The 57,671-nt window shown below is 45.7% G+C and carries 48 protein-coding genes and 1 tRNA gene (2 of these 49 running past the window's edge); 21 read left to right on the plus strand and 28 right to left on the minus strand.

Annotated elements, in window-relative coordinates; genetic code table 11:
• Positions 1–209: the 5' portion of a hypothetical protein gene (locus BUR42_RS00985; RefSeq protein ID WP_074237313.1), read on the minus strand. The gene continues 28 nt to the left of window position 1, outside the view; only the first 209 of its 237 coding nucleotides appear in the window; it begins with the start codon at positions 207–209; the stop codon falls past the left edge of the window.
• A gap of 75 nt (positions 210–284) precedes the next feature.
• On the minus strand, positions 285–1,181 hold the full coding sequence (locus tag BUR42_RS00990; RefSeq protein WP_074237314.1) for a LysR substrate-binding domain-containing protein: 897 nt from the start codon (positions 1,179–1,181) through the stop codon (positions 285–287).
• A 75-nt stretch (positions 1,182–1,256) separates the two neighbouring features.
• Here BUR42_RS00990 and BUR42_RS00995 point away from each other — a divergent pair, with 75 nt between their 5' ends.
• The gene (locus tag BUR42_RS00995; RefSeq protein WP_074237315.1) at positions 1,257–2,333 is read left to right on the plus strand and encodes a Gfo/Idh/MocA family protein; all 1,077 of its coding nucleotides are present in this window, start codon (positions 1,257–1,259) and stop codon (positions 2,331–2,333) included.
• On the opposite strand, the gene BUR42_RS01000 is transcribed toward BUR42_RS00995, so the two are convergent.
• From BUR42_RS01000 to BUR42_RS01025, 6 genes are all read right to left on the minus strand, one after another.
• Positions 2,328–3,212 carry an alpha/beta fold hydrolase gene (locus tag BUR42_RS01000; protein ID WP_074237316.1) on the minus strand — a complete coding sequence of 295 codons (885 nt, stop codon included), beginning with the start codon at positions 3,210–3,212 and terminating at the stop codon, positions 2,328–2,330. The genes BUR42_RS00995 and BUR42_RS01000 overlap by 6 nt on opposite strands.
• A gap of 50 nt (positions 3,213–3,262) precedes the next feature.
• A complete protein-coding gene (locus tag BUR42_RS01005) occupies positions 3,263–3,814 on the minus strand; it encodes a carboxymuconolactone decarboxylase family protein (RefSeq protein WP_074237317.1) in 552 nt (183 codons plus the stop codon).
• Between the two features lie 65 nt (positions 3,815–3,879).
• The gene (locus BUR42_RS01010) at positions 3,880–5,100 is read right to left on the minus strand and encodes an RNA polymerase sigma factor (RefSeq protein ID WP_074237318.1); all 1,221 of its coding nucleotides are present in this window, start codon (positions 5,098–5,100) and stop codon (positions 3,880–3,882) included.
• A gap of 41 nt (positions 5,101–5,141) precedes the next feature.
• Positions 5,142–5,477: a YciI family protein gene (locus BUR42_RS01015; RefSeq protein WP_074237319.1), complete on the minus strand. Its 336-nt coding sequence runs from the start codon at positions 5,475–5,477 to the stop codon at positions 5,142–5,144.
• Positions 5,478–5,518: 41 nt separating this feature from the next.
• The gene (locus BUR42_RS01020; RefSeq protein ID WP_074240368.1) at positions 5,519–5,977 is read right to left on the minus strand and encodes a carboxymuconolactone decarboxylase family protein; all 459 of its coding nucleotides are present in this window, start codon (positions 5,975–5,977) and stop codon (positions 5,519–5,521) included.
• Positions 5,978–6,063: 86 nt separating this feature from the next.
• Positions 6,064–6,942: a sugar phosphate isomerase/epimerase family protein gene (locus BUR42_RS01025; RefSeq protein ID WP_074237320.1), complete on the minus strand. Its 879-nt coding sequence runs from the start codon at positions 6,940–6,942 to the stop codon at positions 6,064–6,066.
• Positions 6,943–7,116: 174 nt separating this feature from the next.
• Between BUR42_RS01025 and BUR42_RS01030 the strand changes: the two genes are divergently transcribed.
• Positions 7,117–7,404, plus strand: a complete 288-nt coding sequence (locus tag BUR42_RS01030; protein ID WP_074237321.1) for a hypothetical protein — start codon at positions 7,117–7,119, stop codon at positions 7,402–7,404.
• 54 nt (positions 7,405–7,458) lie between these two features.
• Here BUR42_RS01030 and BUR42_RS01035 read toward each other — a convergent pair whose 3' ends face one another.
• The 3 genes from BUR42_RS01035 to BUR42_RS01045 all read right to left on the minus strand — a co-directional run bounded on the left by BUR42_RS01035 (position 7,459) and on the right by BUR42_RS01045 (position 11,217).
• A complete protein-coding gene (locus BUR42_RS01035; RefSeq protein ID WP_074237322.1) occupies positions 7,459–8,685 on the minus strand; it encodes a TlpA family protein disulfide reductase in 1,227 nt (408 codons plus the stop codon).
• A 71-nt stretch (positions 8,686–8,756) separates the two neighbouring features.
• Positions 8,757–9,014, minus strand: coding sequence for a hypothetical protein (locus BUR42_RS01040; protein ID WP_074237323.1), 258 nt, complete (start codon positions 9,012–9,014; stop codon positions 8,757–8,759).
• Between the two features lie 19 nt (positions 9,015–9,033).
• Entirely contained in the window at positions 9,034–11,217 is a 2,184-nt protein-coding gene (locus BUR42_RS01045) for a hypothetical protein (RefSeq protein ID WP_074237324.1), read from the minus strand.
• Positions 11,218–11,315: 98 nt separating this feature from the next.
• On the opposite strand from BUR42_RS01045, the gene BUR42_RS01050 reads away from it, so the two are divergent.
• From BUR42_RS01050 to BUR42_RS01075, 6 genes are all read left to right on the plus strand, one after another.
• Positions 11,316–12,059 (plus strand): SDR family oxidoreductase, encoded by a 744-nt coding sequence (locus BUR42_RS01050; RefSeq protein ID WP_074240369.1) that lies wholly within the window; start codon positions 11,316–11,318, stop codon positions 12,057–12,059.
• A 130-nt stretch (positions 12,060–12,189) separates the two neighbouring features.
• Entirely contained in the window at positions 12,190–14,616 is a 2,427-nt protein-coding gene (locus tag BUR42_RS01055) for an ABC transporter permease (protein ID WP_074240370.1), read from the plus strand.
• A 93-nt stretch (positions 14,617–14,709) separates the two neighbouring features.
• The gene (locus BUR42_RS01060; protein ID WP_159442188.1) at positions 14,710–16,545 is read left to right on the plus strand and encodes a tetratricopeptide repeat protein; all 1,836 of its coding nucleotides are present in this window, start codon (positions 14,710–14,712) and stop codon (positions 16,543–16,545) included.
• Positions 16,538–17,287, plus strand: coding sequence for a LytR/AlgR family response regulator transcription factor (locus tag BUR42_RS01065; protein WP_074237326.1), 750 nt, complete (start codon positions 16,538–16,540; stop codon positions 17,285–17,287). The genes BUR42_RS01060 and BUR42_RS01065 overlap by 8 nt, the downstream gene beginning before the upstream one ends.
• Positions 17,288–17,353: 66 nt before the next feature.
• Complete coding sequence (locus tag BUR42_RS01070; RefSeq protein WP_074237327.1) at positions 17,354–19,483, plus strand: outer membrane beta-barrel family protein; 2,130 nt, start codon at positions 17,354–17,356, stop codon at positions 19,481–19,483.
• A gap of 26 nt (positions 19,484–19,509) precedes the next feature.
• Positions 19,510–20,070, plus strand: a complete 561-nt coding sequence (locus BUR42_RS01075) for a dihydrofolate reductase family protein (RefSeq protein WP_074237328.1) — start codon at positions 19,510–19,512, stop codon at positions 20,068–20,070.
• A 131-nt stretch (positions 20,071–20,201) separates the two neighbouring features.
• Here the strand turns inward: BUR42_RS01075 and BUR42_RS01080 are convergent, their stop codons facing one another.
• Positions 20,202–20,951 carry a DUF8192 domain-containing protein gene (locus tag BUR42_RS01080; RefSeq protein WP_074237329.1) on the minus strand — a complete coding sequence of 250 codons (750 nt, stop codon included), beginning with the start codon at positions 20,949–20,951 and terminating at the stop codon, positions 20,202–20,204.
• 185 nt (positions 20,952–21,136) lie between these two features.
• On the opposite strand from BUR42_RS01080, the gene BUR42_RS01085 reads away from it, so the two are divergent.
• The gene (locus BUR42_RS01085; RefSeq protein ID WP_074237330.1) at positions 21,137–23,722 is read left to right on the plus strand and encodes a DUF7133 domain-containing protein; all 2,586 of its coding nucleotides are present in this window, start codon (positions 21,137–21,139) and stop codon (positions 23,720–23,722) included.
• Between the two features lie 48 nt (positions 23,723–23,770).
• Here BUR42_RS01085 and BUR42_RS01090 read toward each other — a convergent pair whose 3' ends face one another.
• The 3 genes from BUR42_RS01090 to BUR42_RS01100 form a co-directional block, all read right to left on the minus strand.
• Entirely contained in the window at positions 23,771–25,966 is a 2,196-nt protein-coding gene (locus BUR42_RS01090; protein WP_074237331.1) for an alpha-L-fucosidase, read from the minus strand.
• Between the two features lie 99 nt (positions 25,967–26,065).
• Positions 26,066–27,181 carry a glycoside hydrolase family 43 protein gene (locus BUR42_RS01095; protein WP_074237332.1) on the minus strand — a complete coding sequence of 372 codons (1,116 nt, stop codon included), beginning with the start codon at positions 27,179–27,181 and terminating at the stop codon, positions 26,066–26,068.
• Between the two features lie 73 nt (positions 27,182–27,254).
• Complete coding sequence (locus BUR42_RS01100; protein ID WP_074237333.1) at positions 27,255–28,484, minus strand: MFS transporter; 1,230 nt, start codon at positions 28,482–28,484, stop codon at positions 27,255–27,257.
• Positions 28,485–28,596: 112 nt separating this feature from the next.
• On the opposite strand from BUR42_RS01100, the gene BUR42_RS01105 reads away from it, so the two are divergent.
• Positions 28,597–29,205 carry a hypothetical protein gene (locus BUR42_RS01105; protein WP_074237334.1) on the plus strand — a complete coding sequence of 203 codons (609 nt, stop codon included), beginning with the start codon at positions 28,597–28,599 and terminating at the stop codon, positions 29,203–29,205.
• A gap of 55 nt (positions 29,206–29,260) precedes the next feature.
• Here the strand turns inward: BUR42_RS01105 and BUR42_RS01110 are convergent, their stop codons facing one another.
• The gene (locus tag BUR42_RS01110) at positions 29,261–30,409 is read right to left on the minus strand and encodes an FAD-dependent oxidoreductase (RefSeq protein ID WP_074237335.1); all 1,149 of its coding nucleotides are present in this window, start codon (positions 30,407–30,409) and stop codon (positions 29,261–29,263) included.
• Positions 30,410–30,418: 9 nt separating this feature from the next.
• Positions 30,419–31,168 carry a helix-turn-helix domain-containing protein gene (locus BUR42_RS01115; protein ID WP_074237336.1) on the minus strand — a complete coding sequence of 250 codons (750 nt, stop codon included), beginning with the start codon at positions 31,166–31,168 and terminating at the stop codon, positions 30,419–30,421.
• 41 nt (positions 31,169–31,209) lie between these two features.
• Here BUR42_RS01115 and BUR42_RS01120 point away from each other — a divergent pair, with 41 nt between their 5' ends.
• A complete protein-coding gene (locus BUR42_RS01120) occupies positions 31,210–31,674 on the plus strand; it encodes a GNAT family N-acetyltransferase (protein WP_074237337.1) in 465 nt (154 codons plus the stop codon).
• 168 nt (positions 31,675–31,842) lie between these two features.
• On the opposite strand, the gene BUR42_RS01125 is transcribed toward BUR42_RS01120, so the two are convergent.
• The 5 genes from BUR42_RS01125 to BUR42_RS01145 all read right to left on the minus strand — a co-directional run bounded on the left by BUR42_RS01125 (position 31,843) and on the right by BUR42_RS01145 (position 38,227).
• Positions 31,843–33,405, minus strand: a complete 1,563-nt coding sequence (locus BUR42_RS01125) for a S41 family peptidase (RefSeq protein ID WP_159442189.1) — start codon at positions 33,403–33,405, stop codon at positions 31,843–31,845.
• A 173-nt stretch (positions 33,406–33,578) separates the two neighbouring features.
• Positions 33,579–34,895 carry a DUF3108 domain-containing protein gene (locus BUR42_RS01130; protein ID WP_143197293.1) on the minus strand — a complete coding sequence of 439 codons (1,317 nt, stop codon included), beginning with the start codon at positions 34,893–34,895 and terminating at the stop codon, positions 33,579–33,581.
• Positions 34,896–34,974: 79 nt separating this feature from the next.
• A complete protein-coding gene (locus BUR42_RS01135) occupies positions 34,975–37,236 on the minus strand; it encodes a tetratricopeptide repeat protein (protein WP_074237340.1) in 2,262 nt (753 codons plus the stop codon).
• Positions 37,237–37,412: 176 nt separating this feature from the next.
• Positions 37,413–37,883: a hypothetical protein gene (locus BUR42_RS01140; RefSeq protein ID WP_074237341.1), complete on the minus strand. Its 471-nt coding sequence runs from the start codon at positions 37,881–37,883 to the stop codon at positions 37,413–37,415.
• A complete protein-coding gene (locus BUR42_RS01145; RefSeq protein ID WP_074237342.1) occupies positions 37,880–38,227 on the minus strand; it encodes a hypothetical protein in 348 nt (115 codons plus the stop codon). Before BUR42_RS01145 ends, BUR42_RS01140 begins: the two co-directional genes overlap by 4 nt.
• A 131-nt stretch (positions 38,228–38,358) precedes the next feature.
• Between BUR42_RS01145 and BUR42_RS01150 the strand changes: the two genes are divergently transcribed.
• Positions 38,359–39,180 carry an AraC family transcriptional regulator gene (locus BUR42_RS01150; protein WP_074237343.1) on the plus strand — a complete coding sequence of 274 codons (822 nt, stop codon included), beginning with the start codon at positions 38,359–38,361 and terminating at the stop codon, positions 39,178–39,180.
• A gap of 68 nt (positions 39,181–39,248) precedes the next feature.
• Entirely contained in the window at positions 39,249–39,617 is a 369-nt protein-coding gene (locus BUR42_RS01155; RefSeq protein WP_074237344.1) for a VOC family protein, read from the plus strand.
• Positions 39,618–39,673: 56 nt separating this feature from the next.
• Here the strand turns inward: BUR42_RS01155 and BUR42_RS01160 are convergent, their stop codons facing one another.
• The 3 genes from BUR42_RS01160 to BUR42_RS01170 all read right to left on the minus strand — a co-directional run bounded on the left by BUR42_RS01160 (position 39,674) and on the right by BUR42_RS01170 (position 43,480).
• Positions 39,674–41,458, minus strand: coding sequence for a DUF4091 domain-containing protein (locus tag BUR42_RS01160; RefSeq protein ID WP_074237345.1), 1,785 nt, complete (start codon positions 41,456–41,458; stop codon positions 39,674–39,676).
• A 140-nt stretch (positions 41,459–41,598) separates the two neighbouring features.
• A tRNA-Leu gene (locus tag BUR42_RS01165) sits at positions 41,599–41,682 on the minus strand.
• Between the two features lie 118 nt (positions 41,683–41,800).
• Positions 41,801–43,480 carry a C25 family cysteine peptidase gene (locus BUR42_RS01170; protein WP_074237346.1) on the minus strand — a complete coding sequence of 560 codons (1,680 nt, stop codon included), beginning with the start codon at positions 43,478–43,480 and terminating at the stop codon, positions 41,801–41,803.
• Between the two features lie 155 nt (positions 43,481–43,635).
• Here BUR42_RS01170 and BUR42_RS01175 point away from each other — a divergent pair, with 155 nt between their 5' ends.
• Positions 43,636–45,093 carry a sulfatase gene (locus BUR42_RS01175; protein ID WP_074240371.1) on the plus strand — a complete coding sequence of 486 codons (1,458 nt, stop codon included), beginning with the start codon at positions 43,636–43,638 and terminating at the stop codon, positions 45,091–45,093.
• Here BUR42_RS01175 and BUR42_RS01180 read toward each other — a convergent pair.
• On the minus strand, positions 45,059–46,033 hold the full coding sequence (locus BUR42_RS01180; protein ID WP_074237347.1) for an MBL fold metallo-hydrolase: 975 nt from the start codon (positions 46,031–46,033) through the stop codon (positions 45,059–45,061). The two genes, BUR42_RS01175 and BUR42_RS01180, sit on opposite strands and share 35 nt — an antisense overlap.
• Before the next feature lie 81 nt (positions 46,034–46,114).
• On the opposite strand from BUR42_RS01180, the gene BUR42_RS01185 reads away from it, so the two are divergent.
• A complete protein-coding gene (locus tag BUR42_RS01185; RefSeq protein ID WP_074237348.1) occupies positions 46,115–46,465 on the plus strand; it encodes an MmcQ/YjbR family DNA-binding protein in 351 nt (116 codons plus the stop codon).
• Here BUR42_RS01185 and BUR42_RS01190 read toward each other — a convergent pair.
• Positions 46,460–47,248 carry a DeoR/GlpR family DNA-binding transcription regulator gene (locus BUR42_RS01190; protein ID WP_234979585.1) on the minus strand — a complete coding sequence of 263 codons (789 nt, stop codon included), beginning with the start codon at positions 47,246–47,248 and terminating at the stop codon, positions 46,460–46,462. The genes BUR42_RS01185 and BUR42_RS01190 overlap by 6 nt on opposite strands.
• Before the next feature lie 318 nt (positions 47,249–47,566).
• On the opposite strand from BUR42_RS01190, the gene BUR42_RS01195 reads away from it, so the two are divergent.
• The 6 genes from BUR42_RS01195 (at position 47,567) to BUR42_RS01220 (ending at position 57,332) form a co-directional block, all read left to right on the plus strand.
• Entirely contained in the window at positions 47,567–50,728 is a 3,162-nt protein-coding gene (locus BUR42_RS01195) for a SusC/RagA family TonB-linked outer membrane protein (RefSeq protein WP_074237349.1), read from the plus strand.
• Positions 50,729–50,739: 11 nt separating this feature from the next.
• Complete coding sequence (locus BUR42_RS01200) at positions 50,740–52,287, plus strand: SusD/RagB family nutrient-binding outer membrane lipoprotein (RefSeq protein ID WP_074237350.1); 1,548 nt, start codon at positions 50,740–50,742, stop codon at positions 52,285–52,287.
• A gap of 2 nt (positions 52,288–52,289) precedes the next feature.
• A complete protein-coding gene (locus BUR42_RS01205; RefSeq protein ID WP_074237351.1) occupies positions 52,290–54,434 on the plus strand; it encodes a glycoside hydrolase family 20 protein in 2,145 nt (714 codons plus the stop codon).
• Positions 54,435–54,527: 93 nt separating this feature from the next.
• On the plus strand, positions 54,528–55,808 hold the full coding sequence (locus tag BUR42_RS01210) for a gluconate:H+ symporter (RefSeq protein ID WP_074237352.1): 1,281 nt from the start codon (positions 54,528–54,530) through the stop codon (positions 55,806–55,808).
• 13 nt (positions 55,809–55,821) lie between these two features.
• Entirely contained in the window at positions 55,822–56,289 is a 468-nt protein-coding gene (locus BUR42_RS01215; RefSeq protein WP_074237353.1) for a RidA family protein, read from the plus strand.
• Between the two features lie 35 nt (positions 56,290–56,324).
• Positions 56,325–57,332, plus strand: coding sequence for a sugar kinase (locus tag BUR42_RS01220; protein ID WP_074237354.1), 1,008 nt, complete (start codon positions 56,325–56,327; stop codon positions 57,330–57,332).
• Positions 57,333–57,349: 17 nt separating this feature from the next.
• On the opposite strand, the gene BUR42_RS01225 is transcribed toward BUR42_RS01220, so the two are convergent.
• Positions 57,350–57,671: the 3' portion of an RNA polymerase sigma factor gene (locus tag BUR42_RS01225; RefSeq protein ID WP_074237355.1), read on the minus strand. The gene runs 215 nt beyond the window's last position; 322 of the gene's 537 nt are visible here — the last part of the coding sequence; its start codon lies beyond the right edge, outside the window — the gene reads right to left on this strand; its stop codon occupies positions 57,350–57,352.

A 57,671-nucleotide genomic window follows, 5' to 3' on the forward strand; every position in this document is an offset into this window, starting at 1 on the left:
AGTTTGCTGATACCGGCGTATTCTGCTGCTGCATCAGGGCAAAGCACATTGCCTGAGGAAAACATACTTCTCTCTGTTACCGCATCTATATCTTCCTGTGTGATCAGGCGGTTTAGCCTGTGTGTGAGATTTTCTGACAGGTTAACTAACTTATTGATCCGCTCAATGGCCGCGTTGTAGATCTCTTCGTAATAAAAAAGCATATTCATAAAGCACGATTGTGCTGTAAATGTAGGCTTTAGTGTATAACTATAACTATATGTAAATGTTATGACCTATAACTATTAGTTATACAGCGATCTTGCCATTTTTATGAAACGCTTGTTCAGCTCACTGGTTTCTCCCTTTCGCTGAATGAAATAAAAGCTCCTTTCAATGCGCAGGCCTTCAAATTGAAGGATCACCAGTTCTCCGTGCTGCAGTTCTTTCATAATAGACCGGGTGGAGAGGAATCCTACGCAATCAGATTCCAGCAGAAAGTTTTTCAGGGCTTCGGTGCCTCCCAGTTTGATATTGATCTTCAAATCGTTCAGGCGTATCCTGCTTTTAGCTAAACCTTTCTTTATTGCTTCCAGGGTACCACTTCCTCTTTCCCTGATTGCTACGGACATATTTAACAGTTCCTTAAGACTATATGTTTTTTTCCTGGCCAGCGGATTATCCTGGCTGCACACTGCAACGATCTGATCTTTCACAAAAGGCTGGTAAGTAATATTAGTGAGTTTCCCCTTCTCTTCTGTTACGCCGATATTGATTTCTTTATCCAGCAAGGCCTGTAATACTATTTCACTGTTCCTGTTCAGCAGGGAGATGTCTACCTGCGGATATTCCCTGTGAAAGGCAGACATTACCCTGGGCAGAATATACAGCGCGGCGGTAGTGCTGGCACCAAGGTTTAAGATGCCGGTAGCCTGTTGTTTGTCGTGCATCACGGAAATGTCAAATTCCGTTTCCTTTTGTATGAGCCGCACTGCTAAGAGCCTGTTATACAGTAAATGCCCTGCTTCTGTGAGTTCTATCTGCAGTCCTTTTCTCTCAAACAGTTTGGTTTTGTATTGTTCTTCCAATCCTTTTATGTGATTACTCACAGCGGGCTGGGAAATGAACAATACCTGGCTGGCCTTTGAGAAGCTCTTCTGGTGGGCTACTTCCATAAAAACCTCGTGACGGGTAGAAAGCATAACATCACATTTTAGACAAAGTATCGAAAAATTAAGAATTTCGGCTGTATTTTGTTGTTTTAAAGCAATAGCACCATGAAATCCTTTTTTTGTTCCTTACTGTTAACAGGCCTGTATATCACCAGCTTTGCCCAACAACCCATAAAAGTAGTAGTGGCAGGTATGAACCACGATCATATCCATACCATTTTGCGGCAGTACACGCAGGGAAAAGTGAATATCATTGGTATTGCAGAACCCAATAAGCAGTTGCAGCTTAAATATGGCAAACAATACCGCATTCCGGATTCCCTTTTCCATGATGATCTGAAGAAGGTATTGCTAAGCCGGAAGCCGGATGTGGTGGTAGGATACAATGCAGTAGGAGAGCATCTGAAAGTGGTGCAGGTCTGTGCGCCGCTTGGCATTCCGGTGATGGTGGAAAAACCGCTGGCTGCTACTTTACAGCAGGCAAAAGAAATAGAGAAGCTGGCTACGCAGTATAAAATTAAAGTACTCACCAATTATGAAACTACCTGGTATGCATCTTACCACGATGTATATAACACCATCAGCAAAGACAGTATTGGCCAGATCAAAAAGATGGTGGTGCACGACGGACACCAGGGCCCCAAAGAAATAGGCTGCAGCGCGGAGTTTTTGAGCTGGCTCACTGATCCGGTATTGAACGGCGCAGGCGCTCTCAACGATTTTGGTTGTTATGGTGCAGACCTGATGACATGGCTGATGAAAGGGCAACGCCCTATTGCAGTAACGGCCATCACCAGGCGTTATAAACCGGAAGTATATCCCAAAGTTGACGATGATGCTACCATCCTGGTAGAATATCCCGGTGCTACAGGATTGATCGAAGCTTCCTGGAACTGGCCTTTCTCTATCAAAGACCTGGAAGTGTTTGGGGTAACAGGTTACCTGCATGCATTGGATGGTGTGAACATTACCAGCCGTATGCGGGAGAATAAAAAAGGGGTGAAAGTAGCAGAACCACTCAAAGCGCCCTTTAATGATCCGATCGTTTATTTAACGGCGGTATTGCGCAATGAACTACCCGGCACAGATGATCTTTCTTCTTTAAAATATAACATGATCGTAATGGAGATACTGGATGCTGCCAAACGTTCCGCAGCCAGCGGTAAACGAATTGTGTTATAAGAAGAACTGCGTTAAAGCAATCGCTGTTTCTTCCGGGATCTCTTCCGGGAAAAAATGTCCGCCGCTAACAGGCCATCCCTGTACATTATAAGCCCATTTCCGCCAGATGGCCAGCGGACCGCCATCTGTTTTGTACCAGTTATCCAATGCACTGTCTGCACTCCAAAGTACCAGCACAGGGCACTTTATGCGATGGCCATTGCTGAGGTCGTGCCTGTCATGATCATAGTCGAGCACAACCGAGGCTCTGTAGTCTTCACAGATAGCGTGTACATGTGCATTGTTCCGCAAAGGTTCGATATAGGCATTTCTCACCTTCGTGGGAAAAACAGTACCCGGTGTTCCCCACTCATTGAGTGCATTGTCAATTACAGCATCGGGGGCGTTGGCAATAAGTATTTCCGGAAATGGTGCCGGTTGCGAAAGAAGCGACCATGGCCAGAAAGAAGTGGCCAATCTTTTATCTGCCCTGTCCCACACTTCAGCAGTAGGTATAATATCCAGTACGGCTAAACGCTCCACACGTTCCGGGTGATCCAGTGCCAGCCGGTAAGCAACCCGCCCTCCGCGATCATGCCCCGCCACTGAAAATTTCGGGAAGCCAAGCTGTTCCATTATTAAAACCATATCGTTTGCCATGGCACGTTTGGCGTAAGGAGTATGTTCTGCATCTGAAGAAGGACAGCTGCTGCGTCCATATCCCCGGAGGTCTGCACAGATCACGGTGAAATGTTTTGCAAGTAAAGGTGCCACATCCCGCCACATCAGATGTGTTTGCGGAAAGCCATGCAGCAGTAATAATGGGGGGCCGCTTCCAAGCCTTTGCAAAAATATCGTTGCTTCAGGTGTTGTTAGTTTAAATGATTCAGTATTATTCATACCTGCTCTATTTCAAACTTGGTGCCACCTCCGCTGATCACTGCTGTTTATTACTTTCTTTTGCTGATATCACAAAGCATATCCGAGTGGATATTCAACCCGATATTCGTCAGGTTATAGAGATGTTCGCTGGCTACAAGGAAAACGATCTCGCAGATCTCCTGTTCTGAATAATAATTGGCCAAACGTTTAAAGATGATGGGATTCACTGTTTTATCTTTCGTTAGTTCTGTTACATAATCGAGTGCTGTTCTTTCTTTATCAGTGAAAAGCGAACTGGTGCTGTACTGATCTAAAGCATCGAACTTAGCTACATCCATAGATGCTTTTGCGGCAGCCCATCTGCCGGTATCTATGCAGAAAAGGCAAATATTGATACGTGCCACCTGTACACGGATCAGGGCAGCCATTTCCGGGGACATCTGTAACTTTTTATCCAGTTGCGAAACCTTTCCGTAGAACATGCCGAATGCGAGCGGCAACCTGGCAGAATGTACTTTTAAAGGCATTAATACTTTACCAAACTGGCGGCGTGTAAAGAAATAAACCATTTTCATGATCAGGCCTTTCGGCTTCTCGATCGGTGCAAGTAATGTTTCCATTTTTGTATTGTTTCCCTAATAAGGATCGAACAAATGGAAATTGGACAGGCAGTGGGAAATATTTTTTAGGAAAGCTGACGGATCTTTTCCCGGATACCTTGTTTTTCCGGCTGGGTTTTGGCCAGATCATAGGCTTTTTGCAGGTTCAGCAAGGCTTTCCCGTTATCAATACCTTTATAGAGTTCCCCCAGCAGCAGGTGATAGAAATGATTGTTTTCCAGTTTCAGCTTTTCCGCTTCTGCCAGCGCCTCTTTTTGTCCGTTGGCTTTATACAGCGCAAATGTTCTGTTAAGGGCTACACTGGGAGAATAATTCACCATCAGTAATTGATTGTACAATTGTAGGATGTCCTCCCATTTTTCCGGGCTATCTTCTTTGATACAATGCCAGGCAGCGATCTTTGCTTCCAGGTGATAAGAACTGATCTCATCTCCCTGTGCAGAGCGCTCCAGGAAATGCCGGCCCTGATGGATCAACACAGTATCCCATAAGGCTTCGTTCTGTTGCTCATATAATACCAGGGTATCTTCATTCGTTTGCCTTGCATCAAACCGGGAAGCGTGGAAACACATGAGTGCAATCAATGCATTGGTTTTAGGCAGGTTGGTCTTCTCATATGCAGTGAGCATCAAACCAAGCCGCATGGCCTCTAAACAGAGGTCTTTCTGCAGCACCTGGTTTTGCGTTTGGGAATAATATCCTTCGCTGAACAGCAGGTAGATAATATGCAGCACATTATCCAGCCGTTTGGCTATTTCGCTTTCCGGTGGCAATTCCATCTTTATCTTTTCTGTCCGCAGCTTCTCCTTTGCCCTGAATAACCGTTTATTAATGGCTTCTTTGTTGGAGAGAAATGCTTCTGCTATTTCATCAATGCCAAAACCGCAGAGGATGCGTAAAGCCAGTCCTATCTGAGCTTCACTGGCAATAGCGGGATTGCAGACGGCAAAGAGCATCTGCAGCTGGCTGTCTTTAATATTCTCCTGGGAGAAGTTCAATTCTGCCTCTTCTGTTTCCTGGCTGGCAGATAGTGCCGGTTTTATCTTTTGATCGAAGATCTTATTCCTTCTGAAATGATGTGCTGTTTTTTGCTTGGCAATAAGATACAACCAGGCAGTAGGGTTGGGGGGAATACCCTTTGCTTCCCACGTTTCTGTTGCCAGCAGGAAAGTTTCGCTCACAATGTCTTCTGCTGTTTCTATATGCTGTAACCCGAACAGTTTACTGATAACAGCCACCATTTTGCTGAATTCCTGCTGGAACAGATGTTTTAATTCGTCTCTCATATTAAATGGAAAAGGACCACAAGCGTGGTCCTCCGGATATATTACATAATAGCCCTGATCTCTACACTGCCACCGTTGTCCAATACAGGACAGCCATGGGCTAAGGTGGTAGCTTCCTCCAGGGAGTCTGCCTTCACAATAATAAAACTACCGAGCCGTTCCCTGATCTCCACAAACGGGCCGTCTGTAATAACCCCGCCTGCTTTCAGTACTTTCCCATCCAGTGCAAGGCGGGTGCCATTGCCGGATATTCTGCCCTGTGCTGCTATGCCACCTGTCCAATCCATCCACTTTTTCTGCAGTACTTTCATTTCGCTTTCAGGTGTATTGCTATAATCAAAACTGGGTTGCCTGAATAATAAAGCAAACTCTTTCATGTCGTTCTTATTTAAATGGTTATCGAATGTAGGAAAAAATATTATTTATACTGACCGGGTTGGTAGCCTCCCGGAATTACCCTGAAGGCAATATTAATGCGGTTGTAAGTATTGATGGTAGTAACTGCCAGTGTGAGGTCTACCAGTTCTTCTTCTGAAAATTGCTTGCGTACATAATAATACACTTCATCGGATACCTGGTCTTTAAGTGTTGTAACGGCTTCTGCCCAGGCGAGCGCGGCACATTCCCTTTCTGAAAAATAAGGGGTTTCTCTCCATGCGCTGAGGCCATACAAACGTTGTTCTGTTTCTCCTGCAGCGCGGAGATCTTTGGAGTGCATATCAAGACAGTAAGCGCAGCCATTGATCTGAGATACCCTGAAGTAGATCAGGTGAAAAATGGATTGCTCTACGATTGACTTGTTTAAATAGCCGCCGATACCATATAAGGATTTCATCGCTGCCTGTCCTTTTTCAAATGCATTAATCCTCTGTTCCATCATTATTAGTTTTTAATTTCCTTAATAAGGATCGGACGGACAGAAATTGGACAGGTTGGGGAATATTTTTTATAAAATGCTGTAGATCAGCCTAGTGCCTTTCTAACCTTTTCTACAAATACCGGTACTTTAACCCTTGGATCTCCTGCTCCCAGGGTTTCAATGGGCAGGTAGCCCTGGTAACCGGAGGCTTTAACAGCATTGATAATTTTGTTAAGGTCTGCAGGTTGTTCCACGCCATTGATAAATACGTTCTCTTTCAGTTGCCAGTTGATGGCATACCTGGCGGTATCTGCAATTTGCTGGTAAGGGTCGCCTGTTCTATAACTGCCGGTGTCCAGGATGATCCCGAACCATTCAGAATCCACCATTTTGCTGATCTGGTGTACATGGTCTGCTGTTTTGATGAAGTCGTTATGGTTCTGAATGCCCACCATCACCCCATGTTTTTGGCCATGCGCAATACAGGCTTTTACATCTTCCATCATATAGGCAGCCACTTCCTTCCAGTTGTTAGTTTCCAGTGTGCCTGAAAAGATCCTGATCACTGGTGCCCCCAGTTTGGCCGCGCATTCGATCCAGTCTTTCACCAGCTGAACATCCGCCAGCCGTTTTTGTTTGTCTGGGTTGGTAAAATCCGTCCGTACGCCGGTACCGCTGATATCCAGTCCCAGCCGGAACGCTTTCCGTTTGATATGATAGATGTATTCATCTTTCGGAACAGCGGGGTATCCGGGGAAATAATAACCTGTAATATCTACGGCCTGGATAGGAGTGCCTGCGCAAAATTCCAGCATATCGTCCAGGCTCATACTGCCATCGCGTAAGGGAGTATTGAAGGAATAAGCATTCAGGCTGATCTTGAGCCTTGATCTCACAGGAGCAGGGGCGCCGTGTAAGCTCTTAGGGGTAACGGCCAATGCCGGAACAGCCATCAGTGTTCTCAGAAAGGAACTGCGTTTCATAACGGGGAATTTTGTGACCTAATTTACTAAATTCTACAATTTGGGGAAGTAAAGCCGCGGGCTTTTCGTATGATGATTGGATGTATATGGAAGAAAAGCTTTGATGATCATTGATTTACCTGTTGTTTTGCTGCACAGGCATATTTCTTGCGCATATATTCGAAAATACCATCTATGGAGCAAATGAGAATAAACCCGGTTGATCAGGTATTCATTGATTATGAATCCGAAACTATTTCACCCTATGTGTATACTTTCAGGCCTGTGGTGTATGAAGATGGAAATGCTTACTGCTGTATTTTAGGTCCGGACCGGGAAGCCGGTGTATTTGGAAGTGGTACCACCCCAAAGGATGCCATGGAAGATTGGGAGAAACATGTGCAGGAATTGATCGCCGGCCCAAAAAGGAACAGCAGTACTGCTCAATTTATAATTGATAATTTCAAACGTTTTTTAAGATAGAGGATCCAACAACGACAGTAACGGGTTACAGCCAGAAATGCTGTAACCCTTTTTTTATTTTTTCAAAGCCGCTTCCAGTTGTGGTTGTAATAATTCCGGGTAACCGGAAGGTGCTTCATCGAAAATTAATCCGTCCTTCCCGATGATATAAACAGTGGGATATCCATCTACGTTATAATCTTTGAGCACAGGATGATAACGGCCTTTGTTATTCGTGTACAGATGTTCTGCCTGTACTTCGCCCTTTGCTTTCATCCAGACTCCTTTTTCATCAATGGACACGCAAAGGAATACCAGGTCCTTATTCCCTGCATATTGTGCCTTTAAAGGTTTCAACCGCTCGAACATTTGCTGGCAGGGTACGCAGGAGGCAAACCAGAAATCGATGAATACTACCTTCCCTTTAAAATCCTGGAGTGTTACCTTTTCTCCTTTATCATTTTCAAGTGAGAAATCAGGCGCTGTCATCCCTTTTTTGAATTTCCTTTCAGCAGCTACTTTCTTTAAGATATATTGCCTGTAGGTATCATCCTCTAAAACTGCATTCACCAGTGAATCTGAGGGCTGTTTGACATCATACCGCAGAGCGAGGGTAAGCACTGGCTGCCGGAGCTTAGGAGGCAGTACCCGGGAGATGGTATCTAATCTTGCGATAGGATCTATACCTGCGTAATGCTGTGAAAGGATATTATACACATCGTTCACATAGTTGAAAGAAGTATAGAAGTTATCCTTATAAGGAGATAGTACGCCGGTAGTAAAGTATTTGTTGGATTGCAGCATGCCTGTAAAATGCGCATACAGGAGGTGGTAGCTGTCATTGTTCATGGTATTGCGCAGGCTGCCCAGTTGTTGATAGGTGGCTTTTGCGATACTATCCACACCTGCATTATTCCTTATTTCCTTTTTTAAGGTAGCGAAACGCTGGTAGAATATACTCTTTTCAGAACCTTTTCCGGTGATCTGCAGTGTGCCGTTCTTATCCTCAAAATCGTACCGGATAGTAATATCGTCTCCGGGTTGCAATAAACCGTGGGTGTAGTTCTTATCGTCGGATAAAGCAAAGTATACAGCCTTTGGAATGTAGAGGTTTGTTTTGAATTGTCCGTTCACTACGGCAATCCTGAAGGGTTGCATATTACCTGTTACCTGATCGTGCAGGAGTACAAGGGTGATAGTGTCTTTGGTGAGATTTTTTATCTCTCCATGTACCATGGCATACTGGGCAGCGGCAGGTAGTATCCCGTATAACGCCAGCAGGAAGGTGAGGATTATTTTCATGGGTATGAAAATAGGATATTTCGCTGCTGTAAAAAGCGATATGGGATGAAAGCGCTGAATAATGGGATGAATTATTCTTCGAGCTGATCTTTGATCCCCTTCCAGATGGTGCGGGCAATCTGTTCACCTTTTACGGTCTTGATCCGTTCATCCATGTGAAGGTTGCCGTTCACATCAAATTCCATTTCATCCGGAATAAATTCATCCAGCTTAGCGGCGTCTTTTTCATGGATCACCTGGTAAGTGGTGATATGGCCCTTTTTATTGACTGTAATACCCAGCTTGTAGGGCTTATTGTCTATGTAAACAGTGATGATCCTTTTTTCCATATGGTTACTGCTGCAATTGCTATGCCCAACTGATCCTTACCTGCTGATTCCCTTTGAGCAGGTATTGGATATGCCCGTTTTTAATTCCCTTTCCTTTGATGCTTTTGCCATCTGCGGTTACTGAAAATGAGGGTAGTTTGGCTTCACCGCTTTTTACAAGCACCATTTTGCATTCCAGCCGTTCATCGCCTGATAAGGTAAAAGAGATGGCGCTGCCTTTCCTGGCTTTAAAACCGGATGCGGGATAATCCACATACACCATAAATTCTTCACCCGGAACCAGGAGGTAATGACGGGGGAGTATACCAAAGGCATTTCCCGCCCCATATACTTCCTGGCCCACTGATCCGCTTTTCTCCCAGCCATCATGAAGGTCTTCCAGGGCAATCCATAATTTAGGGTCCAGTTCGCCTATCTTGGGTTTCTCTTCCAGCATTTCTTTGGGTAGTACGGTCGGATAATAATACATAGCCCTGTCTACCAGGTAACGGATATATTCCGTGATCAGGAGCCGTACAGATGGAAGTATGTCTTCTCCTTCCGCATGTTTGAGATAATCATGGAAAGCACAGAAAACTTCCTGTTCTTCGTAAACAGCAGTATAAGGGGCATCATTCAATGGAAAAAGGGCAAAGAAAGCGGGGAAATGTTTACCATAACCATAGTTGCAATCCCACAACTGCACGTTTTTAAAAATGCCTGCAAGGCACAGGTAACTCAGTTCAAGATAAAGTTCCTTCCTGGTGATCTTATATAAACGGAGTAAAGCACCTGAAGCAAAGGCGGTATTGTTGGCTTGGTAAAACATTTCAAATCCAAGGCCTTCCAGTGTTTTAGCTGCTCTTTCCGCTTCATTAAGATATCTTTTTTCCTTTGTCAGCTCCCAGGCCTGCAGCATCACATGGGTATACAATCCTGCTACATCTTTTTCGCCTCCTTTGCCGGGAGATGTTTCCGCTTTGATCACTTCCAGCGTATCCATTTTATAGAATACAGGCCAGCGGTAATTAAAATGATGTGCTACTTTGATCGAGAAGTCCAGGGAGTCCAGAAAGAGCTTTTCTGCTCTTTTATCTCCTTTTAAAGCCAGCCGGCTGAGATTGAGGAGAGGCTGATGCAGGTACCAGGAGTCCATTACCTTTGGCTTCTTTTGTTCTTCCTCTTCTTTCAGTTTATCTTCTGCTGCAGGTAGCCAGCGCATGATAGAGCCGATCTTTTCATCATAGAAAGTGGGCAGATTTGCTTTAATGTCTTTTATTACTTCAGGCGTTGATCTGCTCCAATCTGCATAATCCTGTAAAGGCAGTAATACTGCCAGTTGCACCATGATCTCCGGCGGAGTGGTATAATCACTTACATATGCATTGAAATATCTGTGTCCTGCTACCTGGGCCCAGCAGGCAGGGCTGTCAATGAGGTCTTTCAATCCCTTTTGCAGGATCTCCGGCCATTCTTTATAAGTTGTGGGGGGCAGTGGCAGATGCAGGTAAACGGCTGCCAGCAGGTTGAGGTACTGACGGATAGTGGTGGCTTCATCTGTGGGTACTTCTTCATCAAAGATCACAAAGGCATCGGAAATGATCACTTCTTTTCCGGCTTTCAGGAATTTATCTTTGGATGGCGGCAGGGAGAAGCCCATTTCCGGCCAGTTGCCACCCACAACATTGGCACAGGATGTTTCCGTTTGTTCACAGTATTTTGCCAACGCCGTGAGGTTTTGGAAATAAAGAAAGGAGCCTGACCTTGGTTTATGCATACTGCTGTAAATGAGGCCAGACCTTGTACCTTCCTGGCTCACGTGGATCTTTCCTGCCGTATGTTCTGCGTTATTATCATTCCCGGGGATCAGTATGTCCTTTGGCCAGAATGGAATGATCAGGTCTTTGGCTGGTTTGAACGAAGTGGTGTACCTTAAAACGGGTTCGTTGTTCAGACTAATCTTTATATGGTAAGAACCTATATCACTATTCAACAGGAAACTGCTGTCAGTTGCTTTTTTTACTGTCAATGCAGAGCCGGGCGAAAAGGCTGCGCGAAAAGCAGTTCTTCCTCCTTTGGGCCAGTACGCGACAATCCACAAGGAATCTGCCGAACAAAAAACTTTGAAAGAAATGCCTCCTGCATCCTTGCAATAAATAGCATTTAAATTATCATTAGCCAGCTGGGCACTGGCGGATACAGCCCAGAGAGATATTCCATGCATAACTTTTTAGAAATAAAAAATATGCCAGCAACTATCCGGGGAGCATTGTCCACAGGATTATAGCTGTTATGCAGGCATATAATTTGAAGTGTGTAGGTATGGAAAATGCAAACACACTACAAGGGAAAACCGCGCTTATCACAGGCGGCACAACAGGCATAGGAAGGGCCACCCTGCATCTGCTGGTATCAAAAGGTATGAAGGTGCTTTTCTTTGGTACGGATGAAACACACCTGGATGATACGATGAATGAAATAAAAGAAAAAGGCTTTGAAGAACAGGTGATGGGATTCATTGCAGATGTATCTGCCAAAGAAAATGTGGACTTTATATTCCAGCATGTGGATAGCTATCTGGGCAAACTGGACTTCCTGATCAACAATGCCGCGCTGAGTGCGGAAGGCCTTATGGATACTTCTTATGAGGATATGGCCTATGTTGTTAATGTGAATATGCTGGGATATCTTTCCTGTGCGCAGGAAGCTGCTAAAAGGATGAAGAACAACGGTAGCGGGCATATCATTAATATCGGTTCCATGAGTGCAGTTACCAAAGCCGGAGATAGTACCGTGTATGTGGCTACCAAGTCCGGCATTCAGGGTTTTTCGGAATCCCTTCGTAAAGAACTGAATCCATCAGGCATTAAAGTAACATTGCTGGAGCCCGGTGCTGTTGGAACGGATATGCAGCCTTACACGCCTGAAGAGCAAAGGGAAAAGGAAGAAAAACTGGAAATGCTTACAGCAGAAGATATTGCGGAATCTGTACTTTATATTCTCTCTCAACCTAAACGTTGTGATGTAGTGGAATTAAAGATCCGTCCTCATAAGCAGATCATCTGATCCGTAAGCGGACAATGCCTGTAACAAAAACGGACATGATCAGTTTAATTTTACAGGTTAAAGTATTGAAAATCAGCAGTAAGGTAAATTGGCATACTTTTCCCGGCAGGATAGCAAATCCCTCAGCCGCATGATTAAAAACTATGTCAAGATTGCCTGGCGCAGTCTTATCAACAACAAAGTTTCTTCATTGATCAATATTGGCGGGCTTGCCGTTGGTATTACCATCGTACTCTTTAATGGTCTCTGGGTTTGGGATGAACTATCCTTCAATAAGTATCACGAAAATTATGACCGTATTACTCAGGTGATCAGTAGCGGAACAGATCCTAAAGATGGCCCCTTCGTCAATAATTCTTTGCCTTATCCCTTAGCCACCGCATTGGCGGAAGATTATAAAGACAACTTCTCACATATTGTAAGGGCATCCTGGGTGCAGGAGTATATCCTTTCGGCAGGTGAGGAGATCATATCCCGGAAAGGGCAGTTCATGGATGAAGGAGCGCCTGAGATGCTTAGCCTGAAAATGAAACAGGGCAGCAGGTCCGGGCTGAATGATCCTTATTCCATTATGCTTTGTGAATCCGCCGCTAAAGCCTTATTCAGGGATGCTGATCCCGTTGGCCGGCTGGTGACGATGAATAATAAAACGCAGCTGAAAGTAACCGGTGTTTATGAAGACCTTCCCCTGAACTCACAATTTAAAGATGTTAAGTTCCTTTCTGCCTGGAAGCTCTGGGAGATGCAGAACGACTGGATCCAGAAACGTGCACTCAACGACTGGAATAACAATTTCATCAGGTTATACGCGGAGATCAAACCAGGGATGGACCTGGCAACCGTAAACAAAAACATCAGCAATGCCATGCAGGAGAATATCCGTGGCATGGAGAAATTTAAGGCGCAGGTGGAACAAAAGGTCACAGTGTCTTTATATCCCATGAGCCGCTGGCATTTATATCCTAACAATATAAGGTCTTCCGGTACCAGTCCCTTGCGGATGGTATGGCTGATCGGTATCATCGGCATTTTTGTGCTGCTGCTGGCCTGCATTAATTTTATGAACCTGAGTACTGCCCGGTCAGCGAAAAGGGCCAGGGAAACAGGAATACGCAAGGCATTAGGTTCTATGCGCAAGCAATTGATCTTCCAGTTCTATAGTGAATCCTTCCTGGTGGTTACATTTTCTTTTATACTGGCCTGCCTGCTGGTGATCATTTTTCTGCCCGCATTCAACCACCTGGCTGCAAAAGAAATGAAGATGTTATGGGGGAATATTTATTTCTGGCTGATCAGTTTCGGCTTCATATTTATTACCAGTTTACTGGCAGGAAGTTATCCTGCATTATACCTCTCATCTTTTAAACCCATCAAAGTATTAAAAGGAACTTACCAGGCCGGCCGCTTTGCTGTTATTCCAAGGAAAGCGCTGGTAGTAATGCAGTTCACTGTTTCGGTAGCTTTGGTCATATGTACGCTGGTGATCTACCGGCAGGTGAATTTTGCCAAGGACCGGCCGGTAGGATATACAAGGGAAGGACTGCTGATGATGGAAATGAAATCAGCAGATTTTCGCGGAAAGTACGATGTACTCAGAACATCACTTTTAAATACCGGCATGGTAGCAGAAATGTCTGAATCCATGGGAGGCGTTACAGAAGTGGTATCCTCCAATGAGGGGTTCGACTGGCTGGGCAGGGACGCTGCTAAAGATGAAAGTATGGGTACATTAGCTGTTACCCATGAATATGGCAAAACAGTGGGCTGGCAGTTTATTGCAGGGCGTGATTTTTCAAGAGAATTTGCCGGTGATTCTTCCGGTGTGGTGATCAATGAAGCGGCCGCACAATACATGGGGCTTACGCAGCCGGTGGGTGAAACCATTACCTGGAAATGGAGGGACAATGCACCGTATCCTTACAAGATATTAGGTGTGATCCGGAACGTGGTCATGGAATCTCCTTATAAACCGGTGAAGCCAACATTGTTCTTCGTGAAAGCACTGAATGGTAATGTAAACTGGATCAATATCAGGGTGAAACCAGGTGTTAGCATGAGCCAGGGGCTTTCAAAGATAGAAGAGGTATTCAGAAAGCTCATCCCGTCAGCGCCTTTCGATTATAAGTTTGTGGATGAGGTATATGCCGCAAAGTTTGCTACAGAAGAACGTTTTGGTACATTGGTGGCTTTCTTTTCCATCCTGGCTATTTTTATTTCCTGCCTCGGGTTATTTGGTTTGTCTTCCTTCACCGCAGAGCAGCGCACAAAAGAGATCGGTGTCAGGAAAGTGCTGGGGGCTTCTGTATTGAATATATGGTACATGTTGTCCAAAGACTTCGCAATGCTGGTTATTATTTCATTACTGGTGGCAATGCCGGTAGCTTATTACTTCATGCAGAACTGGCTGGATAATTTCCCTTACCGGGTAACATTATCCTGGTGGGTTTTTGCGGTTGCGGGGTTAGGGGCTATGCTCATAACGATCATGACCATTAGTGTGCAGAGCATTAAAGCTGCATTTATGAACCCGGTGAGAAGTTTAAAGGCAGATAGTTAAAAAGGTCCGAAATAGCAAATTACTCACCCGATCCTGCAAACGGATCATTCAGCAATACAACATTGAGGGGATTTTGGTAGTTTTATGGCTATCATGCATAGATACATCTGCCTCTTACTTATATGTTTCCTTTTCAGCCAGCCTTTACAGGCTGGTTCTGATAAGCGGCAGGACTGTCATCACTATATCCAGGAGGGCAATAATTACCTCTGGCGTTTCTTACCACTGGATGCATGGGAGATGTATCACCGTGCCATGGACCTGGCACTGGAAGTGCATGATGAGAACCTATTCGCAGAAGCATTGTTCGGCATAGGGCAGGCAGTATGGTATAACGGTAAATTTTATGATGCCGTTGATACCGTTAAGCTGGGCCTTAAACATTTCCGCCATACAGGCGACAGGAATGGTGAGGGCATTTCCCTGAGGATACTGGCCAATATCTATGACGACATGGGAGATTATGATAATGCCTTCAAAATAGTAACGCAGGCACTTGAAATTTATGAAGGTGGTTTGAAGAATAACCAGAACTATATTTTATCCCTGGTGCAAATGGGAAACCTGTATAAGAACATGGGGGATTATGAAACCGCCATGGCATATTACAGGAAAGCAGAAGGGGCATGGCCATACCAGGATGGCGGATATCCTTACCGCGAACTATATCACCGCATGGGTGCTTTATATGCTGAGCAGGGCCAGATCGCCGAAGCCCGGGAATGCTACCGGAAATCGCTCAGCGGTAACATAAAAGGCAAGATCGTTCGCCTGAAAATGGGAGATACTTATCTGAAGGAGAAAAAATATGATATTGCTTTCAGTTATTATGATTCCCTTTACAAAGAGGCGAAGATGCTGACGGATATTAACATTGTTATCGGAAGCATGCTGGGCCTGGGCAAGATCTACCTCATCAGGAATGATCTGCCCAAAGCACTGGAGATGGTAAAAGGATCTCTTGAACAGTCCACCATTCGCGGGGCGAGGCAAAATAAAAGGGATGCTTATGAATTACTTTCTGCTATTTATGAAGCCAGTGGCGATAGTAAAGAGGCACTCGAATATCATAAGCTGTACCTCACGTTAAAAGACTCTGTGATCTCGGAAGCTTTTAAAAGGAAATTATTCAGCTCCAGGCAGGAAGCAGAAGCTGTAAGGTTAAAGTCGCAACGAAACATGCTTATTGCCAGTGTGGCGGGCGTTGCACTGCTGGGGCTTTTTGCATTGCTGGGGATCGTCCTCCGGCACCGGAATGAAAAATTACGCCTGAAACAAAGAGCTTCCGAACTGGAAATGAAGGCGCTGCGGGCACAAATGAATCCTCACTTTATCTTTAATTGCCTGAGTTCAATCAACCATTTTATCCTGAATGAAGAGGGCAGTAAGGCCTCCGAATATCTTACCCGTTTTTCAAAGCTTATCCGTACCGTATTAGTGAATGCAGGTAAAACAACCATCACGCTGGAAGAAGAGCTGGCTATGCTCCGCCTCTATCTGAACATGGAGCAGCTCCGGTTCAGGGAAATATTTGAATATACCATCGAATTCGAACCCGGTTTACATCCTTCTATGATCTTTGTCCCTTCCTTCATCCTGCAACCCTTCTGCGAGAACGCCATCTGGCATGGGCTGTTGCACAAAGATGGAAAAGGAAAGCTGAACATTCATTTCAGTATGAAGGAGGATATACTGGTTTGCATCATCTGCGATAATGGTATTGGGCGTGAAAAAGCAGCGGCATTCAGATCTGCGGCTGTTGAAAAGGGTGCTTCTTTTGGAAACAGGCTGAGCGCGGAAAGACTGGCATTGTTTAACGGAGAAAATGGAGATACTTCTTTTGTAACGGAAGATATTGTCAACGAAAAAGGTGAAATTGCCGGTACAAAAGTGATATTAAAGATCCATAATAAACTGGCCCATGATTAGTGCCGTGATCGTAGACGATGAGCATTATGCCGCACAGGCATTGGTGACTTTACTGAAGAAGAATTGTCCGGATGTAAACATTACCGCCGTTTGCAATAATGCAAAGGAGGCGGTGAAGATCATCCGTGAATTGCAGCCTCAGCTGGTATTCCTCGATATTGAAATGCCTTACCTGAATGGCTTTGAATTACTGGAAATATTAGCCCCCGTTTCCTTTGAATGCATCTTCACCACCAGTTACGATCAATATGCCATCAGGGCTATCCGTTTCAGTGCATTGGACTACCTGTTGAAACCCGTTGACCCGGAAGATCTGAAAGCAGCGGTGAACAGGGTGACGGGGAAGAAATCACCTTCTCTGCAGCAACAGATGGAACTCTTATTATCCAAATTCCAGCAACCACGGCCGGTAGAAAACCGCATTGCATTACCAACCCTGGAAGGGCTGCAGATCATTCAGGTGGATGCTATCCTGTATTGCAGCTCCAGCAGTAACTATACTATCTTCAACCTGGCAGATGGCCAGAAGCTGATCATCTCCCGTACTTTAAAGGAAATAGAAGAGATGCTGGAAGAGCATCGCTTTCTGCGTGTGCACCATTCTTATCTTGTGAACCTGAATGAAGTCCGGAAATACAACAGGGGAGAGGGCGGCAGCCTGCAAATGAGTGATGGCGCCAGTATAGATGTATCCCGTTCCCGTAAGGAGATGTTGCTGAAGAAACTCCAACCCGGCAAGTAATCATTCATCCCCGTCAACTACTCATTCCCGCTTTGATCTGCTTTGTTCCTGCAATAGTTTTATTGTATGAAAACAGCCGTGACCATACTGTTCATTATATGCATGCAGGGGGCAGTGGCTCAAAAGAAAGATACTGTCAGAACATTAAAGGAAGTTCAGATAACCGGCCAGCCACCTATGGTCACCAGGAAGGCAGACCGTTATATTGTACATATTGAAAACAGCGCCCTGGCCAATGGGTATAGTGCCCTGGATGTACTGCAAAAATCCCCGGGCCTCTGGGTAAGTTCTGATGGCAATATCCGTATCACCGGCAACCAGTCTGTAACTGTTATGATCAATGATATCGTGCAGCGCATGACAGGCCTGGAGTTATCTGAATATCTGAAAACCCTGCGCTCGGAAGATATCAGTAAAATTGAAGTGATCGCCAATCCCCCTTCTGAATATGAAGCCGCCTCCACGGGCGGTATTGTGCATATCATCCTGAAAAAAGCAAGGAAACAGGGCATAACAGGCACGCTCAATGCCCAATACAAACAGCAGGGTAAAAAACCTTATGCCGGCGCCGGCGCTTCATTGGATTATAAAATGAAGAAGTGGTACATCTTCGGCGGATATAATTACGTAAAGGATAACAGCTTTTATACCGGGAGAACGGCTACCAATTATCCTGATAAAAGTTATATCTATAATTTTAACACCAGGGATAATAACAATGCACGGCAGCAATACCGGGTTGGTATTGTATACGACCTCTCCTCCGCACATACGGTGAACATACAGCACAATGGTAATAACAGTCAGTTGCTGCAGCGGTTCAATTCCACTTTAACTTATCAGCGGCCCATAGATACGGTAACAGGTATAGCTAATACAGACTGGATCAGAAAGCCCCGGTTCAGCAGCACTACTTTCAGTTACGCATGGACGATCGATACCATTGGTTCTTCCCTGAAAGTAATTGGAGATTATGCCCGCAGCAGTAAGGAAGAATCCAATACACTCATTTCTGCCTACAGTGATCCTGCTATGAGCAATGGTTTTCGCACCATAACACCCAGCACTACAGATATGTACAGTGCGCAGGCAGATTATACGCAGGGCCTTCGTGGAAAATCCCTGGTAAGAACAGGGATCAAATATGTACAGGTGAACCGGCACAATACCATCGTCGCGGAAAACGAAGCAACAGGTAACTGGGTAAAGAATCCCTCGCGCAGTGATGATTTTCTATATGATGAACAGCTGCTGATGTTCTATGGCTCTTTTGAAAAGCAGATCCATCGTACCAGCCTGAAGGCTGGTTTGCGTGGAGAACAAACCAATTCCAAAGGGTATTCCCTCATTTCCGGAGAAACCATCCGGCAGAATTATTTTGGCTGGTACCCTTCTTTGTTCATCGATCATACGCTGGATGAGCAGAAGGGAAATTCCATCCACTTTAATTATGCAAGACGTGTAAGAAGACCAGCTTACAACGATCTGAATCCTTACCGCCTGCAGGTGAATGATTTTGCTGTGCTGACAGGCAACCCAAATTTGCAACCCCAATCTACGAATAGCATTCAGGCAGGTTATACCTGGCGCCAGAAGTACACGGCAGACCTATATTTTAAATCTTCCACTAATTATATAGCGCAAACTGCCCGCACTATTGAGGAACGCGTGATCGAGCACATGTCAAAGAATTTTCCGGGGAACACGGAATTTGGTTTGTCTTTGAGTGGGCCGCTCACCATTCTGAAGAACTGGCGTACAGATAACGGCTTACTGCTATATCGTGCTACCGCTGATTTAGATGAGGTACGGATCTCCCGTACCTCTATTTCTCTCAAAACTTTCCACACCTATGAATGGAAAAAAGTAGCGGACATTGATCTGTATGTGGAGTACAATTCACCCTATACCACCGCCAATTCAAAGATGTTTCATGTGTTTTTTACGGATATAGGTTTTTCCAGGAAAGTATTAAAGAACAAAGGCCGGCTGCGGCTGAGCTTTACAGATATCTTCAATACTTTCCGGGAGCAGAACCTGACGGAGTATAATAATACCATTATCAATTTTTACCAGAAAAGGCCAACCAGAACAGCAGCTGTTTCTTTTGTGTGGAGTTTTAGTGCAGGCAAGGAGTTTATGAAAAAGCGGATAGATGCCAATAATTCGGATGAGAAGAGCCGGATGGGGAATTAAGGCATATTTGTTGTGATAACCCCGGCATGAGAAAGGTAGTTTTAAACCTGGCCATTTCACTGGATGGTCTGATAGAAGGCCCCAATGGGGAACTGGACTGGCTGGTCCGGGACGAAAGTGTTTCTTATGCTGATGTGCTGCAGGAGATCCTGGCTGATAAGGATATTATCTTTTATGGCAGGAAAAGTTATGAGAAATGGGGAAATGTGCAGCCGGAGAAAGATGCGGATGCTTCTCTGAAAGAAGCTTACAAACTCCTGCACAGCAAAAAGAAATATGTTTTCTCCAAAACGGTCAAAGGTGATGATACTAATGCTGTTTTCATTAGTTCCAACATTAAGGAAAGAGTGGAGGAAATAAAGCAACAGCCGGGGAGGGACATCTGGTTGTACGGCGGAAGTAATCTTATTACCACCTTCCTTAACCTCAACCTTATTGATGTTTTCAGGCTGGCGGTGCATCCTGTTGTTTTAGGTCAGGGGAAACCCTTATTTAAGGATATAAAGGACCGGCATAAGTTGAAATTGCTGGATGTGAAAGGTTACTACAGCTCAGGGATTATACTGGAGAGTTACGCCTTACAATAATGGTTTTGTTGGATGTTCCGGTGATACCCGATCCTGGAAAAGAAAATCGCCGCCATTGGCACCGACAGAGAACAGGAGGTCATTGCTTACTGCCGGTAGTTAGCGACAGAGGATTTGTATATCCTCAACATTCATGGCGCTAAGGTACCGCTTTTACGCAATTCCCTGATGAGGATACTTAAGGGCAGTCCTCTTTTATTCTGGTATTGAATGATCACATCGTATCCGCCTGATTCCTCTTTTTGCTGTGGTGTGAGTACGTAAGGGTATTCAGCCATGGAAAATCCCCATTGGTTTAATTGGGTTATAATACGTTCAAGATATTGGGATATCGTTCGCTGTTCAATTTGATCTCCCTTCACTTCGAAGATGGCCATCTTTTTGCCTGTAAAATCAAAGGGGGCTTTGTGGTGTATGTCGTATTTGTAGAGTTCGTTAAAGAATATGGCATTGGGTGTATTCAGCACCGGGTTGTTATCTTTTCCTGCATCTGCCGGGATCTGTGGATACCGGTTATAGCTGTCTTTCACAACAGTTCCCCTTTTAAGCCTTTTGAATTTTCCTTTTATTTTTTTAGCGGCCAGCACAACAATGGCATCATAACCATTGGTGCGGGCCTTTTCTGAGGAATCCAGCACATGAAGGCGGAAGAGATAATTTTCAGATGCCATCCTGAAGAAATCATTCTTTTTCAATCGGAAAGTGTACTTCCCGATACCCCAATATCCACCTGATGTTAATTCCATGAACCCGATGTGTTTTCCATCGAAACTAAACCCTTCTGCTTTGAACTTTGTGTTCAGCCAGGCAGCCTCATCGGGGGTAAGCTTTGGGTTATTGTCTGATAATGCTAAAAGGAGGTAAAGGATAATCGTTTTCATAATAGTAAATATAGGGTAATGTAAAGGATGAGGAAAGCCGGTTCCATGAACGGATCTTTCTTATCTGACCCCTGGCATTCTGCCACTCCCAAAAAAAATCCCTCCTGAAAATTAATTTTTTCTATTTTGACAGGCTCTTTTGATAAGCATTTGGTGGTACCACATTAATTTAACAGCAGATACAAATGAAGAAAATTTCTCTTAGTCTGATCTACGTCTTTACAGTATTTATTAGCGCAAGCGCTCAACGTTCTTCTACTAACCCACCAGAATTAACGATCACCAGGTTTTCCGGTCCTGATGTAACGCCCAGCCCGGCCTGCCTTGCAGTTGCGCCAACCGGCGAAGTGTATGTAGGTGTGGATATGATCGGCTCCCTGGGTAAAGATCCCGGGAAAGGCCGGATCCTCAAGCTGATCGACAAGGACAATGATGGCAAAATGGATGAACACATCGACTTTGCAGAGGTGGATAATCCCCGCGGCATCCTGGTGCTGGGCAAACAGGTTTTTGTATTGCACACCACCTTCTCCAAAGAAACCAAAAAAGCCACAGGTATGGCTTTAGTAGTTTTTGAAGATAAGGATGGGGATGGCAAAGCAGACGGTGCGCCCAAACCACTCGTTGAAAACCTTAGTAATACCAAATATATCCAGGAACGTGGCACAGACCATGCCACCAACGGCATCAGGATGGGTATTGATGGCTGGATCTATATCTCCGTAGGGGATTTTGGATTCCACAATGCTACAGACCGTTCCGGAAAGAAACTGACCATGCTGGGCGGAGGGGTTGTAAGGGTACGCCCTGATGGCACCGAAATGGAGATCTTCACCCATGGGACCCGTAACGTATATGATGTAGCCATTGACCCTTACATGAACGTTTTTACCAGGGAAAATACCAATGACGGAGGCGGATGGAATGTACGTTTCTCTCATCATATCCAATCCGGAGAATATGGTTACCCCGTATTGTTCCAGCATTTTACAGATGAAATATTGCCTGCTTTGGTGGACGTTGGCGGAGGCTCCGGCACAGGTGCCTTATTTATGTCCGAACCCAACTGGCCTGAGAAATACAATAACGTTCCCATGATGGCAGACTGGGGACGCAGTATGCTTTACATTCACAGGGTAACACCTGATGGCCCTACTTTCACACAAAAGGAAGAAGAGTTTATTCAACTCGCTCAGATCACAGACCTGGATGTCGATGGTTCCGGCAGGCTTTTCCTGTCTGCATGGGATGGCGCAGGTTATTCCGGCAGTGCGAGTAAAGGTTATGTGATCCGTGCAGTGCCTAACGACTGGACCTATAAAGCATTCCCGGACCTGGCAAAAGCTTCCGTTGAAGAACTCGCGGGCTTGCTTAGATCAGCCAGCGCAGTGGCCCGTTTGAATGCTTCCCAGGAACTGATTGCCCGTGGTGATAAGCAAGCCGCATTGGCTATCGCTTCTGATGTTACATTGCCATTATATACCCGCATCGCAGGTATTTATACATATGCGCAGGCAGCAGGAGCTGAAGGTATCCCTGCATTAACAGCATTTACAAAAGATGCTGCTGTGAGGGAATACGCTTTGCGTGCTTTGGCTGATCGTAAAGGGACCCTTAGCAATGTTTCTGAAGAGCCTTTCCTGGAAGGCCTTAAAGATACTTCATCACGTGTGCGCGCTGCTGCCATTATCGGGCTGGGACGTTTAGGGCGTATTGATGCAGCTACTGCATTGTTGCAAACCCCCGTCCCTGCATCATTTGTGGAGCCTGCTAAAGATGTGGAAGGCCCGCACGCAACACCTAATTCTGCTATCGTATTACCCCACCTGGCTGTACAGGCACTTGTTAGTATGCATGCCGTAGATGCAGCTGTAGCAGGGATCAATGGTAAAAATTCAGCACTCGCATTATGGACGCTGCGTTATATGCACGATCAGAAAGCGGTGAGTGGTTTGATAGCTGCCTACACGGTATCGAAAGATGCAAAGTTGAAAAAGCAGATCATTACCACGTTAGCACGTCTCTATAAAAAGGAGGCTGATTATGATGCATCCTGGTGGTGGGGTACAAGGCCTGATTCACATGGCCCTTATTACAAAGCCGTGCTTTGGGAAGGATCACCTGCCATTGAAAAATTCCTGCAGAAAGAAGCGCTGAAAGTACCTGCACAGAAACAATATTTCAGGGACCTCGATGCGCGTCACCGGATGGATATTGCTGCCTTCGCTCCTCTGAAAAAGGCCGAGCCGGTTGCTTCGAAAGAACCTAAAGTAGATCTCGAGAAGATCAAAAATAAAAAAGGCCAGGTAGGTAAAGCGTCTATCGAAGACGTTTTGATAGCCGTTAATAATTTAAAAGGAGATCCGGCGAAAGGGAAATTATTGTTTACCGCTCAGGGCTGTGTTGCCTGCCATAGTATCAACAAAGGAGAGAAAATGAAAGGTCCTTTTATGGGACAGATCGGATCCATTATGAACAGGGAGCAGATCACAGAATCTATTCTGAAACCTAACGCCTCTATCTCACAAGGATTTTCTACAGTAACGATCACCGCGAAAGGTGGTAAATCCTATATGGGTTTTGTTACGGAAGAAACTGCGGCCAGGGTTGTTTTGAGGGATATTGGCGGGAATGTGTACACGGTGAAAGCATCTGATATACTAAGCCGTAAGGAAATGAAAACGTCCATGATGCCACCGGGCCTTGCGAATGCTTTGTCGTACGAGGAGCTTGCGTCGCTGGTTACCTTCCTGGCACAGCAGAAGAAATAAAAATTAAAAAAGGCTTGTATTGATTACAAGCCTTTTTTAATTGTGCCACTATTCAAAGAAATCCAGTTCTGCAATAGTTAACGACCGGCTGCCGCCTGCTATTGCTGTCGCTTCTATTTTAACATACTTCGCTGAAACCGGTGTTTGGAAATAATAATATCGGATAGAGGGATCATTAATGAGGTTCCCGAACATAAAATCCCCTGCCTGTTTCCATTGTTGCCCATCGTTGCTCACCATTATCTTTCCTTTCTCCATCATCCCTTCTGCATTTACAGTTTGCGGTGTATAAGCAAAGCCCTTCAGCTGATGCTGCGCACCCAGGTTGATGATGATATTGTGGGAGGTGCTATCCGCAGATTGCCAGAACGTTTTGGTGTTGGCATCAAATGCTGCGGTAGCTGGCCGCCGGTTGCGCTCACTGCTGAAGTTCACCAGTTTCCAGTTTTGTTTGGCAAGGCCTATTGCCTGGCTAAATACATCGCTTTTTTCTTCCCCCTGTACGGAAATTGCCTTCACTTCACCAGGCTGCATGCGGAACGGTCCCGCATATTTTGTAGCGGGTGCGCTGCCATCGGTGCTGTAGTAAATGTCGAAACTGGCAGCAAGGTTTTTTACCGCATTTTCGCCATGAGGTTTCCAGTTAAATTCCTGTTGTAAAGGTTCAATATTTATCATGCCATCGGCAGACTGCGTGATCGACAACTGTGGCGGGCGGCTTTTGAAGTAATGTGCGGAAATGTGACTGATAGCCGGTGCCAGGCGGGAAGCTGTGATACGCAACCTGAAGCGGCTTGCCGTTATATCAGGGAAGCGCAGGATGCGTTTGTAACCAATGTTCGCGGAGTGTGCAATTTCTTTCCATTCTCCGTTTATCCATGCATCTACCGCATGTTTTTCCACGCGTTCACTCTGTGTACGCACAGCTTCCTGCAGCATGATGCGGTTAATGGTTACCGGGGCTGGAGTTGAAATTTCGATGGTGCCGGTTTCTGCCTTTAATTGGAATGCTGTTCCGGCGTTGCCATCCAGCATAGCCTGCGGACCTTTTGCGCCTTTGAACAGGTTGCTGCCATAAGTGGCTTTTATCCTGCGGCCGGTTTCCAGCAGTACAGCAGAATCTGCGGGAGAGAAGCGTCCACTGCGGTTGGGAGGTATATTCAGCAGGAAGGTGGAATTGCCGCCTACTGAACGTTCGTAAATATCAAACACATCATCTGCACTGCGTACTTTTTGCCGGGTATCATCCCGGTAAAACCAGCCTTCCCGGATGGAAGTATTGGTTTCTGCCTGCTGGTAATGGAGGAATGCAGCATGCAATAATTCGGAGCGCTGGCCCAGGGAGTCCTTCGTCATGTCCGGAAAGTGTGTGGCCGTATTGGGATTGGAGGAATAAGGGATGATATTCCATTCCTCTGCCCGCGTTTTACCAGATTCGTTACCACACCAGCGTATATCTTCCTTTCCGAAGATCACAGCCTTCGGGGCCAGGGTATGGATCAGCTTTTTCCAGGCGGTATAATTATACTGCTGGCCGCCTTTGGTTTTAGGATGTGCGCCATCGAACCACACTTCGTGTACAGGCCCATATTCCGTGAGCAGTTCAAAAAGCTGGTTGAGGAAATATTCATTGTAGTCGTCTACCTCAAACTCAAAAGTGGTTTTGTTGGCAAACGGACGGCCCGGAACAGCTCTCGGGATAGTTCTTTTCGTATACCTGCTAAGGTTGCCATACAGGCCCTGAGGGTTTTCAATCTGGAACAGATCTGCCGGTGAAAGGTAGATGCCCAGCTTCAATCCGTATTTTTTGCAGGAGGCAGAAAGGTTACGAAGTATATCGCCTTTCCCGTTTTGGAACGGGGTACTCATGATGCCGTGCTGTGTATAACGGCTCTGCCAGAGCACAAAGCCATCGTGGTGTTTAACAGTAAGGATCACCATTTTCATGCCTGCTGCTTTCATAGCCGCGCACCATTGATCAGTATCGAGGGTTTGCAGGGCAAAAATGGAAGGATCTTCCTTACCATTGCCCCACTCCATCCGCGTAAAAGTATTCGGGCCGAAATGTATAAATGCTATAAACTCATTTTGCAGTGCTGCGTACTGGTTGGCAGTGGGCACTACATGTGCTGCCTTGCGGATGACCTCTTCCGGCGAAGCATTGGCCGGCACTGCTATGGTAGATTGCTGGGCGTGGGCATGCAATGTGATGCCCACGAATAAAATTAATAATGACCTTTTCATACGAAATAAATAAAGAGTATCCCTAAAGATACGTGCTGAATTCCTTCGTGGTCGCAATTGTTAATATAGTGGCTGATTTAGTTAAAATACCGGCATTGGCTATTTGCCTGCAGGTATTGCCTGTGGTGCAGTAGTTGGCCCTTCTACAATAAGTTTTCCGTCTTTTAAGATCTTCATCCTGTCAATGAAAACCACCCGTTTGTCGCCTGTGGCGGAGGTGCGGGCATGATAGACGCAGAACATCTCCTTCCCGTCAGGTGAGTAAGTGATGCTGTTATGGCCTGTTCCCGTTACTATGCCGCCGTTTTTCTGCAGAACAGGATTGTTGGCTGCTTTTTTAAAAGGGCCCAGCGGGCTTTTAGAAGTGGCATAACCCACAGCATAGTTCCTGCCGCCGAAATAATTGGCAGAGTACATCATATAGTAGGTATCTCCTTTTTTGAAGATAACAGACCCTTCCGTCCACCTGCGATTCACTTCTTTCGACGTAACAGAGCGGCTTTCCCACTCTGCCTGTTTATCGCTCATTTTTACAGGAGGACGTAAACACAACACCGGCTCACCTATTACGCCGCTGAAATCAGGTTTTAATTCAACGCCGTATACCCAGCTTTCCTCTATCTTGTCAAACCATCCCTTTTCTTTTGCCCATGTGGCTACTTCGCTCTCCACCTCATGTTTGTAACAGCAGCGGGAGTAGTATAAGTAGATTTTTCCGCTTTTATCGAAAAGTACATTGGCATCAATAATAGGGTAGCCGGGATCAAAAATGGGTTTGGTATCCAGGTCTGTAAATGGCCCTGTGGGATGATCTGCCACGGCTACACCAACACGAAAGTTCTCGAGTTCTTTCGTAGGATTTTCTTTCCATTGTGCACTGTAGAAGATGTAAAATTTGCCTTTGTATTCATACACTTCAGGTGCCCAGTATGCTCCGCCCCATGCAGCAGTAGAATCACTCCAGCCGTTCCTGTTGCCGGCATGCCATACCTGGCCTTCGTTTTTCCAGTTCACCAGGTCGGTTGAGGAATAAGCGGCAAATCCGTTTTTGGCACCACCGGTTCCGTACATATAATATTTGTCGCCTTTTACATGCAGCACATAAGGGTCTCCAAATTCTACCGCCAGCGGGTTCTGGTAGGTGTTCTGTGCGTTAGTATCCTGTGAGAACATGAGCAGGAAGAGCCCTGCCAGGATCTTTGTAGTTCGTTTCATGGGTTCAATTTAGTGATAAAAATAAACCCACTCAGGGAGCGGGTTTATTTTTTTTGATGCGTGGCCTTTAGCATTAATGCCCGGCTACGGCACCTTCTGTTTTATTTTTTCTTTGCCAGATAAATAGTACAATAAACAGTACGATCAGGATGGCAGGGAATATAGTGATCTTTGCCAGTGTTTCCTGTCCTGCAGTGAGTGTTAATGCATCTCCGGTCAATCCTTTTGCTGCACTTTCTGCAGTAGCCTTATCGATCCATCTGCCGATGATGGGTTGGAAGATGGATGTAGAGAACATCCCTACACCTCCAATGATGGACATACCTAAAGCTCCGCTCAATGGAACTCTCTGTGCTACCGCTCCAACCATGGTTGGCCAGAAATAACAAACGCCTATGGCAAAACATATAGCCGCCAGGTATACCAGCGGGCCTGTTACTGTACTGAACAGGTAAATGCCGATGGTGGCAAAAATAGCTGAACCCAGCAGTACACCTGTTTGTCCTAGTTTTGCTACAGCGGGGCCTGCAAAATATCTGCCTACAGCCATTAAACCAGTAACCAATGCCAGGATGAGCATTGGGCTGGCACCGCTGCTGGCCATAATAAGGCCTACCCATTGCTGCGGGCCGAATTCTGTTATCGCCGTAAGTGCCATGCAGCAGAACAGGAATATATAGAGGGGAGATATCATGGCTTTGAGGTTCTCTGACAATGAAGCAGCTCCTTCTACCTGTGCTTTAGGGAAAGTTTTGCCATAGAACAGGAAAGCATATATAACAGTGGGGATCATGAGTACCCACATTTGCAGCTGCCAGCTTAAATGAGCATCGGTCATGAATTTGGAGATCAGGCTGCCGATCACGATACCTCCGGGGAACCACATATGGAACCTGTTCAGCATTTTGTTCATTTTCACGCCGGACCAGAGATCTGCGATCATGGGGTTACAGGCGGCCTCTGTACACCCGTTCCCGAAACCGATGAACAGCGTGGAAATAAGGAGACCGGCATAACCCGTGGCATAAATAGTGAGTATAATTCCTAAGGTATGGGCCACAAATGCCACCCGCATGATATTCCTGGGGCCAAAACTGTGGTATACCAACCCGCCTATGATCATGGAAATAGGGAATCCCAGGAACCACATGGAATTGATGAAACCCAGTTCTTCGGCTGTCAGGTTGAACTGCTGGCCGAGCTGGGGCAGGATGCCTGCTCTGATGGCAAAGGTGAAGGCAGTTGTGATGAGGGCAAAACAACTACCGTTGAAAAGTGCGCTTTTGTTAACGTCGTTAGTCATAAACGTGAGATTGTAGATTCTGACTAAAATAGTAAATTTTTTTTATGCAAGGGGAGTATTTTAAAAGATAGGCGTTTTGCCTGTTTCCTGATTTTGAATACCTTGCCTTATTATGGATCCAGTTAGAATCAGGGAAGCCTATACCCGGATGAATGATGCCGAAATACTGACCTTTCTGAAAGAAGAAGGGCTAAAGCTCAGTGGAGATGCTTTTCTTATTTTGAGAGAGGAACTTAAGAAGCGAAACATGGGGGCAGATCAACTTGCAGCAATTGAACATGAAATTATTCTAAGGGCCAGTATCAATAAAGAGCGGGCTGCCGATCAGTTGAATAATGATCTTTATGCAGATGCGATTGCATTTGCTTTTTCACAAAAGGAGAAGGGAAGCAGGGATTATGATATTTATGTCGGACTTATAGAAAAAGGAATAAATGAGGAATACTCAAATATAATTGTAAACAGGCTGGATGAAGGGGCTAAGAACTTAATAGAGGATGCCAGAACCGGGATCATAACCGGTTGGGTGATATCGATACTCGGAGTGGCAGCAATTCTTGTAACGATCGAAATAAAGTATTTTTCTTTCCTGGGAATTATGTTACTGCTGAGTGGAATTCTTACGATAATAGCGTCTTCGAGAAAAAGGAGCAGGTATGAAAAGGTACTGGAGAATATCAAACTGGAAGAGCAAAACCGAAAAGGCCAAACTACCTTATAATAGAAAACGAATATCCTTTTCTCTATAAGATAGCAACCCCCAATATAAATTGGTATCAGTGTCCCTCAAAAAAGCGCAACATTGTATTTAAAGCATCTTCCGAGTGCATACGCTCCCCGTTTTCAAGTGATTCTTTTGCCATAATGGCGGCCCTTTTGCGCATATTGACTTCATACCTGGCTATGGCATCCTGTTCTCCGGATGTTAAATATTCACTCAGTTCCAGGGCATCCAGCATGGCCATGTTCACTCCTTCTCCTGCAAAAGGTGGCATTACATGAGCGGCGTCACCCAGCATGGTTACGTTGGGCAGGGATTTCCAGGTTTGATCTAAGGGCATGCAATATATGGGCCTTGGGATAAATGGTGTTACCGCATTTTCGAACAGTTCGTACCAAATGCTGCTCCATTCCGGGTAGTCCCTTTTGAACCAGGCCAACATTTGGGCATTATCCGTATAATCCAGGCCGTTATCTTTTGCCCAGTTTTCATCCGTTTTGAAGCTCGCATAAAAGCCTATTTCCCCATTGCCTTTTTGTCCCATTAAAATATCCTTCTTATTTCCAAAGGCCATGATCTTGCCGCCTCTGAGCAATGCCGCAATCTGAGGTGTGCTGTTTGCTGCGTCATAGACATTTCCCTCCAGCATGGTAATTCCCGAGTAAAAAGGTTTGATATCGGTGATGTACGGGCGGATCTTAGAATTGGCGCCATCCGCAGCGATCACAAGATCTGCATAGGCTGATGTGCCGTTTTTGAAATGCAGCAGCCAGCCCTCTTTTTGTGCTTCCATGGAAAGGAAATGATTGTTCCAAACCACCGTTCCCGGCTGCAGGGATGCTAATAAGATCTTTCTTAATACACCACGGTCTATTTCCGGGCGAAAGTGCTCATAGCCAAAGTTTTCTTCCGGTTTGGTTTCGTGGTCGCTGTGAAAGATTTCGGCCTGCTCATTGGTGATAGTCAGCCTGTCCGCACCAGGCATGTAATTCTTCTTAAACTCATTTAAAAGACCAGCTTTAATGATAGCCGCCAGTCCGGACTCATCATGCAGGTCCAGCGGCGAACCCTGTACACGGGCATCTTTGTTCAGATCCCGTTCATAGACTTTTATGTTTGCACCTTTGAGCTGTAAAAGCCTTGCTAATGTAAGCCCGCCGGGGCCGCCGCCAACGATGGCGATCTCTTTATTCTGTAATAACATGCAGCAAAGCTACTTCTGCTTTAGAACGGATAATAGTACAAATCGGTCGTTTTTGTTTCTGAAAAGTTCTTTCGGCACTACGCCGGAGAATTTCTTTATTTCTTTGATGAAATGGTTTTGGTCTGCGAAGTTCAGTTCAGGGAAGAGTTTTCCCTGCGCAATATGTTCCAGCGATGCCCTGAAGCGCAGGATCTTGCAGAATGCTTTTAAAGAAAGGCCGAATTGCTGGTTGAAATAGCGGTTCATCTGTCTGCTGCTCCAGAATACCTTTTCCGAAAGTTCCTTGATGGTCATTTCGCCGTTGCTTGAATAGATTAATTCGAAAAGTTTTCGTTTTCGTTCATCGATCTCTTTTGGTACTGCGATCTTTTGGTGCGCTTTCTTATAGAATGCATCAAAGTCCTTCAGATCATCCGCACTGAAATCCCAAAAATCATTGGGCAGCTCTTTGGCGCTGTTTAAAAAACCGGCGATAGGGGTGGGGAGGATATATTCAACTGCAAGGGGTTTAAAGCTAATGGAGAAAGTGAGCGTTTGGGGGAGAACGGTTCTTTGCTCAGGTTCGGTTTCCAGGCCCATCAGTAAAACATGGAAAGGCTCCGTGAGAGATTGCGTGAAAAACAGATCTATCCTTCCATCAGGGATTACAATAACCTCTTTTGCTTCATCTGTAGGGTTATGAAACATCCCGATGTTTTCTACAAAGTCAGCTACGGATTTGTCCGGTTCGATGAATTTATAATAGAAATGATTGTTCATTGTCTTTACAAGTTACTTTATATTGGTTTAATTTCGCTGTTATGAGTACCGTTATCACAAGACCTGCTGCTTTTAATGATCTTCCCGTTCTGGCTGAATTCTTACAGTTGTTGGTGAATGCTGAAAGACCTTTTGATGTGACCTTACAGGAGGGGGATCTTATTTATTATGACCTCAAAGAATTGATGGAACGGGATAATTCCGAACTGCTGGTACTGGAGGTGGATGGTAAGCTGGTTGGCTGTGGTTATGCACAGATCCGGCCTGCAAAACCTTACCTGATATATAAAGAATATGCTCATCTTGGATTTATGTACGTGTTGCCTGAATATAGGGGGCAGGGGTTGAATCAGCAATTGATAGAAGGGCTGAAGACGTGGGTGAAATCCAAGGGGGTTAAAGAAGTAAGGCTGGAAGTTTATACGGAGAATAATGCTGCAGTGAGGGCGTATGAGAAGGCGGGGTTTAAGCAGATCCTGACTGAGATGCGATATGAACTTGAATAAAATAAAGTTGGCAGGGTTGGCAGGCAACAGAACCGGCTGCTGTCTTCTTGTGCCCCGGATCAGGGAAATATTTATTGAATAGTGGATTTTCAGTTAAGTTCGAAGCGATCCGGTAGAGGGGACTGTGTGTTCTACCGGATTTTGTTTAAGCGACCATTGTGGAATGAACTATTTCCTGCCCGATATTAACTGAACAGCTGCCTGCAGCTCTGTATCCAATCCCTTACGCACATCACTAACAGTAGGGCTCACTACCTTATCAGGCTGAATCCCCACACCCACAAACTCCGTCCCATCCCCCAGCATATCGCGTTTCGTACAGATCCGCGCAGTACCATTACCCGGCAACGTAATCAACATCGGTTGCCCGGAACTTCCACCGGTAGCTTCTCCTATTACCACCCCGCGTTTCATTGTTTTAAAAGCCGCTACAAAATCTTCCGCAGCAGAAAATGTACGCGCACTGGTTAATACGATCACCTGGCCGGTGTAGGGTTGCTGTTTACCTGGCATAAACCAGTTCCTGTTTAGGTCCGGTTGTTGATTACGGCCCCATGCCCGGTAAGTAGGTTTATAGTCTCTTGTATAGGAAGTATGCACCAGGGCAGGTTGATCTACAAAATACCGGAGAATAGCCCATCCCACAGACGTATTGCCACCCCCGTTATTTCTCACATCAAAAATAACCGCTTTTGCTTTGGATATCTCTTCATACTTCGCAGCGAAGGCAGTAGCCGCAGAATCATTACCAAAAGTATTGAGTGCAACATAAGCAATATTGCCAGGTAACAGGCGGTACTCAAAAGCCGGCACCTGTAAAGCAGCTGAACGTTCAGCGGGTTTAACCCGTGCGATAGTCTGTTCGCTCACTTTACCGGAGGCATCCCGGACCTGCAACCTTATTGGCTCATGCAAAGCACCTGCAAACAGGGCATAATCGTAGCCACGTACTATTTTATCCTGCCTGGTAGAACTGCTCTGGTAAGGCGTCACATAACGGGCAGCATACTCTTTCACGGGAATGCCGTTTACCTGCAACACCTCCTGCCCAACCTTAAGAGCAAGCGCTTTATCGTATACACCGATCACCACCACCTTCTCTTCAATCAACCTGGTGCGAACCAGCGGCCTTGCATATACGGAGTCGGTAAGGGCCGGAGGCATATACACATTGGTATGGCCATCGCGCAGGGCAGCTGCCATTTCAGACAGCAGCTGATAATATTCTTTGGTAGAAGTAGAAAGCCGCACTTTAGGCAAATAAGTGAAATAGAGCGAATCGATGTTCACCTCCGGTGCCACATCAAAGTTCACGAAGTTGTATTTAACCTCAGACCAGAATTTAGACAAACCGGCTATTTTCTCATTCTCTGAAATATTGGATTGATAAGGTGTATTAAACTGCTCCGATTCCCAAAAGGATTTTTGGTTGAAGAAAGTACGGGCTGTTTTTTGCTGCCTTAAGCGATTTCCTTCCATCTCCTTGAGCATAGGGGCCCAACGTGGATCGGCATGCAGGGAGAGCAGGTCTTCGTCCTTCTCCGTATTAGAAGTGTTGGAATAACCTTCTTCAATAGCTTTATCAAGATACCGGAAGGCCAGTGAAGCCTTACCGGCAAGCGCGAAATAACAGGCGGTATTATAATGGGATATTTCGAAATCACCGCCGGCTAATTTGCTCAATAAATTCTCAGCCGGCGTTTGTGCCCTGGTTACTGAGGCTTGCAGCATAAGAATGCCAAGGAGGATTTTGTGTAGGATGCGCATAAAACTTTGTATTCTTTATAAAGACGAACGCCTATACGGAAAGTTGCACCAAATTACCTGAAATGTCACAAATTAAAAGGGGATAGAAGTAAAAAGCCCGCTCTCAGAGCGGGCTTCAATAATATCTAAACGAAAATTCAGAGGGTCTTCTTCAACTTTATATCCACTTTTTCCCCTTCTTTTTTGATAGTTATCACCTTTTTGATAGTGGCGGCGGCATTGCCATTGTAGGCGTTGGAAGTTGTATGGGTAGCTGTACCCTGGTACAGCCCGTTTATGTAGGTATCCGTATAGCCAGTTACTTCGGACCGTATGGAAGTATGCACATATCCAAACTCTGTATAGACCATATAGTCTCCGGGCATCAGGTTTACGAATTCAAAATGGCCTTTATCGTCATAAACAGTTGTTACCTTCATACATTCGGCCACATCCGCCGGAAGTGGAATGGCCCTTCCTTTTTTCCTGGATGCCTCATTCAGTTTCATCCATTCCTTAAAGAATTCTGTATAAGGTATCAGCACGATCTGCGTGCCTGCCCGGGCATATTGTTTCTTATTGATATTGACTACAGCTATTCCCCCAAGTGCCCCTTCGTTCTGGTTATCCCTTGCAAAAGCTTCTCCGCTGATAACAGCACTGCCGGATTTCAATAGTTTTAAAGTGGCGGCCTTGTCAAAGGTACTTTTGAAAGGATTATAATCTGTTTCTTTATCCACCATCAGAATATGCTGCCCCTTGGCGAAAACCTCCACTTTCCATAACCTGCGGGTTTCTTTATCAATATAATATTCAGACTTTTCATCGGTGGCCTCCTCATAAACGCTCACCTGCCAGCTTTTGTGCTCACCTGTCAGCTCACTGACATGCAGGCTGTTCTTCACTTCCTGGATGAGTGTTTTCTTGATATTAGTGGTATTTGAGGGTTTATAATCGTATACAGTCATGTCCGCATTATACCCTGAAGAAAGCGGGAGTAACCCAAGTAAATAGGGATAGCTGTAATTGTCGAAAAAAGCTTCTTTTACAGGTTCCTTTATGGTATTTCTTTTCTTGGTGTGTTTGTCATAATGATAGCCTGTGATCTCCTTATCGTATTTCAGCACCATCTCCCTGTTCCTGCTAAAGGATGAACGATAGACGGGTTTGAAGGTATTTCCATCTACTATACTGGTATCCAGCCATTGATCATCAGAACCGGGCACTTTCAAAGTAGTGTAAATAGACAAAGGGCCGCTGCTGGTATTAATTTCAAATATAAACGTACTGATTTCTGTCTTATTTCCTGCTCCATCCAGGGAATAACAAGCCATTTCATATGTCCCGTTTTTCAGCCATTTTTTATCAAAGGAATTGTCTCCTGGTTTGATCACTGTCTGCGCTTTGCACAATGTTGTGGCAGCCATGAGGACTGTAAATAGTATCCGGGAAGGGTGTGGTTTTCTGATTATCATATTACCAAAGTTACCTTATAACTGTTTTTACCTTACTACAGTAAAACCATGAATTATTTTCTACTGGTTTTCCTGTATATTATTTCTTCTTTAAAAATGAAAATAATCCACCTGATTTCCATTCCTTTTTCCGGCTCAGTGCATCTTCATTGTTCGGCGCCATTCCAAGTACAACATCCACCGTTCCGATAGCAGCCTTTTTTTCTCCGGTTGCCATGCACGCATCCGCATAATGTAATGCGGTGGCAAAACATGTATCGTCCCATTTCCAGCCATTATCGTTGTAACAGGTAATGGCATCCCAGGCATAGGTCTTGCATTCTTCCCATTGCTGCAACATGGCACTGCATTTTGCCAGGTGCATATTGGCGTCACATATACTTACACGGCCACTCTCGTCCGCAGGATCACATCCCTTCAATACCATAATCAGCTCAGCCTTAGCCTGCCCATATTTTTCAATCCGCAGATAAGAAACGCCGCGCATGAAATGTACTTTTAGCAAAGACTCGGGTTTTATTGCCTCCGCTTTTACTGACAGATAATTGTTGGCGCAGGCAATGCACTGCTGATAGTCTTTCAGCTGGAAGTAGTTTTGCATCAGCATATACCAGGCTGAATTATCATCAGGGTGTTTTTCCAGTTGTTCCTGCCAGGCTCTCACGGCATCTTCTATACTGCCGCCGCTAAGCAGATCATGCCGGGCATTCTGTACAGTAATATACCGCTCACTCAAAATGAAGCGCTCTTCTGCTGAAAGACCAGAGCCGTGTTCAGCGATAAAATCATTGTATTCCTCTTCCGTACGCTGTAAAAGGGCTGTCAGTTCTTCGGTACGGCCGAGATTTGACAAGGCGGTCAGGATCTCTCCCTTTAACTCGATATAGTCTGCAAAGTCCAGATATTGCCCGCCATCATCCAGGGCACGGGCAAATGCTGCGATGGCCTCTTCGTACTTTCCCAAAAGCATCAGGGCGGTTCCAAGACTGTTGGATTGTTCCCAGAAAGGAGATATGGAATACCCCAGCCTATGTACATCAGCAGCCTTGTCGTAAGTTCCGCCATCCGTCAGCGCAATACCGTAATTGTTGCAGCACATGGCGAAAATATGGCTTTCGCTGAACCCGGCTTTTCCGTTGTTATTGTAGAAATAATCGTAGAAACCATCATAAGACATACGGTAGAAGCCGGTCCTGATCTTCAGCAGCTCCGGTGCAATGGGAGTACCGGCCAGCGACGCCTCAAATTCGTTGAAATTAACGCCTGCGTTGTAATAGAACATCGGAAGGTCTTCAGGCCATTTTGTGATAAGGGGTAGTTCCCCATTTACATGGTACGCTGTTTCAATGTAGCGCTGTAACCCGATGGCAGTGCCTCCCAGTTCAAGGCTTTTTGCGAGGTATGGCAGCGCGGCTTCGTAGTTTTCAGCATCATATAATGCGGCGCCGGCATAGTGCCAGGCCCAGAACCAATCCGGGTACATTTGTATATATTGCCGGGCAAAGCTCAGCAATTCGGTGGTATCCGCACCAACTGCATCCGCAAAGATCCGCTGCCCAATGAACATGGCTTTCACCAGCGATGGATGGTGAATGCCCTTTTTATTGAGTGCTTCCATCAGATGGTAAAGCGTGAGCCGCTCATTTCCGGGATCCGGACTGTCAGTAAAAAAGGCCAGGACTGCGGCCTCTCCGCCTGTCTCGTAATCTCCCTGGTCCAGCGCAACTTCTGCTATCCGGCAATATGCGCTGAAATCTGCGTGCCCGTGTTTCAGTACTTCCCGGAAGGCTTCCAGTGCTTTGCTGTGGTCCGCAAAATTCTCCAGGTGGATAATTCCCTTCCTGAAATAAAGATCGCCGGATTCCTGATCCAGGGCGGGCAGATTGTTTTGATGAATTTCCCTGATCAGTTCCGCCAGTGTTTCAAGATCTTTCAGTACCAGATCGAATTTACCAGTCAGGGAATAGGCCTCCTGGCGGTAACGAAGTGCATTCGCCCGCGTTATTGGATTGGCGGAAGTAAGCAACCGGCTGCAATAGCCGATAGCTGCAGGAAGATCTCCCTGTGTGATGAAGATGTTGATATAGGCCGCAAAGGTCATCGCTTCCTCATGTGAAGGGGAAAGGGAAAGCACTTCTTCAAAACAATTGGCAGCAAAAGTGAAGTTTGCTTCATTGCCGGATTGGATTTCATTCAGGGCAACCTGGTACAGGCACTTGCCCTTCAGCAATAAAGCGGTTGTATCGTGGGTGTTAAAAAGCAGCAGCAGATTTAGTTCTTCCAGGCATTGCTTATAATTTCCCTGTTCGTAAAGCGATTGTAATTGTTCTGAGTCCAGCATGGTGTTGGGTTAAAGTTCATCGGGCAATGGATGGTCCAGGCCCATAAAACCCCAAATATATCATTTCATAAGCATATTCATGAGTACCCTCACTTCCAAAGGTCATTCCAAGGTCGCAGATGCTACTGCCTGGCCTTCACCATCTGTCCCCGCAGAATAATGAAGCGCCTGAATTATTAGCTGAACATATCGGCAACTTCCTGGGGATATAAGATCCCCTTTTCTACCTTAAGAAGAATACCTCTCTGGTTATCGTTAAACTGTGAATAATGAAGGGAAACCGTATCGCCTGCCTCAACCGGGAAAGTAATATTGGCATAGGTCAGCTCAAATCTTTCCTGGCCCATGTAGATGAACGTTCCGTCCCCGGGCGGCTCTTTTAAGGTGATCTTGCCGGTTAGTATAGTTTTGGGATTACTTAATGACAACTCATTTTTCTTAATGCTGGAGAAGGCAAATAAATTATAGCAAACCACAAGGGTCAGGGAGATGAGAAAGTACCATATCCCAAAGAAAAATACAACGGCTAAAATTGGTATCAGTATAAAATTCGCCTGGTAATAAGGTTTTATCGCCTTTTTAATTACCTGTTTATCGGCTTCTGTTAAAGGCAGAAGGGTGGTGGTATAATAATTATCTGCTTTCATAGTCCAACGCGTTGTTTAGCAAATAACAATACTGCAATGATAATGATCGAAAATATTGTTCCAATGGGCAGATACCATAGTGATAGTATACACACCAGCATTCCCGGTATATAGGCCCGGGGTTGATTGGCCCATATACTATAAACCCACATCAGCCAAAGCAGGCCAAAGGTGATAAACAGGGGCCCCAGCTTAAAAACGTTGACGTTAAGTTTATAAAAGAGATTTGCCCAGGGACCCGGTTTTTCCGGGCCAATAAATTTCCCTCTAACTATCACAAAAATTCCATCAAGCAGCATATAGCCACCATTCAAAAGTCCAAGGATCGTTATTAGTATTTTCATATAGGTTAAAGATCGGGAAAGTTCTTTAAAGTGCCCGGAACCGGATTCGAATCAGTGCGATCCCTTTACATAAGCCACATATGGCGCAGCCTCAAGCTTTTTTGTTATATTTAAAAACGCAGAACTAACCAATGAACTATCAAACATTCGACCCGCACCCGGACCTGAAATCCCTCATAAAATGCTATTGGACCCTGGAAGTTCCCTCAGATGAAAGCGCCGGGAGGCAACGCATCATCCCCGATGGTTGCATTGAACTGGCATTCATCCTCGGAGACGATATCAAACGATACACCTCCAACGATGAATATATTCTTCAGCCCAGGGCAATGGTACTTGGCCAGACTATCGAGCCCTTTTATATCGAACCAACAGGTTATGTCAATTCCTTTGCCGTCCGTTTTTACCCTTACGGTTTCGCAAATTTTGTAACAACACCCATAAAAAACCTGGCAAACAAAGAAACCCCTATAGACCTGTTATTCGGGAAAAAGTCCGCGAAAGTGTTAACACAAAAGATCATTCAGGCAACAGATACAAAAGAACGAATTGAAATAGCAGAAGCCTTCCTGCTGGAAAAACTCAACAGTAAAGCAACCATAGACAATATCGTAAAAGCCACGATTGACGCACTTTTATCTACAAAAGGGAACGTTCCGGTAAATGCCATCCTCAAAGGTGATCCATCAAAAAGGAGGCAGCTTGAAAGGAGGTTTGTAAAATTAATTGGCATTAGCCCCAAGCAACTGGGCAAGATCATCAGATTGCAGACTGCTTTAAAAATACTCCTTAACAGGCAATCTGAAAGCCTGACGCAAATAGCTTACACCAGCGAATATTACGACCAGGCCCACTTTATCAGGGACTTTAAAGAATTTACAGGCGTAAGCCCCAAAGATTTCCTAGAAGACAGTGAAATGTTACTGTCCGCTGCCATCTTCGAAAAAGATTGACTGTCGCATTTGTACAATTTTCTGCTATTAAAGCCCGGTAATTTTGCCTGTAATAAATACAGGAAAGCATGAAGAACTTAGTTTCAATAATAGAAATTCCGGTGGAGGATTTCTCCAGGGCAGTAGCTTTTTATCAGGCAATTTTAGGGGTTAGCATTGAAGAAACAGAGATGGCCGGTGTGCAAATGGGCCTATTGCCAGGTGATGCTGAAACTGTAAATGTAGTATTGGCAAAAGGAACTGATTACAAGCCAACAACAGATGGTGCAGTTCTTTATTTAAATGGAGGGAATGATTTACAATCTACCCTGGACAAAGTAGCAGCCAATGGGGGAGAGATCATCGTCCCAAAAACAGAGATCAGTCCTGAAATGGGCTTCTTTGCCCTCTTTTTTGATACCGAAGGAAATAAGCTGGGACTCCATTCCCGCAACTAAAGCAAAAAGCCTTGTAAAAGTTAATTTACAAGGCTTTTGATTGTACATAACATATTTTATTTCGCTACCGATACTGAAATATCATTCAATAGTTTTTTGGCTGCATTGAGATCGTCGTTCCAGCCATCATGACGTTTGTTGTTGTTCAGTTTCGCGATAGCAGCATTCAGCGCATTAAGCTGCGTCTTGTCCTGCTTTTGTTCCAGCAGTTTTTTCACAACCCGTACTTTTTCGTAATCCTGGATGCCTTCCAGCAAACGCTCATAACGGATGGAGCTGCGCGCCTGCGGATACACGATATAAGTATCGCCGGCCGGCCATGTCCGGAAACGGGAATCTACCAGCGGATTTTCCACCCATGAATTGAATGCCCAGCGTAATACGCCGTTATAGCCTGCGGCCATTGCATACCAGCCCATGTATGCAGACTCTGCCGGGTCCGAGAAGGTGAACTGATTAGGGAAATTGTTGCCGCAATACACATAAAACGTGGTGTTAAGGCCCCTGGCGGTACGGTCTGTCAGATCTTTTGTGCTAATGGGATGTTGAACGGCCGTGCTTACATCACGACTGTTAGGATAACGCTGGTAAGTTTTCTGATTGTCGGCGTAGGATACGCTCAGCATGGGCGATGCTTTTTCGATCAGCGCAAAAGCCAGTCCCATTTCCTCCTTGTTCCGTTCATCGAGTGCAATATTGGTGATCTCCAGCCAACCTTTCTGCTGCAGGTGTTTTACGAAATCTTTCAGGAAAGGTTCCCACATTTCAGTGAACGATGGTGTGCCGGGTTTGGCCATCACATTTACGAACTTGCCGGTGGCAGCATCTTTATAATGAATTTCATTGTTCCAGGGCACGATGGAGTAGCAATTGATCATTTTCTTAATCCCGAGGTCCATCATAAAAGAAACCCATTTATCGAACACCTTGTAGTCGTAAGACCAGCTGCCATTCTTTTCCTTCGTCCAGATGATCATGTCTTCGTAAGGGTCTAATGTTTGCACATGCCATGGATCTTTATTGAGGGTGGTGGTGATTACTTTCTGGCCCAGTTTTGCCAGCATGCGCATTTGTGGCTCCATGGCCCTGAAATGTTCATCGCTCCATACAGGCACATTGTTAACGCGGGCAATGGCTGAAGGGTGTTGCCACTGGTCGAGGTGGAACGTCCATGCTGAGGGGTCCGGAAGGATGTGATCTATTACGTCGAGGGTTAAATTCAATTCCTGCGTTTTGCCTTTCTGCGTGTTTACCTGCACTTTTGCGGTATAAGTGCCTTTTTCGGCAGTGCGGGGTATTTCCACGGTGATCCAAACGGGACGTACCTTTTTCTTTTCAAGGTTGAAGGAAGAAAGGTCATCGAGCAGGTCGGGTGACAGTGATGCGGGGAAATCACCAGGTTTGCGCCAGCCACATCCAGGTCCGTAAGTGTCTGTAATAATATATCGTTCGAAACGGGCGTATGCCACAGGGCCGAGTTTTTTACCGTTTGCAGCAGTTGGTTCGGATACCTGTACCTGTACACCGGAGATGGAATCAGTTGTCCAGAGTAAAAGTTGAGCAGACAGGCGTTCTCCTTTCCATCCTTTCAGTTGCACGGCTTTTTCTATGGAAATGCCGGGTGCTTCGGATTTAGCGAAACGTTTGTCGATCGAAACGAAGGAGGTGTGGAGGCCGGGTTTTACGGAAAGCCAGCTTTGCCCGTCGGATTTTACGGGATCGGGTGCTTCGGTAAAGGTTTGTCCCTTATCCCATAACAATTGCTGGGAAAATGTAGTCGTGGAAATGCTGGTGAATATACCCAGGCAAATGAATCTGTGGATCTGTCTTTTTGTAATCATGGTAGTTAAAAAGAGATGAGGGGAGGAAGTTACAAAAAGTTTTAAATTATTTCGAATACTTTCATTTGGAGGAACCCAATGCCTTAATTTCAAAATAAAAAGAGGACAAACCAGGATACATCCCGATTTGTCCTCTTTAGTGCCCAGAACTGGATTCGAACCAGCACATCCTTGCGAACGCTGCGACCTGAACACAGTGCGTCTACCAATTTCGCCATCTGGGCATCCTATTAAAGGACTGCAAAAGTAAAAGATTATTTCAAATTGCCAAATAAAAAAAGCAGCCACCTCGTCCGACGAGGGGCTGCCCTTTGTGTGTTCTCGGCTATATCTGAACTTTGCTCAAATTGTAAAACGGAAATAGCACCAGCAGCTCCAGTTGCAATACCTGTCACCGATCTTAGCTCTCACTCTCCATCTGCCGGGTTGTGCCCCCACAAAGTTGTGATTAAAGGAAGTACCGGTAATGTTGTGATACACCGCAAAGCTCCGGAAGCTCTGTGCTGCCCACTGTCCTGCATTCACAGCACCATAGGCATCTACTTCAAGGCTATAGGTAACACCAGGAATATTTACCGGTGCCCATTTGAACGTCATGCTGCGGGGATAGTGATTGAAAACGGAGCCCTCAGCAGGTTCCAGCGGGCGGGGTATTGCACCTTTCCACCAGGTGAGGGTAGGATCTCCCAGGATGCTCATGCCATAGAACCATTGTCTTTCTCCAAGATCGTGGTCAGTGCCGCGGGCTTTCCACCAGTCAACCATCGCATCGCCGATACATTTTCCTTTGCCGATAGGGTCGTAGAAGTCAGCAAAGAAAAGCATAGAGCCGGTTTTGGTGCTGCCTACTACGGTAAGGCCCATATTGGTTTCTCCACCGGCCTTGTCAAAGATGTACCAGCCGCCGAGGTAATCGTTTTCCGTGAAACGGGCAGTGCTGCAACAGAACAGGTTGTAGAAGTTGGCATTCGGGCAACGTTCATCGCGGAAATAAGCGCGGTCTATCCATTCTGTTGAGCCATCTGCACGGAAGGAATGCACATGCGGGGAAGAATGTGAGCAAAGCTGCACGAAAGAACGTGTTTTGTTCACTTCTGTTTTGTAAAGGTCCGCATCTGTGATGTCAGGATTCGTGTATTTGGTGATATAGGCAGCAGGTGTCATCAGGTCCATTTCGCAATCGTCGAAGCTGGTCCAGTCGTCTTCCACATAAGCGAGCGCCGAACGGGAATGGCCAAGGGACCCGAGACGGAAAAGGTGATTACGGTCGAAGTAATTATTGATAAGGGCAACGTCGTTACCATTCAGGGTAGGCGTCCATATGCGGCCCAGCCATATTTCAGGGGTTACATCTCCGCTTACGGAATTGTATTTGCCATCAGCATCAGAATCCGTCCAGGTGCCATTGGTGTCCATGTAAAAGAGATCGCAGGGGAACTCAGAGCTGGCGCCATGAAAATCGTCGCTCATTTCGAACCAGGCAACAGGGATAGCGCCTACCATTACTACGCCTGCAGGAGCTTTGGCCTTGATGTAGTTGCGGATGGTGGAAGGTTTGCCGCCTCTTACAACATGTACGGTGGCCCAGTAACCATCACGGCCAAGGTCCAGCACATAGCGCTCCACTTTTTCTTTTACCTGTGAATAGATATCATCATGTACCAGCACCAATACTTTGCCACGGGGGAAACGCAACCAGGTATATGTGTTCAGGTAGCTTTCGTTAGCAGGGTAAACAGGGCGTGGTTTTTCTTCGATAAGCGGCACCAGGTCCAGGAACCTTTTGTTGATGGTCAGGTACTCAGTGTAGGTTTTCAGTTTAATGTTGTTAGGGTCCATCATCTGCAGATTGCGTACGCTTTTATAAGCCTGCGCCAGTTTATAGTTGCGGCCTACAGCCTGCATATTGAAGAGGGTACGGTCTTGCAGCACCTGTGTACGGATGGTTTGCACATTGCTCACCGCTTGTTTTTCACCGGCTGCAATGGTAAAGCCGTTCAGTGGTTTTTTTTCAGTAGACATCTTCACTTTTTTTGAGGTTAAGTATAATTTGATGAAGCAAAGCTATACTCTTCATAAGGGTTTGAACAGGTAGCATTTACCTGAAAAGAGGCGTAGAAATACGCACGATAAGCATGGGTATTTCTCTCCCGGAATTATTTTTATACCTTACTGTTATGAAATTCCACTTCCTGTTAATAGCCCTGTGCTGCTGTACTGGCTTGAAAGCCCAGCAGGCTAAGCCCAATGTACTGTTCATCTTTGTAGATGATCTCCGCCCGGACCTGGGATGTTATGGCGATACAACAGTGAAATCCCCTCACCTGGATAGCCTGGCCCGCAAAGGAGTTGTTTTCAAAAAACAGTTTGTAACCGTTCCCACCTGTGGTGCATCCCGCATGAGTATCCTTACAGGGAAATTGCCGCATAAAAGATCAGACCTCACAAATGAAGCAGCTGAAAGTATGGTGAGAACGGAGATGCCGGAAACCTTCATAGAGCAACTGAAAAGAAATGGTTATTACACAGTAGGGATCGGAAAGGTCAGTCATTCTGCAGATGGTTACGTATATCCATATAATAAGGAGAAAAGTAACCAGCTGGAATTACCGAACAGCTGGAATGAGATGTTATTCGATCCCGGTAAATGGAAAACAGGCTGGAATGCGTTCTTTGCTTATGCGGATGGAACAGACAGGAATACAAAGAAAAACGATGTGCCACCTTACGAAGCCGCGCCGGTTGAAGATAATGGTTACCCCGATGGACTAACCGCAGAACTGGCTGTGAAACAGATAGAAAAATTAGCAGACAAAGGGCAGCCCTTCTTTTTAGGAGTTGGTTTCTTCAAACCGCATTTACCTTTCACCGCACCACAGAAATATTGGGACCTATATAACGAAAACGACATCGCGCTCACACCATCTCCTGATATGCCGGCCAACATAAATAAAGCCAGCTTGCATGAAAGTGCAGAATTCAATCAATATAAGTTGGGAGACGAAAAGGCCTCACTGCAAAAGCCTGTATCTGATGCCTATGCCCGCAAATTGAAACACGGGTATTACGCCAGTGTCAGTTATGTGGATGCACAGATCGGAAAAGTGCTGACGGCTTTACGTGAGAAGGGATTGGATAAGAATACGATCATTATTGTTTGGGGAGATCATGGCTGGCATTTGGGAGACGACCGTGTTTGGGGCAAACACACTATTTTCGATTGGTCTTTACGCAGCCCATTCATCCTGAAAACACCCCGGCAGCAGAAAGGGTTCAATCCTGAACAGGTGGTCAGTTCCGTGGATATTTATCCTACCATTATGGAATTGTGCGGAATAAAAATGCCTTATAAAGGAGATGGGGAAAGTCTCCTGAAAGCCAAACGTAACACAGCTTACAGCTATTTCAAACAAGGGATCACGGTGAGAACAGATCGTTATCGCTTAACGCAATACTACCGGAATGCGAAGCCGGACATCGAGTTATATGATCACAAAACCGATCCCTGGGAAAACAGGAACATAGCAGCAGAGCAACCGAAGCTGGTAAAGGAGTTGCAGGTAATATTGGAAAGAGGAAATACCGGTGTGTACCAAACCCCTAAAACTCCCACCACGGATCAGCCGGATAACTGACATTCAGTATAACGGGCTCTCCTATACGTGGTGTAGTTACTTTCACTTTACCCAAAGCACCTGCGGTTGTGCGGATCACCGGCTCATTCCAGGGGTGCAGCGCCAATGCAAATTTCCCCCAGTGTACCGGCAGCAGCACTTTGGCTTTCAGTTCCTGCGCGGCCTGTACAGCTTCTTCAGGACTCATATGGATCATGGGCCAGTCTGTATTGTACTGGCCGGTTTCCAGTATAGCAATATCAAAAGGCCCAAACTTATCGCCGATTGTTTTGAAATGGGTATCATAACCGGAATCCCCGCCGAGATAGAGCTTAAACCCACCCGGTAATTCCAGTACAAAGGATGCCCATAGAGAACCGCCCCGTTTTATACCTCTCCCGGAGAAATGGCGTGCAGGCGCAGCCGTAAGTCTGATACCCTCAGCGTAAACCGCGGTATCCCACCAATCCATCTCAGTAACCAGGGATGCAGCAAAAGGCAGGTCCTTCCCAACCCCCAAAGCTGTATACACCGCCTTAGGTTTCAGCTGGCAAAGCGTTTTCTTATCCAGGTGATCATAGTGGTTATGCGTAATGATCAGGATATCGATAGGAGGAAGGTCTGACACTTTAAACGCATCTGCGCCGGGGAAAGCCCTTACCATAAAAGGAACGGGAGAGGCATGTCCGCTGAAAACAGGGTCTACCAATATATTTGATCCGTTATGATGAATGAGATAGGAAGAATGCCCGAACCACACGATCACCGGATTCTCTCCTGCTACCAGGTGCAGCAGGTCTGTTTTAACTGAAGGCAAAGGTTTGGGAGGGTTTACCGACTTCGGCTTATTGAAAAAACGCAAAAGGATTTTTAGAAAAGAAGCATCCTTAGACATTACTTCCGTAGGGGATAGATTATGAAAAGTGCCATTCTTAAAATTAGGCGATTTCCACTGGCTCATTCGGTCTGGTTTTGAATGAATGTACAACCAATGTCGCATTCTTACAATTTCTTCTTCACATGGTTTTGTAATTTTGGGCCTATGGTAGATCTGCAAACATTTGAGGAATTATGTCTTGCTATGCCCGGCGTAGAAAAAGTACTGCATTGGGATCATCCGGCATTCAGAACAAAGCGGCGCATTTTCGCCACCCTCTGGCCGGAAACAACCTCTGCTAATTTCAACTTTACACCGGAGGAACAGGCAGCCTTTTGCCAGGAGGACGCTAAAAGCTTTTTCCCCGTGGAAGGAGGCTGGGGCCGCCAGGGCTGGACTACAGTAAATTTAAAAAAAGTAAAAAAGAAAATGCTGGAAAACGCGATCACCAGTGCCTGGTATAATGCCTTGCCACCTAAGCTGCAGGAGCAGTATCGTATAGAAAAAGGCTTATAATATCGTCAGGTTCTTCGTTTTATAAGGCTGCAGCTCCGCACTCTCTGCCGGCAGTTCTGTGATCAGGTAATCAATTTCCTGAAGGTCCGCTATCTTCATCTTCATAGAAGAGTTCAGCTTCTCGGAAATAGCCATGATGGCAACTTTGTCAGCAGCTTTGATCATCGCCTTCTTCACCTGTATCGTTTCCCAGTCAGAATCCGTTAACCCGTTAGCCGGATCAATAGCATTGGTGCCAATGATGCAAAGGTCCGCCTTGATATTAGAAAGGTATTCAAACACTTCACCACTCACAGACATCTGGCTATACGCAGAGATCTGCCCTCCGATCACAATGGTCTTGATCATCGGTTTATCCAGTAACTCAACCGCAGAAAGCACATTTACGGTAATAAAAGTAGCCCGCAGGGTTACCGGTATCTTCTTAATGAACTCCCGGATAGTAGTTCCCCCGCCGATCAGCACAATAATATCATCCCGCAATAATTGCAGTGTTTTCTCTGCGATCACTGCTTTATTGTTCTGCGCATAGGTTTCTGATTCATGCCCGTAATGATAGGCGATAGACATAGCCCCGCCTTTGATCTTCACCACTTCTCCATCCTCAGCCAGTTCATTAACGTCCCGGCGGATCGTATCCTCAGATACATTGATAAGGGTTACAAGGTCGCTGTAGGTAATACGCGTGTGAATGTTCACCTGTTTAATGATCAGTTTCTTCCTGGCCTTTTTGGTCAGCGAAACCGGGGGTAACTGGTCCTGCGTGTTAATATCCATATCCATAGTCATCTACGGTTGATGTTAATAAAAATAATCAGAATCTGCAAGGTCAATCCGACAAAAATAGAATTTACCGCACAATTTCGCACTTTTTGTGCATTAAATAATTTTTCTGCGGCAAATTTAGTGCTTAGTGTAAATACTACATAATATTAAATAATTAAAATTCAATACTTTAATACCAAATCGCTTAAAGTGAATGAGAAAATATTTGCAGTTTATGCAATTATTTTATGCAAATAATTTGCAGAAACGATTCTAATTACTACTTTTAGTCAAGGATTTTGCATTATTTGAATATTTATCAACCAAACCACAGCGATGAAAACACGTAAACTGGCTGCTTTCTCAAAACTGCTCTTGTTGCTCTGCAGCGTGCTGTTTTGCAGTAAAAGCATCGCCCAATCTTCTCCCGTACAACTCTCAGGTACGGTATCCAGTGCTGCAGACGGACAAAAAATTATCGGCGCCACTATCTCCGTACTTAACCAGAAAGGTGTAGGCGCCGTAACTGATGTGGATGGTAAATTCTCTTTGAAGGTACCCGCTCAGCAAGGTGCCATTCAACTCGTAATTACTTTTATCGGTTACGAAACAAAACAGGTAACCGTACAACCCGGCCAAACCACAGTAGATATCCAGCTCGCAGAAAATACCAAAGCCCTGGATGAATTTGTAGTAACAGCGCTCGGTATTAAAAAACAAAGAAAAGTATTGACCTATGCGGTAACAGAAGTAAAAGGAAGTGAATTCACCCAGGCCCGTGAGATCAACGTTGCAGACGCACTCACTGGTAAAATTCCCGGTGTGAACGCCTCCAGTCTTGCCGGTGGCCCTGGCAGTTCCAGCCGTGTAGTGATCCGCGGTAACGGTTCTTTCAGTGATAACCAGCCACTGTACGTGATCAATGGTATGCCCATAGATAACTCCACGGGTAACTCTCCGCAAAGCGGTAACGCCTCCATTGGTCTGAATGCAGACAGGGGAGATGGTATCGGAGGGATCAACCCGGATGATATTGAATCCATCACTGTGTTGAAAGGTGGGCCCGCTTCTGCATTGTACGGCTCCCGTGCTGCAAACGGTGTGATCCTCATCACCACAAAGAAAGGTGTGAAACAAAAAGGTATCGGCCTGGATTACAATTCCACCTTCACTTTTGAAACACCTTCCATCATCCCCGATTGGCAATATGAATATGGCCAGGGACAAGGTGGCCTGAAACCTGTAACACAGGCAGATGCCATTGCTTCAGGAAGACTTTCCTTCGGTCCCAAACTGGATGGCAGCAATGTAATTCAGTTCGATGGTGTAAGCCGCCCTTACGTTGCACAGAAAAACAATATCAAAAATTTCTACAGGACGGGTACCACTTTCACTAACACAGTGGCAGCATCCGGGGGAAATGAATCCCTTAACTACCGCCTCTCTTTATCTGATATGAATAATCAGGGCCTGGTACCGCATTCGCAATTGAACAAGAAGATAGGAACACTGGCCCTGGTAGGCAATCTTTCCAAACGATTGACAATAGAAGGTTTCGCACAATACAATGTAGAGAAAGCTATTAGCCGCGCCAACGTTTCCGATGCACCAGGTAACCCTAACTGGGGAACTTACATGCTCGCGAATTCTGTAGACATAAGGAACCTTGCTCCCGGATATGATAAACTAACAGGTGCAGAAACACTCTGGAACCCCTCCGGTTTTGCCAGTAACCCGTATTTCGTAGTGAATAACTTCATCAATAACGATAACCGGAACCGCTTTATCGGAAGCGCTTCCATTAAGTATAACATATTGGATAACCTTTTCGTAAAAGGCCGCTTCACGCACGATTATACTTCCATCATCTGGAACGGGGTAGTGCCAACAGGTACAGCCTACGCACCGAAAGGATTCTATCAGCAATCCACTACCGGCATCACAGAGACCAATGCGGAACTCACGCTGAACTACCAGGGGAAATTTGGTAAAGACTTCAGCCTCGATGTAATGGCCGGCGGTAACCAGCAAAAAGGTAAAGGGCAATCCACTACCTTGTTGGGTACCGACTTTGCAGAACCTGGATTCTATGATCCTTCCAACGTGGTAAGTCTCACTACCAACAATGCACTCTCCCGCAGAGCCGTGAATTCTGTATTCGGTAGTATCGACCTGGGGTATAAAGACATCATCTTCCTTACTGCCACCGGCCGTAACGACTGGTTCTCCACACTCTCGCCCAAAAGCAATGATGTATTCTACCCATCTGCCGGTATCAGCTTCATCTTATCCGAAGCCGTGAAATTACCATCCTGGATCTCTTACGCAAAACTGCGTGCGAGCTGGGCAGAAGTAGGTGGCGGTGCACCATTGGCGTATTCGCTGAATCAAACATACAGCCTTGTTCCCGGTGGTGGTCACTTTGGCCAGCCCTTACAGGCCCCTACCCAAACAGTAGGTACCACTTCCGGTCTGCTGAATGCACCGAACCCCAACCTGAAACCTTTCAAAACCAGGACAACGGAAGCCGGTTTCGAAGCGCGTTTCCTGAAAGGCCGTCTCTCTGCCGACTTCGCAATCTACGACAGGAAAACAACAGACGATATTGTACAGGTAAGTACCTCTACCGGTTCCGGTTATAACTTTACTTTCCTCAACGTAGGCGAAATGAGTAACAAAGGAGTGGAACTCCGCCTGAGTGGTACGCCAATTAAAGGAAAAAACTTTATCTGGGAAGTAGATTTCAACGCTGCATATAATAAGAACGAGGTAGTAAAGCTCGCACCCGGCCTGGACCGTATCCAGATGGACGCTGCAGTGAATAACTATGCTTTCATCTTTGCTGAAGTAGGTAAACCCTTCAGTACCATTAAAGGATACAAAGTAAAGAAGAACGAAAACGGCCTGCCCATCTTCAATTCCAAAACCAATAGCTTTGAAGCCACTACAGGTCTGGAAGATCTTGGAACAGGTGTATCTCCATGGACAAGCGGTATCAACAACTCCTTTAGCTATAAACGTTTCAACTTCAGCTTCCTGATAGACAGCAAATTTGGTGGTCATGTATATTCCGGTACCAACCTTTATGCTACCCGTTTTGGATTGCACAAGATCACATTGCCCGGTCGTGATGGTGGTTTAACAGTTACCGGCGTGGATGAAGAGAATAAACCCTTCACTAAAACATTCACCGGCGCACAGCTGCAGGCTTATTATGATAACTATAAGAACCAGTCAGAGCGTTTCGTATATAAATCAGACTTTATCAAACTGCGCCAGGTGATACTGGGTTACAACATTCCGGCGAGTGTATTCTCCTTTGCCAAACTGCAATCCGTATCTGTTTCTTTTGTGGCAAGGAACCTGTTCATCCTGTACAAGGATGCACCAAACATCGATCCTGAATCCACTTTCAATAACTCCAACGCACAAGGTTTTGAAATGTTTGGGGTGCCACGCACAAGAAGTTATGGCCTGAACCTGATGGTTAAATTTTAAATGAACTCACTATGCAACGATTTGCTAAATATACATTCACCCTGCTATTGGGCGCTTCATTAGGATTCTCTTCCTGTGATAAGGGTTTTGAACAGCTGAATACCAACCCGAATGCCTCCACCAAACCCAATGTGGATTACCTCTTTTCACAGAGCATCCTCAAAGGGAATTACGTATACGACCGTGCGTATTTTTATACTTCCTACATTACCTGCGGTAATTACGTGCAGCACTTTGCTACTGCTAAAGAACTGGCAGGAGCTGGTTCCGGTGATAAGTACGGTGTGCATGATCAGTACCAGTCGTTTTATTTCCGGTATACTTATACCAATGTACTCACTACATTGAAGGAGCTGGATAAAGCTGCCACTGCTCCTGAGTTTGTGAACAAAAGAGCTGCTGCCAGAATCTGGAAAGTGATGCTGATACAGCGTATCACAGACCTCTATGGCGATGTACCATACAGCCAGGCCAACCTGGGTGGTACAGAAGGATTGTTCCTTCCTAAGTACGATGCCCAAAGTGAGATCTATGACGGCATGTTGAGAGAGCTCGATGAAGCTATCAAAGCCTTTGATCCTGCACAGCCTAAATACGGAAAAGCAGACTTCCTGTTTGAAGGAGATATTCCCAAATGGAAGAAGTTCGGTTACTCTTTGATGTTGCGTGTAGCGATGCGTTTGCAAAAAAGAGATGAGAACAAAGCAAAAGAGTGGGCATTAAAAGCTATCCAGGGAGGTATCATCCTTACAGCTGCAGATCAGGCCGTGGTGAAATATACCAATGGTCCGCAGATCTATAATAGTAATCCGGTAGCCTATGAACTGGTAGGGCAGGATTATGTATCCGGTTCAAACGGTTTGAACAATACAGAATTCGGCAAGTTCAGCAAAACCTTCATCGATGCCCTGCAAAGCCGTAATGATCCAAGGTTATCCGTTGTGTCCGTAGTATGGAATGGTGCTACGCCGGATACCACTGCTACTGCACAGAAAGGTTTGCCAAATGGCACCAATGGAAAACCTGCCAACTTCAATACTTACTCTGAACCAAATCCTGCAACTATCCTGCAATACGCTGCCCCGCTGATCGTACTCAGCGCAGCGGAAACTAATTTCCTGCTCACTGAGGCCATCGTTCGTGGCTGGACTGCCGGAAATGCTGCGGATACTTACAGAACAGGGGTGGAAACTGCTTTGAAGAATTGGGCATTATTTGGTGCTGCCGGTGTAATTGCTCCTGCAAGGATCACTGCTTATACAACAGCGAATGCATTGAATACAGCCGGCACATTAGCGGCACAGCTCAACCAGATCCATACGCAATTCTGGATCGCCTCCTTACTGGATGAACAGGAAGCCTATGCCAACTGGCGCCGTACCGGATATCCTGTACTTGTTCCGGTGAACTTTGTGGGCAATGCTACAGGCGGTACCATCCCCAGAAGGATCCCTTATCCGGTTCCTGAACAGGGGATCAATAAAAAGAACTATGACGATGCGGTTGTTCGCCAGGGTGCAGATAACCTGATCACAAGAATATGGTGGGATAAATTATAAGGATGAGAGTTATTTGCCTTGCTATATGTCTGATAACCTATGCAACAGTACAGGCCCAAAGGATCAGCGCACCTGCGCTGATCCCCGCGCCTGTAGAAATGCAGGTACAGGCAGGCGTTTTTCAGTTGCAGCCCCAGACAGTGATTGTTGCACCGGATGAGCTGAGGACCGTTGCCACCCTGTTAAACGAATACATCGGTTTTGAATTACCCATACAACAAACCTCCGGTGCAAAAGGCATTTATTTACATATAGATGCAAATGCCGTAAAAGAAGCAGAAGGTTACCGCTTATCTATCAGCCAAAACGAGATCAGGATCACCGGGCATGACGAAGCCGGTATCCTGCACGCTATCCAGACTTTAAGACAACTAAATAACAATGGCAGCATACAAAGCTGTACTATCAAAGATTATCCCCGCTTTGCCTACAGGGGCATGCACCTGGATGTGAGCCGGCACTTTTTCCCGGTTTCGTTTGTGAAACATTTTATAGACATCCTGGCACAATACAAATACAATAATTTTCACTGGCATCTTACAGATGATCAGGGTTGGCGGATAGAGATCAAAAAATACCCGGGGCTTCAATCCGTTGCGGCATGGAGGGATGAAACATTGATAGGGCATAAGAAAGAGTTGCCGCATCGGTTTGACGGGATAAGGTATGGCGGATATTATACGCAGGAAGAAGTGAAAGATGTGATCGCATACGCAACGGCCCGCCGGATAAATGTGATCCCTGAAATTGAAATGCCCGGTCATGCCCTGGCTGCTTTAGCTGCCTATCCTTCGCTGGGTTGTACAGGAGGCCCCTATAAAACAGCCACCTTCTGGGGCATTTTTGATGATGTGTTCTGCGCCGGAAAGGACAGCACATTCAACTTCCTGGAAGATGTACTGGATGAAGTGATCGCGTTATTCCCTTCTCCTTACATTCACATTGGCGGAGACGAATGCCCTAAAACAAGATGGAACGCCTGCCCCCTTTGCCAGCTACGCATGCAGCAGGAAAAACTACCGGATGCAGATGCCCTGCAAAGCTATTTTATCAAACGCATTAATAAATACGTCCGCAGCAAAGGCCGCAAGATCATTGGCTGGGACGAGATCCTGGAAGGTGGACTGGCAGAAGATGCCACAGTAATGAGTTGGCGAGGCACAGAAAGTGGTGCTGCCAAACAGGTGATCATGACGCCGGAAGATGAATTGTACTTCGACCATTATCAGTCTTTATATACAGAAGAACCTTTAGCGGCCGGAGGATATACTCCTTTGCAGGAAGTATACGCCTACGAGCCGTTAAAAGATGTGAAAGGTATCCAGGGCCAGCTCTGGAGTGAATATCTCCCCACTGCAGCGCAGGCAGAATACATGTTGCTGCCACGCGCCATTGCTTTAGCGGAAGTGGCCTGGAGCCCGCAACATGTGAAGGATTATTTCGGTTTCGTACGTCGGTTGAAAAAACAGTCTATACAATTCAATGAGGATATCAGCTACAAAGAAAAAGTTGTTTACAAAGAAAAATTACTGATCACCCTCCAGGGAAGAGCTGCCATCTACTACACAACGGATGGCAGCGTCCCTGATGCTAAAAGTAAAAAGTACAGCGGACCTATTGCTATTACACGCTCCTGTGTACTCAAAGCTAAAAATGAAGACCGCATATTCACGCAGGCATTTAATATCCACAAAGCAGTAGGCGCCACTGTTACACTGGCACAACCTCCTAATACCCGCTACACAGGCAATAGTAATATACTCGTAAACGGCATCTTTGGCAGCAACCGCTACAACGACCAGCAATGGCTGGGCTTCAGTGGCCGTGACCTGGATGCAGTAATTGACCTCGGTGCAATACGTACTATCCAACAGGTAGGGGCAAATATCCTTAACTATCACTGGCAAAGGATGTGGGAACCCGTTTCACTGAAATTCTATACTTCGGAAGATGGCATGAACTATAAGCTGGTTGCCGAAGAGAATAGCTTTCCGATGAACGGTATTAATAACATCCGCCTGAAGGTAGGAGCTGTTAAAGCCCGTTACTTAAAAGTAACAGGCACGAATAAAGGCACCATTCCAACCGGAGAATACGGAGCAGGAGGGAATGGGTTATTAATGATAGATGAGATCATTGTGGAATAAAACCAATCAATATAAAAAACGATCCGTGTACCGGTCTTTAAAAACAGAAATCCGGGTACCCGGAGCCGGTAAACATGGAATAAAAGAGAAAGAATGGCTTTTGTAATCGTTGCATGCTGTATTGCTTTACTGATCCTCCTGCTCACATGGGGCAAGCTGAATGCTTTTCTGGCTTTCCTCATAGTAGCCATTGTATCAGGCATATGGCTAAACGTACCGGTACAAAAGATCCCCGCAGCTTTACAAAAAGGAATAGGAGACACCGTCGGCAGCCTGATGATGATCTTAACATTAGGTGCCATGTTAGGGAAACTGGTAGCGGAAAGTGGCGCAGCCAAACAGATCGCCAACACCCTCATGCAAACCTTCGGCCCTCGATATGTACAATGGGCATTACTGATAGCAGGTTTTATCATCGGTATTCCATTATACTATGGTGTAGGATTTGTACTGATGGTCCCGCTGATCTTTTCTGTGATCTACCAGTATAAGTTACCTGCAGTATATATCGGTTTACCAACCCTGGCAGCACTATCAGTCACCCATGGTTTCCTGCCTCCGCATCCTTCACCGGTTGTACTGGTAGGCCAGTTCAATGCGAATATGGGCCTCACGCTCATGTACGGCCTGGCAGTAGCCATCCCCGCAGTGATCATCGCCGGCCCGGTTTTCGCAAGGTGGCTGAAGAAAATACCCACAGGCCCTTTACAACTGTTCAAGGGGAATACAGAACACACTAAACCATTACCCGGCAAACTCAACAGTTTTCTCACAGCCTTGTTACCTGTATTCCTGCTGATGATCACAACAATCCTTCCAAAGAATAATTTCACAGGAGATGCACCAATAGTGATGCTGTTTTGCCTGCTGATAGCTACTTTTACACTAGGTATACTGCAACAAACCCCCGTGAAGGCAGTGATGAGCACTTACACAGAAGCTGTTAAAGATGTGGCCATGATATTGCTGATCATTGCAGGCGCGGGGGCTTTGAAAGAAGTACTTGCACAAAGCGGTGTAAGTGAACAGATCGCAATGGAAATGCAAACCTGGCCAATCCACCCGCTGGTACTGGGTTGGTTGATGGCTGCCATCATCAGGGCCTGTGTAGGTTCCGCCACCATCGCAGGAATTACAGCAGCAGGTATGGTAGCGCCGTTAGTATTGAAGGGCTATGCGGATCCTAATTTGATGGTATTATCTGTCGGAGCAGGAAGCCTCATGTTCTCCCATGTGAACGATGCCGGTTTCTGGATGTTTAAAGAGTACTTTAACCTGAGCTTGAAGAACACGCTGCTCTCCTGGTCCATAATGGAAACGATCGTAGGGATAGCAGGACTGGCAGGCGTATTAATACTGGATACAATTATATAAAATACAATTAGATATGAAAAACACCAAAGCCGAAGAGCAACTGGAAAAGACCGGATTAACATTACCACCTGCCCCCTCACCACTGGGCGTTTACAAACCATTCCTGATAGATGGTAAGTATCTCTATCTCTCAGGCCATGGCCCTGTGAAGAACGATAAGTCGCTGATCATTGGCCGTATCGGGGAAGATATGGATATGGAAGAAGGCAAGCTGGCAGCACAGCAGGTAGGGCTTACCATGTTGTCCACCATCAAAACCCATGTGGGATTGGATAAAGTAAAGCGCGTGATCAAAGTGCTGGGCATGGTGAACTGTACCCCTGATTTTGAGCGTCATCCTTATGTGATCAATGGTTGCAGCGAACTGTTCGCAAAAGTATGGGGAGAGGAGAATGGTATCGGAGTAAGAAGTGCTGTAGGTTTCGGCTCTTTGCCGGATAATATCCCGGTGGAAATAGAAGCCTTGTTTGAGTTATACTAAGCGCCATATCGCAGGAAATATTTACATTCGGGGTCATGAATGATAGCCTTGCAGCCTTTGGAGAGTTTTTGCTGAGATTGCACAGCAACAATGGTAAGCGTTTCCAGCAAACAGATGGATATACTGCCTATTATGCCGGTGCGGAAGCGAACGTATGTGTGCTGTTGGCCCGCTTAGGCATGAAAGTGGAATACATTAGCAGGGTGCCGGATAACGACCTTTCCGCTGCCGGTCTTCAACAATTGAGAGGCCACGGCGTAGGAACTAAGCACATCGTATACGGCGGTTCCAAACTAGGATTATACTTCACCGAAGCCGGCAATCAGATCAGGCCCACAAGAGTGATCTACGACCGTACAGGCAGTTCTTTCGCAGAACTGCAAACCGGGGACATCAACTGGAGCAATGTTTTGGAAGAGCAACAATATTTTCACTGGTCAGGCGTAGCAGCTGCTTTATCCGAAAGCGCTGCTGATGTTTGTAAAGAAGCCATAGAGGCAGCGCGGAAGAAAGGGATCACTATTTCTGCAGATTTCAACTACCGCGCTACTTTATGGAAATACGGAAAAGCGCCGAAGGAAGTAATGCCCGCTTTATTACAACACAGCCAGGTAGCTGTAGCAGACCTGGATGCGGTAAAGATCTATTACGGCATTGAAACAGATCCCGGATTATCATTAGAAGAACGCTTCAGGCAAACCCACAAAGCCCTGAAAGCCCACATGCCGCATCTGAAAACACTGGGCATGAGCTTCCGGAAACCAGGAGGCATCTACTGTGCCGCCTTAGCCCATGAGGATAATTATTATTATACAGAAGGCTTCTCCCTGCAGAATATCACAGACCAGATAGGCACCGGCGATGCTTTTACAGCAGGCATCCTGTACGGTCTGATGAATAAATACCCATCACAGGAGATCATTAACTTCGCCACTGCCTGCGGCGCCTTAAAACAAAGCATCCCCGGAGATTGGGCTGTTATTAGTAAAAAAGAGATAGAGGAAATGGTGGCAAATGGAGTTTCCGGGAGAGTGACGAGATGAAGCTAATCATAACCCGCCTAATACAGCAGTAATAAGTAAAAATGCCCCTGCAACTGTTCGCGCAGTTTTTTGTAAGCTGTTTTTTTTAACGAGTGTACGGTTCCTTCGGCAATCCCCATTTCAGCTGCAATCTGCGGTTTTTTTAAACCTTCCATGGAATAGCTGATCACAGTCCGCATTTGGGGAGGCAATGCTTCAATAGCCTTACGTACCATTAAAAAGGTTTCCTGCTCTATAATGTTCTCTTCAAAAAAAAATTCCAGTTCATTTTTCGCCTCCTGTAAATAACTGGCACCAACCTGCATCCGCTTTATAATGTTAAGACAGCGGTTGCGGGCT

Source organism: Chitinophaga niabensis, assembly GCF_900129465.1.
GTDB classification, from domain to species: Bacteria; Bacteroidota; Bacteroidia; order Chitinophagales; family Chitinophagaceae; genus Chitinophaga; species Chitinophaga niabensis.

Coding starts and splice junctions, on each gene's coding strand:
- BUR42_RS01105 (WP_074237334.1), top strand. CDS start 28,597: ATGGATCCAGTTAGAATCAGGGAAGCCTATACCCGGATGAATGATGCC.
- BUR42_RS01185 (WP_074237348.1), top strand. CDS start 46,115: ATGGTAGATCTGCAAACATTTGAGGAATTATGTCTTGCTATGCCCGGC.
- BUR42_RS01040 (WP_074237323.1), bottom strand. CDS start 9,014: ATGGAAAAAAGGATCATCACTGTTTACATAGACAATAAGCCCTACAAG.
- BUR42_RS01135 (WP_074237340.1), bottom strand. CDS start 37,236: ATGCTGGACTCAGAACAATTACAATCGCTTTACGAACAGGGAAATTAT.
- BUR42_RS01120 (WP_074237337.1), top strand. CDS start 31,210: ATGAGTACCGTTATCACAAGACCTGCTGCTTTTAATGATCTTCCCGTT.
- BUR42_RS01175 (WP_074240371.1), top strand. CDS start 43,636: ATGAAATTCCACTTCCTGTTAATAGCCCTGTGCTGCTGTACTGGCTTG.
- BUR42_RS01085 (WP_074237330.1), top strand. CDS start 21,137: ATGAAGAAAATTTCTCTTAGTCTGATCTACGTCTTTACAGTATTTATT.
- BUR42_RS01020 (WP_074240368.1), bottom strand. CDS start 5,977: ATGGAACAGAGGATTAATGCATTTGAAAAAGGACAGGCAGCGATGAAA.
- BUR42_RS01075 (WP_074237328.1), top strand. CDS start 19,510: ATGAGAAAGGTAGTTTTAAACCTGGCCATTTCACTGGATGGTCTGATA.
- BUR42_RS01005 (WP_074237317.1), bottom strand. CDS start 3,814: ATGGAAACATTACTTGCACCGATCGAGAAGCCGAAAGGCCTGATCATG.
- BUR42_RS01110 (WP_074237335.1), bottom strand. CDS start 30,409: ATGTTATTACAGAATAAAGAGATCGCCATCGTTGGCGGCGGCCCCGGC.
- BUR42_RS01030 (WP_074237321.1), top strand. CDS start 7,117: ATGGAGCAAATGAGAATAAACCCGGTTGATCAGGTATTCATTGATTAT.
- BUR42_RS01130 (WP_143197293.1), bottom strand. CDS start 34,895: ATGATAATCAGAAAACCACACCCTTCCCGGATACTATTTACAGTCCTC.
- BUR42_RS01035 (WP_074237322.1), bottom strand. CDS start 8,685: ATGAAAATAATCCTCACCTTCCTGCTGGCGTTATACGGGATACTACCT.
- BUR42_RS01080 (WP_074237329.1), bottom strand. CDS start 20,951: ATGAAAACGATTATCCTTTACCTCCTTTTAGCATTATCAGACAATAAC.
- BUR42_RS01060 (WP_159442188.1), top strand. CDS start 14,710: ATGCATAGATACATCTGCCTCTTACTTATATGTTTCCTTTTCAGCCAG.
- BUR42_RS01055 (WP_074240370.1), top strand. CDS start 12,190: ATGATTAAAAACTATGTCAAGATTGCCTGGCGCAGTCTTATCAACAAC.
- BUR42_RS01145 (WP_074237342.1), bottom strand. CDS start 38,227: ATGAAAATACTAATAACGATCCTTGGACTTTTGAATGGTGGCTATATG.
- BUR42_RS01095 (WP_074237332.1), bottom strand. CDS start 27,181: ATGAAACGAACTACAAAGATCCTGGCAGGGCTCTTCCTGCTCATGTTC.
- BUR42_RS01190 (WP_234979585.1), bottom strand. CDS start 47,248: ATGGATATGGATATTAACACGCAGGACCAGTTACCCCCGGTTTCGCTG.
- BUR42_RS01065 (WP_074237326.1), top strand. CDS start 16,538: ATGATTAGTGCCGTGATCGTAGACGATGAGCATTATGCCGCACAGGCA.
- BUR42_RS01210 (WP_074237352.1), top strand. CDS start 54,528: ATGGCTTTTGTAATCGTTGCATGCTGTATTGCTTTACTGATCCTCCTG.
- BUR42_RS01070 (WP_074237327.1), top strand. CDS start 17,354: ATGAAAACAGCCGTGACCATACTGTTCATTATATGCATGCAGGGGGCA.
- BUR42_RS01115 (WP_074237336.1), bottom strand. CDS start 31,168: ATGAACAATCATTTCTATTATAAATTCATCGAACCGGACAAATCCGTA.
- BUR42_RS01195 (WP_074237349.1), top strand. CDS start 47,567: ATGAAAACACGTAAACTGGCTGCTTTCTCAAAACTGCTCTTGTTGCTC.
- BUR42_RS01160 (WP_074237345.1), bottom strand. CDS start 41,458: ATGATTACAAAAAGACAGATCCACAGATTCATTTGCCTGGGTATATTC.
- BUR42_RS01015 (WP_074237319.1), bottom strand. CDS start 5,477: ATGAAAGAGTTTGCTTTATTATTCAGGCAACCCAGTTTTGATTATAGC.
- BUR42_RS01050 (WP_074240369.1), top strand. CDS start 11,316: ATGGAAAATGCAAACACACTACAAGGGAAAACCGCGCTTATCACAGGC.
- BUR42_RS01220 (WP_074237354.1), top strand. CDS start 56,325: ATGAATGATAGCCTTGCAGCCTTTGGAGAGTTTTTGCTGAGATTGCAC.
- BUR42_RS01180 (WP_074237347.1), bottom strand. CDS start 46,033: ATGAGCCAGTGGAAATCGCCTAATTTTAAGAATGGCACTTTTCATAAT.
- BUR42_RS01045 (WP_074237324.1), bottom strand. CDS start 11,217: ATGCATGGAATATCTCTCTGGGCTGTATCCGCCAGTGCCCAGCTGGCT.
- BUR42_RS00990 (WP_074237314.1), bottom strand. CDS start 1,181: ATGCTTTCTACCCGTCACGAGGTTTTTATGGAAGTAGCCCACCAGAAG.
- BUR42_RS01010 (WP_074237318.1), bottom strand. CDS start 5,100: ATGAGAGACGAATTAAAACATCTGTTCCAGCAGGAATTCAGCAAAATG.
- BUR42_RS01150 (WP_074237343.1), top strand. CDS start 38,359: ATGAACTATCAAACATTCGACCCGCACCCGGACCTGAAATCCCTCATA.
- BUR42_RS01155 (WP_074237344.1), top strand. CDS start 39,249: ATGAAGAACTTAGTTTCAATAATAGAAATTCCGGTGGAGGATTTCTCC.
- BUR42_RS01090 (WP_074237331.1), bottom strand. CDS start 25,966: ATGAAAAGGTCATTATTAATTTTATTCGTGGGCATCACATTGCATGCC.
- BUR42_RS01170 (WP_074237346.1), bottom strand. CDS start 43,480: ATGTCTACTGAAAAAAAACCACTGAACGGCTTTACCATTGCAGCCGGT.
- BUR42_RS01140 (WP_074237341.1), bottom strand. CDS start 37,883: ATGAAAGCAGATAATTATTATACCACCACCCTTCTGCCTTTAACAGAA.
- BUR42_RS01100 (WP_074237333.1), bottom strand. CDS start 28,484: ATGACTAACGACGTTAACAAAAGCGCACTTTTCAACGGTAGTTGTTTT.
- BUR42_RS01000 (WP_074237316.1), bottom strand. CDS start 3,212: ATGAATAATACTGAATCATTTAAACTAACAACACCTGAAGCAACGATA.
- BUR42_RS01205 (WP_074237351.1), top strand. CDS start 52,290: ATGAGAGTTATTTGCCTTGCTATATGTCTGATAACCTATGCAACAGTA.
- BUR42_RS01025 (WP_074237320.1), bottom strand. CDS start 6,942: ATGAAACGCAGTTCCTTTCTGAGAACACTGATGGCTGTTCCGGCATTG.
- BUR42_RS01200 (WP_074237350.1), top strand. CDS start 50,740: ATGCAACGATTTGCTAAATATACATTCACCCTGCTATTGGGCGCTTCA.
- BUR42_RS01125 (WP_159442189.1), bottom strand. CDS start 33,405: ATGCTGCAAGCCTCAGTAACCAGGGCACAAACGCCGGCTGAGAATTTA.
- BUR42_RS01215 (WP_074237353.1), top strand. CDS start 55,822: ATGAAAAACACCAAAGCCGAAGAGCAACTGGAAAAGACCGGATTAACA.
- BUR42_RS00995 (WP_074237315.1), top strand. CDS start 1,257: ATGAAATCCTTTTTTTGTTCCTTACTGTTAACAGGCCTGTATATCACC.